The sequence below is a fragment of the Sphingopyxis sp. GW821-FHT12C06 genome (genome assembly GCF_058807415.1).
Genome location: NZ_JBXAQR010000004.1, coordinates 1 through 54,575, shown reverse-complemented (window position 1 = coordinate 54,575; position 54,575 = coordinate 1). Strand labels below are relative to the sequence as shown.

Genomic DNA, 54,575 nt, shown 5'->3' with positions numbered 1-54,575 from the left:
CCCGCTATGAATCCATCATCCCGTCTTGCCGTCCGCCTGATGCGCACCAGCGCATTGGGCGTATCGATCGCCATCGCCGCTGTATCGGCGCCGGCCTTTGCCCAGGACACCGCCACCACCAACGACAGCAGCAGCGCGGAAATCGTCGTCACCGCGCAGGGCCGTTCGCAGCTTTTGTCCGACGTTCCGGTCGCGATTTCGGCGGTGAGCGCCGAAACGCTGCAGAACAGCGGCGCCAATGACATTCGCCAGCTCAACCAGGTCGCCCCCTCGCTGCTCGTCTCCTCGACGGGGTCGGAGGCCAATGGTTCGGCGCGTATTCGCGGCATCGGCACCGTGGGCGACAACCCCGGCCTCGAAAGCTCGGTCCCGGTTTTCATCGACGGCGTCTATCGCTCGCGTTCGGGCATCGGCCTCAACGAACTCGGCGAAATCGAACGCGTCGAGGTGCAGCGCGGCCCGCAGGGCACGCTCGGCGGCCGCAACTCGTCGGCGGGCCTGATCAGCATCTATTCGAAAAAGCCCGATTTCCAGTTCGGCGCCAACGGCGAAGTCACCTACGGCAACTATGACTATTGGCGCATCGCCGGCGGGGTCACCGGCCCGATCACCGACACCATCGCCGCGCGCCTCGACGGCGTGTGGGTGAAGCGCAACGGTTTCTACAAGGACACCACCAACGACACCGACGTCAACAATCGCGACCGTTATTTCCTGCGCGGGCAGATTTTGTTCGAGCCCAGCGATGCGCTGTCGGTACGACTGATCGCGGACTACACCTTCCGCGACGAAAAATGCTGCGCCGCGACCTATATCGACAACAGCGTCAATCCAACCATCGGCGATCTCAACAATCCCAGCGCACCGAACGCACCACCCACGGGCACAACGAACAATATCATTCGCGTCCTCACCGATCTGGGACAACCGATCGGCGCGTTCAGGCAGGGCTATGCGCGCGACATCTCGGTCAGCGCGGGACGCAGCTTTGCCGGCCAGACCAAGGATTATGGCTTTTCGGGCCAGATCGACTGGGATCTGGGCGCCGCGAAGCTGACCTCGATCACCGGTTACCGCGAATATCGGTCGGGCCAGGCGGGCGACCTCGACTATGGCAAGGTCGATATTCTCTATCGCGCCGACAGCAAGGATGCCTATCGCCAGTTCCATACCTTTACGCAGGAACTGCGGCTGCAGGGCGAGGCCTTTGACGGCAAGCTCGACTGGCTGGTCGGCGGCTTCTATGCGAATGAAAAGCTGACCGTTCGCGACAATCTGCGCTTCGGCAACCAATATGGCCGTTTTGCCGCGTGCCGCTTTATCACGGGCGTCGGGCCGCTTTCGCCGCTCTACTCCCCGAACAATCCGTCGTGCATACTCCCCGGCGTCGGCCCGGCGGCGATCGTCGGAGCGCTCGGCCCGGCAGTCGGCGGCGACGTCGTGGCCAGCTTGACCGCACTCGACGGAATCAGCAATCGCGGCAGCATCAATGATGTCTATCGCCAGAATGATCGCAACTGGGCGCTGTTCACCCACAACATCTTCCACATCACCGACAAGCTCGATTTCACTTTCGGCGTCCGCTACACTAACGACCGGAAGAAATTCAGCGCGCGTTTCACCAACGACAACACCGCTTGCCAAACGATCCAGGGACGGCTTTCCGACGATCTGCTCAGCACCAACGCCACCGTCAGAGCGGTTGCCGCAGGCTTGATCGGCCTTGGTTGCCAAGGCAATTCGACGGCCGAACTCGATGGCGTGTCGATCAGGGACAAGCGGAGCGAGGATGAATGGACCGGCACGGCGATCCTGTCGTACAAACCGGTCGACGACCTGATGGTCTACGCAAGTTTCGCGCGTGGTTACAAGGCCGGCGGTTTCAACCTCGACCGTTCGGCACTGAAGAATCCGATTCAGGTGGCGCTGATCGGCGGCGTGCCCACGCCCACCACCACCTTCGCCGCATTGGGCGGCGCGCAGGCATTGGTCGGCAACCTCCAGTTCGATCCCGAACTGGTGAACAGCTATGAATTGGGTGCGAAATATTCGACCGGACCGTTCGGCCTCGGGCTGACCTTCTTCCGGTCGGACTTCAAGAACTTCCAGCTCAATACCTTCAACGGCAGCGTCTTCATCGTCCAGACGGTCAACGGCTGTTCGGCCGATCTGGCTGGCGGCGACCGCGACCAGAGCAAGTTCACCGGGGCACCGAACTACAATGCGGCGGCGGCAACAACCGGCGCCTGCGCGAAGGACGATGTCGGCTATGGCGTGCGGACCGAGGGCTTCGAACTCGAAGCCTCGCTGGTTCCGATGCGCGATTTCCGCATGACGGCGGGCCTGACCTACGCCCGGACCAAATATCGCAGCAATCTGGTCGGCAACAAGTCGGGCGCCCCGCTCGATCAGGCGCTGCGCCTGCTGCCGGGCAATAATCTGTCGAACGCGCCCGAACTGGTCGCGACCGGCAGCGTCACCTGGACCCCCGAAATCGGCAGCAGCGGCCTGACCGGCCTTGTCTATATCGATGGCCGCATGACCAGCGATTATAACACCGGGTCCGACCTGTTCCCGCAAAAGGCGCAGGACGGCTATGCGCTGTTCAACGCGCGCCTCGGCGTTCGCGGCCCCGACGAAAAATGGGGCATCGAACTGTGGGCGCAGAATATCTTCAACAAGCAATATGCCCAGGTCGCCTTCAACTCGCCTTTCCAGGAGGGCGCAACCTCGACGACCACGGCTTTCGCCGACCCGCAATATCCGGGCGGCCGCCAGATTTTCTCGCAGTTCCTCGCCGAACCGCGGACGTACGGCGTGACGCTGCGCGGCAAATTCTGATCGGTTAGACGGTAACAGGAGCCGCCCGCTTGCCCTTGGGCGAGCGGGCGGTTTCTTTTTGGGAAGCCGTCGCCCCCCGTGAAGGCGGGAGCCGCCGGAAGTTTACGCGGCAACGAAGGACAAGGCTGTGAGGGGCCCCGCCTTCGCGGGGGCGAAGATCTTTAGCGCGCGCGCGCCGCCTGGTGCGCGATGTCGGTCATCAACTTGCGGAACAAGACCGCGCCCGCCGTCCCCGATGCCTTGAGCGCGCGCTCGCAGTCGAGCAGGCGGCTCATCAACCGCGCGATGCGCAGCGAATCCCAGATATGAAGCTGCGCGGTCACCGCGTCGCGCTCTTTCCAGAAAATCCCGCTGCTCCGCGCCGACACTACGGTCGCGGGATGCGCGCCGGCATCGACCTCGGCCCGCAGCCGCGCAAGCGCCATCGCGCGGATCGCGAGCGCGCGGATGATGCGGATCTCCGCAACCCCGACCGCGGTCGCCTTGGCAAGCATCGCGGGCATGTCGCGCACCTTGCCGCCGAGCGCGACATTGATGCATTCGCTGACATCTTCCTCGTGGGTCGCGGCGCCCAATGCGGTGATGTCCGCAGCCGCCACCTGCCGCTGCCGGTCGGGCGCAGCGTCGAGATAGAGCGCCATTTTCTCGATCTCGCGGCGCATCAGCGCCTGATCGCCCGACACGAGGTCGACGAGCAATTGCGCTTCGGCATTGGCGAGGCGGAGCCCCTGTTCCTCGGCCGCCGCCATCGCGATGCCAACGAGCGCGCGGCGGTCGGGCTGGTAACAAATTGCGGCGATGGCATTGCCCGCGCCTTCGACCAGCTTGATCAGTTTCGACTTGGCGGTGACCGACGCGCCGGTCGCGACCACCGGGTTGATCGCTGTGTCGGCATGGATCAGCGCTTCGACCGCCGCGAGGCAATCGTCACCGCTGCCGCCGATTTCGAGCCGGATGATCCGCTGGGTGGCAAAGAGCGACATCGATGCCGCCTCGGCCGCGAGCAGCGAGGGGTCCTGCGAAAGCTGCGAGGCGCTCAGGTCGAGCCGTTCGGCGTCCTTGCCGGCAAGGCCGATCAGCCGCGCCGCAAGCGCGCCCATCGTCGCTTCGTCGGGACCGGTGAGCAAAGTGAAACGCACCGCGGGGTCGAGCCGCGACTGGCGTTCGAGGTCGGTGGGCTTGACCGTTTTCATGACCGGTCAAGGGACCGGCGCGGATGCCGGGGTTGCTTGGACCTGACCGCCGCCGCGGTTCGCGAACACCGCCAGCCGCGCGACGATCTGATCGGCGACGCCCGAGGCCAGCCGTTCGAGCGCCGACGATTCGGCGGCGATCGTCGCATATTCGCTGCCGACGACGTCGATCCCGGCGTCCTGCGCCGCGACCGCGTCCAGCAGCACTTCGCCCGATGCGGCATCGACCAGCTGATAGCGCGCGCGCAGCGTCCGCCGCTCGCGCGTCACCGCATCGTCGGCGCGCACGCCAAAACCGGTGATCGAATCTTCCAGCCGCACGTCGAGGCGCAGCCGCTTGCCCGCACCGTGCCCGGCCTGCGTCGCCTGGAACCGGTCGCGCAGCGCGTTGCGGACGAGCCAGCCGCTATGCCCCTCGATCGGCGCGACATCGACGTCGGCGAGCACCATCGCCACCGCGCCCTTGCTGCCGTTCGCATAGAGCGGACGCAGCCCGCAGCCGCCGACAAGCAGCGAAGCGGCGACAAGGCACGAGGTGAAAAGGGCGCGCATCAGGGTACGATATTCACCAAACGGTCGGGGACCACAATCACCTTCTTCGGCGCAGTGCCACCAAGCAGTTCGGCGATGCGCGGGCGCGCGAGCGCCGCGGCCTCGACCAAATCCTTGTCGAGCCCTTTGGCAAGCGTCATCGTGTCGCGCAGCTTGCCCGCGACCTGGATCGCGATCGTCGCTTCGTCGTCGACGAGCAGTGCCGGATTCGCGGCGGGCCATGCCGCATCGGCCACCATCGCGACCGGGCGCTGGCTTGCCGGAAGCGCCGCCCATGCTTCTTCGGCGAGGTGCGGCATCATCGGCGCGACGAGCAGGATCAGCGTCGCGCAGGCTTCGGCGCGGGTCGCCGAAGGCTTGGCCTTTTCGATCTCGTTCGCGAGCGCGTGGATTTTCGCCACCGCCTTGTTGAACCCCAAAGCCTCGATATCGGCGGCGACCCCGGCGATTGCCTGGTGCAGCTTGCGCGCGAGGCCCGGATCTTCGCCGCCGTCACCGGTATTTTCGGTGTCGCCGAAGATCCGCCACAGGCGCTGGACGAAGCGCCACGCGCCCTCGATCCCGGCTTCACTCCACGGCAGGTCGCGCTCGGGCGGGCTGTCGGACAGCATGAACCAGCGCGCGGCGTCGGCGCCATACTGGTCGAGGATGAAGTCGGGATCGACGACATTCTTCTTCGACTTCGACATTTTGATCACGCGGCCGACCGCGACCGGCGCGCCATCGGCGGTCAAGGTCGCGCCATCGGCGCTGCGTTCGATCTCGTCAGGGGTGAAATAGAGCGGCGGCAAGCCTTCGCCCTGTTCGCGGCTGTAGGTTTCGTGCGTCACCATGCCCTGCGTGAACAGGCTGGCGAAGGGCTCGACGATGTCGATCATCCCCATCTTGTGCAGCGCGCGCGTCCAGAAGCGTGCGTAGAGCAGGTGGAGGATCGCATGCTCGATGCCGCCGATATATTGATCGACGGGCAGCCAGCGGCGGATCACTTCGGGATCGAACGGCCGGTCGGCGGGCGAACTTGCGAAGCGCAGGAAATACCACGACGAATCGACGAAAGTGTCGAGCGTGTCGGTTTCGCGCACCGCATCACCGCCGCAGCCCGGGCAATGGACATGTTTCCACGTCGGATGGCGCGCCAGCGGATTGCCGGGGACCGAGAAATCGACATCCTCGGGCAGGATGACGGGAAGCTGGCTCTTGGGTACCGGCACCGTGCCGCACGCGGCGCAGTGGATGAAGGGAATCGGCGTCCCCCAGTAACGCTGGCGCGAGACGCCCCAGTCGCGCAGGCGCCACACGGTGGTGCCCTTGCCCCAGCCTTCATGCTCGGCGCGCGCGACGACGGCGGCCTTGGCCTCGTCGATCGTCATCCCGTCGAGGAAGTGGCTGTTCACCAGCTTGCCGGCGCCGGTGTAGGCTTCCTTGCCGGTGAAGTGCAGCGACACCTCATCACCATCGGCGATGACGCGGTGGACGGGCAGTTCATATTTATGCGCGAAATCAAGATCGCGCTGATCGTGCGCCGGGCAACCGAAGATCGCGCCGGTGCCATAGTCCATCAGCACATAATTGACGACCCAGACGGGCAGATGCAGCGCGGGGTCGAGCGGATGTTCGACCGAAAGCCCGGTGTCAAAGCCGAGCTTCTCACCGGTCTCGATCTGCTCGGCCGAGGTTCCCTGACGGCGGCATTCGGCGATGAAGGCGGCGAGTTCGGGGGCGTCCTTCGCCAGCCGTTCGGCGAGCGGATGGTCGGGCGAAATCGCCGCGAAACTCGCGCCATAAAGCGTGTCGGGGCGCGTCGTGAAGACGTCGAAACCCGCCGCGCCGCCGACCATTTTGAAGCTGAATTCCAGCCCCTGCGACTTGCCGATCCAGTTTTCCTGCATCAGCCGGACCTTGTCGGGCCAGCTGTCGAGGCTGCCGAGGCCTTCGAGCAGTTCTTCGGCAAAGTCGGTGATTTTCAGGAACCACTGCGACAATTTCTTTTTCTCGACGAGCGCGCCCGAGCGCCAGCCGCGGCCGTCGATCACCTGCTCGTTGGCGAGCACGGTCATGTCGACGGGATCCCAGTTGACGTAGCTTTCCTTGCGCGTGACGAGCCCCGCCGCGAACAGGTCGAGGAACAGCGCCTGTTCCTGGCCATAATAGTCGGGTTCGCACGTCGCGAGTTCGCGGCTCCAGTCGACCGACAGGCCGAGCCGTTTGAGCTGGCCGCGCATCGAGGCGATATTGTCGCGGGTCCAGCCGCCCGGATGGACACCCTTTTCCATCGCGGCATTTTCGGCCGGCATGCCGAACGCATCCCATCCCATCGGATGGAGCACGTCGTGGCCCGTCATCTTCTTGAACCGCGCGAGCACGTCGCCCATCGCATAGTTGCGGACATGGCCCATATGGATGCGCCCCGAGGGATAGGGGAACATTTCGAGGATATAGGCCTTGGGCTTTTCTCCGCTGTCGGTGGTGGCAAAGCTGTTCGCTGCCTCCCACGCCGCTTGCCAGCGGGCATCGGCGGCCAAGGCGCCAAAGCGCGTTTCGCGGGTCATGTCTTGAGCTTCCCGTTTTCTGTCTGGTTCGGCGCGAGGCGCGCCCGTGGATCAGCCCTGGAAGGCACCGCGGCGCAGATCGCGGGCGCGGGTGAGGATGATTTCCTCGAGCTTCTGCACCGTTGCCGCCTGCACCGGCGCATCGACCCAAGTCCCGCCCTGCGCAATCTGGCGCGAGGCGGCGACGCGCAGCGCGTCAGCGCGCAGATCGCGGTCGAGGATCGATACCGTCACCTTCATCCGTTCATTGGCGTTGCCCGGATTGGCATACCAGTCGGTGATGATGACGCCGCCCGACGAATCGGCCTGCAGCAAGGGCATGAACGACAACGAGTCCAGCGAAGCGCGCCACAAATAGCTGTTCACGCCGATCGTCGTCACCTGGCTGGCGGCCAGATCGGCGCGCGGCCGTTCCTTGCCGCCGCACGCCGAAAGGCCGAGCGCCGCGACGCCGAGCAGCGCGAGCGTGGCCGGACGGCGACCGAGCGTGGCAAGAAGGGTAAGCTTGGGCATGCCGAAACACCTTATTTTGGGCGCGCCGGGCATGGAACCGGGCCGCACTGCTGATAATTTGCAGCGTCTCTATCGCCCTTGCCGCCGTCGGGCAAGCGCCGCAAATTCCGCTTTGCCGCCGTTCATGCCCGGCTCAGGCAGCGGCCGACTGTTGTCATTGCGCAACAAGTTTCGATGAAAAGCGAATATAGTAAGATTACCGGGCCCCGAATCACTGGTAATCTTGCAACGGAAGGCCTATTTGACGAGTCTCTAGGGGTTGGAGTCGCAGAGCATATGGCGCGCAAATCGCGACATTTTTGGAAAGGCAGCATCGTCGCTTTGGCGGCGATTTCGCTTGCCTTGCCGCCTGCCCTCGCCGCGATGAGCCGCACCGATCGCATCCGCGACACCGCCTTGTCCGAAACCCTGCTTGGCCAATTCACTCCCGCTTCGGGCGATCCGCGGCTGATTGCACGCTATGCCAAAATGTCGGCCAATGCGCGCGGCGGGTTCAGCTTTACTCCCGCGATGACCGACGAAAACCGCAAGAACCGGGCGATCACCGTCGTGATTCGCGCGCGCGACGACGCGTCGAGCGCATCGCGCACGGCCGCAATGGCGATGGGCCGCAAGGCGCCGGTCGCCATCACCCCGGTTGCCTATAATCTGGGCGCCTCGGTCGGGTTCGAGAAATTCGTGACGCCGGCGCTGCCGCGCGGCGTCGACCTGCGCAACCTGCCGATCGCGAAAGCACCCGAGCAGGAAGAAAAGAAATCGCGCTTCGCAACGCGCATGATCGCGCGGCCCAGCGAGCCGAGCGGCGCGACCGATCGCGTCACCGCACCGGGTGAAGACCAGATCGTCGATGTCGTCAGCAGCTATCGCGTGACCAAGAATATCGATGTCACCGCCGGTGTCCGTTACCGGAGCGACGAACGCGTCGAGCCGCTGACCGATACGCGCCGCGACAGCCAGGCGGTCTATGTCGGAACCGCGTTCCGCTTCTGACGCGCCCGGCGCTTCGCCGCCTTTTCCACCCACGCATCAATCGCCGCCCAGCCGGGAGTGACGCCGCTTGCCGCTGCCGCTTTCTGTAACGCGCGCGCGCGCGCGCGCGTCATGCCGCCGAGCGCGACCGGCGGCGCGCCCGCGAGTCGGGCGAGCCGCAGCCATGCGGCGCGACCGAGCCCCGGCGCGCCGGGGTGCGAGCGCGTCGGATGAAGCGGCGAGATGAAAGCAGCTTGCGTACCGGCGCGGCGCGCCCGGCGCGCTTCGGCGCGATCGTGCACCGGCATCGTGAGCATCAGCCCCAGCCGATGCGCTTGCCCCGCCCTGCCCGCATGATGCTGGCGCAAATGAACGCCGTCGGCGCCCCAGCGGTGCGCGATCGCGGGGGTGTCGGCGAGCAGCAGCACCAGCCGCCGCGCCCGCGCGATACGGCTCAGCCGCCGCACGAGACGCCAGCGCTCCGCGGGCGCGAGACTGTCATGGCGCACGACGATCCCGCTGCCCGGCGGGAGGAACGCCGCGAGCGTCACGGCATCAATCGCCGATCGCTCGTCGCTGAACAGCCAGATGTGCGGGGACAGGGGGTGGCGTCGCGGCATCGCCCTTCCTATAGGCGCGCTGCAAACAGGCGCAACGACAGGAACCGATGATGAGCGACGCAGCGAACAGGCTGGCACAGGTGCAGGCGGCGATTGCCGATGCCGCGAAGCGCGCGCAGCGGCGCACGGACGACATCTGCCTGATCGCGGTGTCGAAGACCCACGAGGCCGAGGATATCCGCCCGCTGATCGCCGCCGGCCAGCGCCATTTCGGCGAGAATCGCGTGCAGGAAGCCCAAGGCAAATGGCCTGCGCTGCGCACCGAAGCTCCCGACGTCGTGCTCCACCTGATCGGCCAGTTGCAATCGAACAAGGCCGAAGAGGCAATCGAACTGTTCGACGCGATCCATTCGGTCGACCGCTCGTCGCTGGTGCAAGCCCTCGCGCGCGCCTGCGAAAAGACAGGGAAACAGCCCGCCCTGTTCGTGCAGGTCAACATCGGCGACGAGGAGCAGAAGGGCGGCTGCGCGGTCCGCGACCTGCCTGCATTGCTCGCGGAAGCGAAAGACGCCGGGCTCGCCATCACCGGCCTGATGGCGATCCCCCCCGCCGACATCGAACCCGCACCCTATTTCGCCCTGCTCGACGAGCTTGCGGAACGCCACGGGCTGCCGCTGCGCTCGATGGGGATGAGCGGCGATTATGAGACTGCGGTCACGATGGGCGCGACACATGTGCGTGTCGGCACGGCGCTGTTCGGGGTGCGGGGCTAAGGTTCCGAAACGACATGAAAGACGACTGGATCGATCAAGGCAGCGGTCAGCACCGTGCCGATCGACCAGTCGCCCCCCCCTCCCGTATCGGTCCAGACGCTTCTCGACAGTATCAGGTCTCGACTGAGGTCCTGTTGTATCGAATAGCATGTGACGACTCCGTCGAACCCGTTGCTCGAATTGACGCATCGCGCTGCCACTCCTGCGACCTTCTCCGTCCAGCAGGTGACAAAGCGGCCGCCACACTTCTTCATAGGAGGATCGATCCAGTCGTCCGTCCGCTCCCCGATGCCCTGTTTTACAATGACGGCGGGGCGCAGCGATATTGAGGCTACGCAGCCGTCCGGATCAGTTTTTGCGGTCGGACGTTCCTCGAAGATCACAATGCTCTGACGGATACGATAGATCCGGCGCTTGCCTTTCCAAAGCAAATCGCGCCCTTCGACCTCCGCATCAATCCCACGATCTTTGCACGCTGCCTCAAAGCTCTCAATTTCGCTGCTCGCGTAAAGGTCGCCGATCTCCGCTTCGGCATAGAGTCCGCGGACTCTCGCCTGTTCCGAGGGTGTGACGCCTGCCGGTAATGGCGCGACCCGTTCCGCCGCGAAAGCGGCTTCCACAGCAATCAGCAGGAAAAGGGTCAGAAGGGCGACAATCGTTCGTGTCATTTTCTGATTTTAACGCAGACGTGAAGGATTACCTATTGATACTCGACCGTCACCGGGATCCGCCCGCGATAGTCGCCGTCGTCGATTCCTGCGATCTGGAGCCGCCCGTCGGGATCCAGACGCGGGGCGGGTGAAAGGTTGGTGGCAAGGCCGGTGACGCGCGCGCTGCGACCATGGTCGCCTTCCAGATCGACAGTCGCGGGCAGGATCACGCGGACTTCGGCTCCCGGTTCGCCGCGTACCGTCACCACACCAGTCACCGGAAAACCGCCGAGGTCGACGATCGCACCGCTGAGCCGTCGCGCGCCCGATGCGGGGTCGAGTTCGACCGTACCGCCGCCCGCGCCGACCGCGACGCGACTGAAATCGAGCTGGGTTTCAATATCAACGCGCAGCGGGGTTTCGCTTTTGCGACTCGTCGCCGCGCCGTCCGCCGCGTCCTGCGCGCAAAGCTGGCACTGCGCGACCACCGTCGCAGGACAGGCGAGGAGCAGGCCAAGACCAAGAAAAAGGCGCAGTTTCACGCCCCCTCCGTAGCATCGTCACGGTTAATCCACCGTAAAGCACGCCGGGCGCTTATCGGCTGGTCCGCCCCCTGCTTTTGCGCCAAGGTGTAGCATGACCATCAAGCCGCCCGCCGCCTGGCTGAACGCCCTCGCCACCGCGGTGCCCGGGCACGACATCCACCAAAGCTTCATCGACTGGGCGGCGCCGCGGATCGCCGATGATCGCATGCGCGCGATCTTTGCCCGCATGGCGGCGCGGTCGGGGATCGATCATCGCTGGTCGGTGCTGCCGCCGGCCCCCGGCGGCGGATCGCTGATCGCACCGGGCGGTTTTTACGGCGATCCCGACCTGCCGCCGACCTCGGCGCGGATGGCCGCCTATGCCGAGCAAGCTCCCAACCTTGCGATGGCGGCGATCGCCGCGCTCGGCGATCGCTTCGATCCCGCGCGCATCACCCATATCGTCGCCGCGAGCTGCACCGGCTTCGTCGCCCCCGGGATCGACCAGATACTGGCCAGGCGGCTGGGCCTCTCGCCCACGGTCGAGCGCGTGCTGATCGGCTTCATGGGCTGCTACGCCGGGGTCACCGCGCTGCGCACCGCGCGGCATATCGTCCGGTCGGAGCCGGGCGCGGTCGTGCTGGTGGTCAGCGTCGAGCTGTCGACGCTGCACCTCGCACACGCCGACGAGGCCGAACCGCTGTTGATGATGCTGCAATTCAGCGACGGCGCAGCGGCGGCGATCGTCTCCGCCGACGCGCATGGCCTTGCACTCGGCGAAGGCGCCAGCCTCGCGCTCGAGGACAGCGCCGACCTCATCCGCTGGGACATTGGCGACAGCGGTTTTGCGATGCAGCTTTCGGGCGAGGTTCCAGGGCGGCTGCGCGAGGCCTTGAGCGTCCCGGCGGCGCGCGAGCAATTGTTCGGCGCGGGCGATCCGCCGCCCTTGCTCGCGGTCCACGCCGGCGGCCGTTCGGTGCTCGACGCGGTCGAACATGCGCTGGAGGTTCCCGCGCACGCGCTCGCCGACAGCCGCGCGGTGCTCGCGCGCTTCGGCAATATGTCGTCGGCGACGATCCTGTTCGTGCTCGCCGACATGATGGCGCGCGGGGCGAAGGGCGAGGGCGTCGCGATCGCGTTCGGCCCCGGCCTCGCCGCCGAAGCGATCCGCTTCACCGCGTCATGAACCCCTTCGCCAGCCTTCGCAGGCCGATACAGGCGGAGGAAGAGATGGACGCCGCCGGGCTGGCGCCCGCGCGCTACGCCCGCGTCCTTGCCGACCTGTCGCGGATCAACGCGCTGACGCTGGCGGCGCGGCCGACGCTGGGCTTTCTGGACCGCGTACGCGCAGGCGGTATCGGCGACCGGCCGTGGCGCATCCTCGACGTCGGCTTCGGCAGCGGCGACATGCTGGTGCGGATTGCGCGCTGGGGCGACCGGCGCGGGGTCGCGCTCGATCTGGCAGGGGTCGACCTCAATCCGAAGAGCGCGCCCGTCGCCGATGCCCGGCTGAACGGACGGGCGCGGCTGATCACCGGCGACTATCAGGATCTGGCGGGGCAGGGGTGGGATATCATCCTCTCCAGCCTCGTGACCCATCATATGAGCGCCGCCGAACGCGCCGCCTTTCTGCGCTTCATGGAGGATGAGGCCGCGCGCGGCTGGCTGGTCAACGACCTCCACCGCCAGCGCCTGCCCTTCGCCGGATATCCGCTACTCGCGACGCTGGCGCTGGTCGATCCGATCGTGCGCCGCGACGGGCAGCTTTCGGTCGGGCGCAGCTTTCGCCGCGCCGAATGGCAGGCGATGCTCGCCGACGCGCTGCCCAAAAGCGCTGCGGAAGCGCGCATCTTTCGCAGCTTTCCCTGGCGGCTGTGCGTCGAGCGCATCCGGTGAACCCCGAAGCGATCGTCGTTGGCGCCGGTCCCGCCGGGGCCGCCGCGGCGATCGGCCTCGCGCGGGCCGGGGCGAAAACCCTGCTGCTCGAACGCGCGCGCGAAACCGGCGATGCGCTGTGCGGCGGATTTCTGAGCTGGCAGTCGCTCGCGCGGCTCGAGGCGCTGGGGATCGCGCCCGATGCGCTCGGCGGGCAGGTGGTGCGGTCGGTGCGGCTGTTCGCCGGAAGGCGCCGCAGCGAGACGATGCTGCCCGAAGCCGCGATGGCGGTGTCGCGGTTTCGGCTCGACGCCGCGTTGCAGGCGGCCGCCGTCGCGGCGGGCGCGGCGCTCGAACGCGGGGTCCATGCGACGACGATCGAAGGCGGCGCGGTGCAGACGCGCGACGGCGCCACCCTGTCGGCGCCCTCGCTGTTCCTCGCGGCAGGCAAACACGGCTTTCGGGGATTTCCGCGCGAGCCGGCGGCATGGCAACAGCGCGACCCGGTGATGGGCCTGCGCCTGCGCGTGCCGCCGAGCGCCGCGCTCGACCGGCTGGTCGGCGATGCGGTCGAGCTTCATCTGTTCGACCATGGCTATGCGGGGCTCGTGCGGCAGGAAGGGGGCAGCGCGAACCTGTGCCTCGCGGTCCACAAATCGCGGCTCGATGCCGCCGGCGGCCAGCCGGCGGCGCTGCTGCGCGCGCTCGGCGACACGCACCCGATGCTCGGCGAGCGGCTTGCCCACGCCGACTGGGGGCAAAGCGTCGATGCGATCGGCCATGTCCCTTACGGCTGGCGTACGCACGATACCGCGTCCGGCCTGTTTCGCCTCGGCGACCAGGCGGGGGTGATCCCGAGCCTCGCGGGCGAGGGCATGGGGCTGGCACTCGCGAGCGCCGATGCCGCGGTGGCGGCGTGGCGTCATGCGGGGGCGGCCGCAGCGCCCGATTTTCAGCATCGGCTCGCGGGGCGGATGCGCCGCCCCTTCGCTATCGCCAATCTGGTCTGGCGCACGGGCGAAAATCCGCTGTTCGCTGGCGGCGTGACGTCGCTTTCGGCGCGCCTGCCCGCGCTCGTGCGCTGGGTTTCGGAAGCCACGCGCATCCGGAGCGGCTGAGCCGCGTGCCCCTTGCGGCAAGGCGGTTTCGGTCCGATATTGGGCGCAACACATCGCCCTCCCCCCAAGGAGCTATCCGCATGACCAATCCCAGGACCGATCTCGACCCGATGGCGCATCATGTGCTGCGCGAAGGCGGCACCGAGCGCGCCTTCACCGGCAAATATACCGACCACAAGGGCGACGGCATGTATCGCTGCGCCGGATGCGGCGCGCCTTTGTTCGACAGCCGCACCAAATATGACAGCGGATCGGGCTGGCCCAGCTATACCGCCCCCGCCGCCGATGCCGCGGTTGCCGAACTGACCGACAGCAGCCACGGCATGGTCCGCACCGAAGTGCGCTGTGCTTCATGCGAAGGCCATCTCGGCCATGTCTTCCCCGATGGCCCCGGGCCGACGGGGCTGCGCTATTGCATCAACAGCGCGGCGCTTGACTTCGAGGGGCGCGCGCCGGAAGAGGCGGAGACGGGCGAAGGCTGAACCACGGCTTTCGCGGGGTTGACGCATCAGGGGCGCAATCAGGGCCAGTCCCTTAAGGTAAGGAATACGGGCTTTGCGCCGCGAACGACAGCAAGCATCGTCGGGAAAATCGCCATCATCGGGTAAAGGACGGGGATCGCCGGGTTCGCCCGCGCCCTCGCGCTGGCGCGTCTGGTTCCGGCGGCTCTTCCGCTGGGGCATCGGCCTCGCGATTGTCGGGTTGATCGCACTGGGCATCGCGGTCGGCATCGCCGTACAGCGCATGCCGAGTTTCGAAGAGCTCAAGAAATCGCCGGCCGGGCAGACGATCCGCCTGCGCGCCGCCGACGGCACGGTGTTCCTGTCGCTCGGCCCCAATTACGGCCGCTGGCTCAGCCTTGGCGAAACCCCGCAGGTGATGCAGGACGCGATGGTCGCGGTCGAGGACCGGCGTTTCCGCTATCATCCGGGGGTCGATCCTGTCGGCATGGCGCGCGCCGCAGCGGTCGCCGCCAAAAATTACGGCAGCGGGCGGCGCATGCAGGGCGCATCGACGATCACCCAGCAGCTCGCGCGGAACATCTTCCTGTCGAACAGCTACACCTGGACGCGCAAGCTGCGCGAAATGGTGCTGGCGATGGCGCTCGAATGGAAATTCTCGAAGGACGAGCTGCTCGAGCTTTACCTGAACAAGGTCTATTTCGGCGGCGGCAGCTATGGCATCGACGCCGCGTCGAACAGCTTCTTCGGTCATAGCGCGACGCAAATGTCGCTGTCCGAAGCCGCCGTCATCGCGGGACTGGTCAAGGCACCCTCGCGTTACTCGCCGACCGCCGACGCGCAGGCCGCGCTCGGCCGTGCCGGCGTCGTGCTCGACGTCATGGTCGATGCCGGGGTGATCACCCGCGCGCAGGCCGACAGCGCCGAACCCGCCAATGTTCAGCTCGCCAAGGAAACCGGCCAGAATAGCGCGCGTTATTTCACCGACTGGGCTCTGCCGCAGCTCGACATGCTGATCGACGAGGGCGCCGAAGCATTGGACGTCTATACGACGATCGACCTTGGCATGCAGCGCGCCGCGACCGCGTCGATCCAGGCCAATACGCCCAAAGGCGTGCAGGGCGCGCTCGTCTCGCTCGACCGCGACGGCGCCGTGCGCGCGATGGTCGGCGGCACCGACTATGTCACCTCCAACTATAATCGCGCGACGCAGGCGCTGCGCCAGCCCGGATCGGCGTGGAAACTCTTCGTCTATATGGCGGCGCTCGAATCGGGCTATAAGGTCGACGATCAGGTCGTCGACGAGCCGGTGACAATCAACGGCTGGTCGCCACGCAACTCGTCGGGGCGTTTTTCGGGCGCGATCAGCCTGCGCACGGCATTCGCCTATTCGGTCAACACCGTCGCGGCGAAACTCGGCGACGAGGTCGGCTTTTCCTCGGTCGCCAATATGGCGCGCCGCTTCGGCATCACCACTCCGATCAACACCCAGCCGTCGATGGTGCTGGGCAGCGCCGAAACGCGCGTGATCGACATGACCGCCGCCTTTGCCGCGGTGTCGCGCAAGGGCGTGTCGGTGCAGCCCTATGGCATCACCAAGGTCACGACCGCCGACGGCGGCCTGCTCTATCAGCGCCCCGCGACAAACGGGCAGGTGCTCGTCGACAATTGGGTCGCGGCAGGGATTACCGACCTGCTCCAGACCGCCGTAGCCACCGGCACCGGCCGGGCAGCGCAGATCGGCCGCCCCGTCGCGGGCAAGACCGGTACGACGTCGAGCAACAAGGACGGCTGGTTCCTCGGCTTTTCGAGCGGGCTGACCACCGGTGTATGGATGGGCCGCGACGACGCGAAACCCGTTGGCGGACTGCAGGGCGGCCGCGCTCCCGCGAAAGCCTTTGCCGACTATATGCGCGTCGCGGTGGCCCGCCGCCCGGTCGAAGCCTTTGATACCGAGGTCAAATTGCCCGAATGGCAGCTTGAGGAAGAAGGCGACGCCTATTTCGGAGCGCCCGATGACGGCGCACTGGTTGATGAAAATGGCATGCCGATCGAGCTGCCCGCAACCGCACCGGTTCCGAACACCGACCCCGTCGCGCCGCCGCCGTCCGAAACGCCCGACGACGGCCCGGTACTCAACCAGCAATGGATCGAGGAACAGACCGGCCGCCGCGCTCCCGGCGAGAATGGCGGACAGACCAAAAACGGCGCGCAGCCGAGAGTCGCGCCGCCCGTGGTCAAAGCGCCGCCCCAAAGGACGCCGCCAGGCGATAACAACTAGGGTTCAGACCGCGAAGCGATAGCGGTGAAGGCCGCGTCCTTCGCGGCGCAGCCAGCCGCGCGCCGCGGCGACATCGCCGTCGTGCAATTCGTCGACCAGCGCGTGAAAATCGGGGCCATGGTCCATGTGGCGCAGATGCGCGACCTCGTGCGCCACCGTCGCGCGGCGGACATGATCGGGCGCCATCACGAGCCGCCAGCTATAGCGCAGGTCGCCGGTCGCGGTGCAACTGCCCCAGCGGCTGCGCGGATCGCCGATCCCGACGCGCCCAAGGGCCAGTCCCGCCGCCGCCGCGATCTCGCGGCTCTCGCGTTCCATCAGTTCGAGCGCCTGCGCCTTCAGCCAGCGCTCGATGCGCCGCCCGATCGTTTCGGCGGGACCGCCCAGCGACAGGCGATCATCGCCCAGCCGGACGGTGCGCGGCGCCGACGGCGTCCATATGATATGGCGGTCAATCCCGAACAGCGGCACCGCCGCGCCGGGTCCGACGATCACCGGGACCGCCGCCTTGCCGACCTGTTCGACCAGCCACTCCTGCTGTTCGGCCGCCCATTTGAGCGCGCGCGCGGCGCTGGCGCGGCGCGGCAGGGTGAGCCGGAGCTCGCCGCGCGCCGAATCGAAGACCAGCCGATAGCGCCGCGACTGGGCGTGATGGACCAGCCGCACCGGCCACGGATCATCGCCGACCCATATTTGCGGGCCGTCGGGCGCGAAGTCAGACGACGCGTTCGACAAGATGATTCTCGAGCGGACCGGCGACATCCTCGCTGACCGTCCAGCCGACGATCGATTCGCCGGCGCGGTGCACCGCCTCACGGTCGCCGCACACCAGATAATGCCAGTCGGGAAGCGGGCGATCCTCGGCGCGCAGGCGATAGGCGCAGCTTTGCGGCAGCCATTCGATGTCATAGACCTTGGACTTGGTCAGCGTCAGGCAGTCGGGGACGTGGCGGCGGCGATGTTTGTAATCGCCGCAACGCGCCGTGGTGAGGTCGAGCAGGCGGCACGCGACATTGGTCGGATAGATGCGGCCGGTGTCCTCATCCTCGATCTTGTGCAGACAGCATTTTCCGCACCCGTCGCACAAGGCTTCCCACTCGCCGGCGTCGAGGCTGGCGAGCGGCGCTTCCCAAAAGGGGCGCCCGCTCGCCCGGCCGGGCGTCATTTCACCCACTTCGCCAACTCGGCGGCGACCGCGGCGGGCGCGCCCTCGTCCGTTTCGGTCGACGGATCGTCGAGCGGCAACAGCGCGAGCGGCTTGCCGTCGGGGCCCATCAAAAAGGCGAGCTGACTGTGCGCCATCAAATAGCGATCGGGCGCCGACCCGTCGACCTTGTGATAGGTTACGACATAGGCCTTCGCCGCTGCGGCGATCTGTTCGGGGGTGCCGGTCAGGCCAAGGAGGCGCGGGTGATAGCGCGCGACGAAGGGCGCCAGCGCTGCGGGCGTGTCGCGTTCGGGATCGACGGTGATGAACAGCGGCGCAATTTTCGCGCCGCGCGCCGCATCATCCTTTTCGAATTGCGCGAGACCGCGCATCAGCTTCTGCAAATCGACCGGGCAGATGTCGGGGCAAAAGCTGTAACCGAAATAAACGAGGCGATACTGGCCCGCGAAATCCGTATCGCTGACGGTCTTGCCATTCTGGTCGGTCAGGGTGAAGGGACCGCCGATCCGCGCGCCTTCCAGCGGCGGGCGGGCGTCTGTCGAGGTAGCCGCGGGGCCGTTGCAACCGGCCAGCGCCGCACCAAGAATCAGCAGCAGGCTTGAACGGGCGAGCTTTTGCCCCATAATTGCGATATTCATCATGCGGCCAGCCTTGGTCGGCTGGCCGCCGAAAATCAACCTTTGTCGTCGCGGATCGCGGCGCACATGCTCCAGGATCGCTCGACTATGTTCCGACGCGCTGAAATCCGCCTCGCCTCCCTTCTTCTTGCCGTCGCGATGGCGGCGGGTGCGGGAAGCGCCGTCCCCGCGCAGGCGCAGTTCCGCGGCGGCTATGCCTTTTTGCAGGCGGTCGAGAGCCGCGACGGGACCAAGGCGACCGACGCGCTGAAGGATGATGCAACGCTCGTCAACACGCGCCATCCCGAAAATGGCGAGACCGCGCTGATCATCGTCACCAAACGCCGCGACCTCAACTGGGTGCGCTTCCTGATCAGCAAGGGCGCCGACGCGGCGATCGGCGACCGTCAGGGCGTGACTCCGCTGATGCACGCCGCGCTGCTCAATTTCGCCGATGGCGCCCAGGAATTGCTCGAGCGCAAACCCCCGGTCGACCAGACCAACCGGCGCGGCGAAACCGCGCTGATCCTGGCAGTGCAGGCGAAAAATGTCGCAATGGTCCGCCTGCTGGTCCGCGCCGGCGCCAATCCCGACAAGGCCGACCATATCGCCGGCATGTCGGCGCGCGACTATGCCAAGCGCGACGACCGCACCGGACAGCTGATCGCGCTGCTCGACGCCAAGGCTGACGCAGCCCCGACCCGCGAGTTTGGACCGACATTCGGACCCAAATGATCGGCGCACCAATCGCGCAATGTGATATCCTGATTGACAGTCACATTATAATGTGAGACATGAGTCGCATGTCCACACAGCTCATCGACCGTATCCGTGCCATCGTCGACGACGGGACCATGTCCCGTTCCGGCCTGGCGCGCGCTGCGGGCCTTCACGCCAACAGCCTGCGCGATCTGGAATCGCCCGGCTGGAACCCCACCGCCGAGACGCTGCGCAAGCTCGAGAACTGGCTCGCGAACGGCAGCGACCTGTCGCCGATGGCCACCCCCGAAGAAATTATCGCCGAGGCGCGCAACGGCCGGATGTTCATCCTGGTCGATGACGAGGATCGCGAGAATGAGGGCGATCTGGTCATCCCGGCGCAGATGGCCACCCCCGATGCGATCAATTTCATGGTCACCCACGGCCGCGGCCTCGTCTGCCTGACGCTGACCCGGCACCGCGTCGAGGAACTGGGGCTCGAACTGATGAGCCGCAACAATGGCACGCGGCACGAAACCGCCTTCACCACCTCGATCGAGGCACGCGAAGGCGTCACCACCGGCATTTCGGCGGGCGACCGCGCACGCACCGTGTCCGTCGCGATCGACGGCGGGAAGACCCGCGACGACATCGTCACCCCCGGCCATATTTTCCCGCTGATCGCGCGCGACGGCGGCGTCCTCGTCCGCGCCGGCCATACCGAGGCCGCGGTCGACATCAGCCGGCTCGCCGGCCTCAACCCGTCGGGGGTGATCTGCGAGATCATGAACGACGACGGGACGATGGCGCGGCTCGACGACCTCGTCCCCTTTGCGCGGCGCCACGGGCTCAAGATCGGTACCATCGCCGACCTGATCGCCTATCGCCACCGCAACGACCGGCTGGTCGAATGCGTGTCCGACGAGCCGTTCGAATCGGATTATGGCGGCGAATGGCGGCTGAAATCCTATCGCAACAAGATCGACGGCACCGTCAATCTGGTGCTGCAAAAGGGCGCGGTCGATCCCGCGGGCGTAACGCTGGTGCGGATGCATCCGGTCTCGATCTTTGACGACATCATGGGCCAGCCCGGACCGAAGAAGCGCCGCCTGCAGCGCTCGATGGAAGCCGTCGGCGAAGCCGGTGCGGGCGTCATCGTGATGCTGATGCGGCCGCTTCCGGGCTCCGCTGCGGCCGAAGCCGTGCCCCCGCCGTCGGGCGGCATGGACCTGCGCACCTATGGCATCGGCGCACAGATCCTCGCCGACCTCGGCGTTCACGCGATGGAGCTTCTGACCCCGTCGCACACCAATATCGTCGGGCTGGAAGGCTATGGCCTGTCGGTCGTCGGCGAACGCTCGATCCCCGGGGAGGCCGAATAATGGCGCATGTTCTGATCGCCGAAGCGCGCTTCTATTCGCACCTCAACGACATGCTGCTCGACGGCGTGCGCAGCGCGCTCGAGGCCGAGGGGCATAGCCATGAAACCGTGACCGTCCCCGGCGCGCTCGAACTTCCCGCCGCCATTGCGCTCGCCGCCGAGAGCGAGCGTTATAGCGCCTATGTCGCGCTGGGCGTCGTCATCCGCGGCGAAACCTATCATTTCGAGGTCGTGTCGAACGAGAGCGCGCGCGGCATCATGGCGCTGACTCTCGACGGCCTGGCCATCGGCAACGGCATATTGACCGTCGAGGATGAAGAACAGGCGCTTGCGCGCGCCGACAAGACGCGCAAGGATAAGGGCGGCGAAGCGGCGAAGGCCGCGCTCGCCATGCTGGCCCTGAAGGAACAATTCGGCATTGGTTGATCGCCCACCCCCCAGCCGGTTTTCCGTCGTCGAGCGCGGCGGCCGGCTGGTGGTGATCGACAAGCAGACCGGCCAGACCCCGCCGACGGCGGCCGAACGCATGGCCGTTCATGATCGCAAAACGGGCGTCGAGCCCATTCGCCCCGCCAAACCGGGCGCTGCGGCCGATATGTCCGCCGCAGCACGCACCGAATCGGGGCTGAGCGCGCGGCCTGCACCGGCGCAGCAGAAAACAGCGCCAACGGCTAGGCCCGTCAGGCAGCCATGGAGCCAGCCGCCGACCGACCGACCCGCCCTGAAATCCGGGCCGGCAACCGCGCGGGCCACCAGCCGTCCGGCGCCGCAAGCCGGCGGCGCGCGGAAAACGATCGTCACCGGCAAATGGTGGGACGCCAAGGGCCCGCGCACGATCGAGCTCGGCCCTCAGGGTCAGGCGAAGCTCAGCAGCGGTTTCGTGACCCTGTTCATCGTCACATTGTTCGCCGCAACCGTGGCGCTGCTCGTCGAGCCGCTTTTGCTCTTCGTTGCCGCCATCCTGCTGTTCCGGTTCGGCGGCAAAATACTCGGGCCGATCGGCGCAAGCCTCGTCGACAAGGCGCTCGCCGAGAAGGGTTAGCTTAAAACGATCCTCCCCATCGCTTCGCGACAGGGAGGATCAGAGACCGCCTTACGCCGTTACCAATGCCGGATAATCGGTGTAACCGACTGGCCCCGGTGCATACCAGGTCTGCGGATTGTCGGCCGACCATTCGGCCCCATGCTTGATCCGCTCGACCAGATCGGGGTTGCCGATGAACGGGCGGCCAAAGGCGATCGCGTCGGCGAGTCCGCTGGCAAGCGCCGCCTCGGCCTGTGCGACATCATAGTCGCTGTTGAGGATCAGCGGCCCCTTGAACGCCTGCCGGATCGCCGGCGACTGTTTCGGAACATCGGTCTTGCCGAAGGTGCCGTCGGGGCCGGGTTCGCGCAGCTCGAGGAAGCCGATGCCGAGCGCGTCGAGCGCCGCGGCCGCGGCCGGGAACAGCTTTTCGGGCGCGCTGTCGTCGACGCCCTGCGTCTCGCCATTGGGCGACAGGCGAACCGACACGCGGTCCTTGCCCCACACGCCGATCAACGCTTCGGTGACTTCGCGCAGCAGGCGGATACGGTTTTCGACCGGACCGCCATAATCATCGTCGCGCAAATTGCTGCCGTCGCGCAGGAACTGGTCGATCAGATAGCCATTGGCGCCGTGAAGCTGGACCCCGTCGAACCCGGCGCGCTTCGCATTTTCGGCGGCCTTGACATAGTCGTCGATCACCCGCGGGATTTCGTCGAGGCGCAGCGGCCGCGCCACTTCATATTCGAACCGGCCGACCGGGGTGTGCGCCTTGCCGGGTGCCTGCGTGGCCGACGCCGAAACCGGCGGCTGGCCGTCGTTGAACACCGAATGGACGACGCGGCCCATATGCCAGAGCTGCGCGACGATGCGCCCGCCGGCTTCGTGCACCGCCCCGGTCACCGGCTTCCAGCCCTCAACCTGCGCGTCGGTCCACAGGCCGGGTGCCGAAGGCCAGCCGAGCCCTTCCTGCGAAATGCCGGTGGCTTCCGAAATGATCAGCCCCGCCGAAGCGCGCTGGCGATAATAGTCGCGCGCGAGCTCGTTGGGGACGAAACCCGGCCCGGCGCGGCCGCGCGTCAGCGGCGCCATGATGATGCGGTTCGGCGCCTCGATGGCGCCCAGCGAAATCGGATCGAACAGTGATATCGTCATACAAACTCCACTGGAGACTTTCCCCGCGACGTCCCGACCGGGCGCCGCTATGTGCTCCAAAGCTATGAACGCCTTCTCCCCCAGGCAAGCATGGGTTGTAAAAGAAAATCTATATGACGATCAAGGATCAGGGCTTTGACGTTGCGGGCGTCGCGCCGCCACCCGGCGCGAGTCGCTGGGCCTTTGCCGCTTTGCTCGGCGGCAATATCGCGCTCGCGGTGGGCGCGGTTTTCGTACGGCTTGCCGACACCGGCCCGATCGCGTCGGCATTCTGGCGCATGGCGCTCGCGCTGCCGGTGCTCGCCTTTTTCGCCTGGCGCGAAAGCGGCGGACGCGCGCCGCCGCGCGGCGGCATCCTCATCGCCGTCGGCGCGGGCATCTTTTTCGCGCTCGACCTGATGGCGTGGCATCTCGGCATCCTCCAGACCAAGGTCGCCAATGCGACCCTGTTCGGCAATTGCACCAGCCTGCTGCTCGTCATCTGGGGCATCGTCCAGATGCGCCAGTGGCCGCGCGGCTGGCAGGCGATCGCCATTGTGCTGGCGTTCGCAGGATCCGCGATTCTGATGGGGCAAAGCTATGAATTGTCGCCCGCCTATCTGGCCGGCGACCTGCTCAGCCTGCTCGCGGGACTGCTCTACACCGGCTATGTCCTGTTGATGCAGCGCGTGCGCGGCACGCTGGGGCCGTGGACCGCGCTCAGCCTGTCATCCGCCGCCTGCGTCCCGCTGCTCCTCGGCACCGCGCTCGTCCTCGGCGAAGTGGTGATGCCGCAGAACTGGACCCCGGTCATCATGCTCGCCATCACCAGCCAGATCATCGGCCAGGGGCTGCTGATCTGGGCGCTGCCGCGCTTTTCGCCGCTGATCATCGGGCTGACCCTGCTCGTCCAGCCTGCGGTCGCCGCGCTCGCCGGCTGGTGGGCGTTCGGCGAGTTGCTCGGCCCGATCGACATTTTCGGCGGGATGATGGTCGCCGCGGCACTGGTGTTGATAAGGTTGCCGAGCCGCCGCGCACAGCCTATCTGACTCCCATGGCCTCGATCCTTCCCGCCGACCCGACCCTCGACGAAATCCGTGCCGCGCTCGCGCCGCTGATCGCAGCGGGCGCTGCGTTCGATGGCTTCGGCCCGGCCGCGCTCGAAGATGCGGCGCAGCGGCTGCGAATCGACGCCGATGTCGCGCGGCTCGCCTTTCCCGGCGGCGGCCGCGACATGGTCGACGCGTGGTTCGCCGACATCGATACCGCGATGGCCGAACGCTGGCCCGCCGAAAAACTCGCCGGGCTCAAGATCCGCCAGCGCATCCTGACCCTCGTCGAAACGCGGATCGACCTGATCGCGGACAAGCGCGAATCGCTGCGCCGCGCGCTCGCGCTGCTCGCGCTGCCGACCAATGCGCCGCATGCCGCCAAGCTCGGCTGGCGCGCCGCCGACCTGATGTGGCGGCTCGCGGGCGACACCGCAACCGACTATAATCATTACACCAAACGCGCGATTCTCGGCACGGTCTACGCCTCGACGATGGCGGTGTTCCTGAACGACGAAAGCGAGAATTTTGCCGATACCCGCGCTTTCCTCGCGCGCCGGATCGACGCGGTGATGCGTTTTGAAAGCTGGAAGCATCGCCGTTCGGCGCGCAGCATCGAACGGCCCAGCCTCGCGCGCTTCGTCGGGCGGTTGCGCTATCCCGGCCGGTAATCATAAATTACAAACGAGGGCTGGCGCTCCCCTGCTGTTATTGATAATCGCTCGCAAATGATTACTGCTTTGCTCGACAAGGCGCCGCTGGGCGTCGCGGTCCGGATCGCCCGCATCGACTGGGATGCGATGTCGCACGACGAAGGACGGCGCCTGCGCGAATTCGGCCTGATGGAAGGGTGCGAAGTCACTCCGCTGCACCGCGGCAGCATTTTCTCGCGCGATCCGCTCGCGCTGACCATCGGACGCATGAAAGTGATCATTCGGGCGCGGCAAGCCGCCGCCATCAGCGTCGAGCCCGCGGCATGACCGGCGCCATTCCCTCGATCGCGCTCGTCGGCAATCCCAATGCCGGAAAATCGAGCCTGTTCAACGCGCTGACCGGCGCGCGGCAAAAGATCGCCAATTATCCCGGCGTCACCGTCGAACGGAAGGCGGGGCATGCGAGCTTCGCCGACGGCCGCCCGATCTCGCTGATCGACCTTCCCGGCACCTACAGCCTGACCCCGTCGAGCCTCGACGAGGCGGTCACGCGCGACGTCATCCTCGGCCAGCGCGAGGGCGAGAAGCGCCCCGATGCGCTGGTCGTCGTGCTCGACGCCGCAAATCTCGACAACCATCTGTGTTTCGCGCTCGAACTGCTCGCACTCGATCTGCCGACCGTCATCGCGCTCAACATGGTCGACCTCGCCGAGCGCGACGGGCTGACGCTCGACGCCGCGCGCCTGTCAAAGGAGCTCGGCGTCCCTGTCGTTCCGACCGTCGCGGTGCGCAAGCGCGGCCTGACCGAATTGCTCGCCGCGGTCGATGGCGCGATCCTGGCGCATCCCGCGCGCGGAGCCATCGCGCCCGCCGAAGCCAATGACGCGTCGCTGCACCAGCGCGCCCGCACGCTGGCGCGCGCGGCGATCCTCAGGGAAACGCCGGTACGCCGCTGGACCCAGCGGGTCGACAATATCGTCCTGCATCCGGTCGCCGGCCTCGTCATCCTGCTCGCGCTGATGTTCGTGATGTTCCAGGCGGTCTATGCCGCCGCCGAGGCCCCCGCCGACTTCCTCGAAGGCGGAATCGGTGTGATCCAGCAATGGGTCGTCGCAACCTTCCCCGACAATTTCCTGCGCGGACTCGTCGTCGAAGGTCTGCTCGCGGGGGTCGGCGCAGTCGTCGTCTTCCTCCCGCAGATCCTGATCCTCTTCCTCTTCATCCTGCTGCTCGAGGCATCGGGCTATATGACCCGCGCCGCCTTCCTGATGGACGGGCTGATGGGCAAGGTCGGCCTGTCGGGGCGCGGCTTCATCCCGCTGCTGTCGAGCTTCGCCTGCGCGGTACCGGGCATCATGGCGACGCGCGCGATCCCCGACGAAAAGGACCGGCTGACGACGATATTGATCGCGCCGCTGATGACCTGTTCGGCGCGGCTTCCCGTCTATGCGCTGATCATCGCCGCCTTCATCCCCAACCAGACCGTCGGCGGATCGCCGGTCGGACTGCAAGGGCTGGTGCTCTTTGGCCTCTATCTGTCGGGGATCGTCGGCGCGCTTCTCGTCGCCTATGTCCTGCGCCGCACGGTGGCCAAGGGCGCCGCGGCGGGCTTTATGATGGAGATGCCGCGATACCAGATGCCGCGGCTGCGCGACATCGCGATCGGCCTGTGGCAGCGCGCATGGATCTTCCTGCGCCGCGCCGGCACGATCATCGCGATGACCACCGTTGTCCTGTGGCTGCTGCTCACCTTCCCGCAGGCGCCCGAGGGCGAAAGCCAGGTCGAATACAGCATCGCCGGACGCATCGCGAGCGGGCTCGAGGTCGTCGTCAAGCCGATCGGTTTCAACCATGACATCGCGCTCGCGCTGATCCCCGCGATGGCAGCGCGCGAGGTTGCGGTGTCGGCGATGGCGACCGCAAACGCGATCGACGCGGGCGACGACGAAGAGGCGATGGCGCAGTCGCTCGGTGACCGCCTGCAGGGCAAATGGAGCATCGCCACCGCGCTCGCTTTCCTCGCCTGGTTCGTCTTTGCGCCGCAGTGTATTTCGACGATTGCCATCACCCGGCGCGAGACCAACGGGTGGAAATGGCCAATGTTCATGGTTGGCTATTTGTTCCTGCTCGCCTATGCCGCTGCAGGTATCACTTATTGGACAGCCGTCGCCTTTGGCCTAGGCTGATCCCCCATCTTAATAGCGGAGCGGAGCGGCGATGGCTGGCAGCGTCAACAAGGTAATTTTGATCGGCAATCTGGGCGCCGATCCCGAAATCAAGTCGTTCCAGAACGGCGGCAAGATCGCGAATATCCGCATCGCGACGTCCGAACAGTGGAAGGACCGGATGACCGGCGAGCGCAAGGAGCGCACCGAATGGCATCAGGTCGTGATCAATGGCGAAGGGCTGGTCGGGGTCGTCGAACGCTTCCTGAAAAAGGGCAGCAAAGTCTATATCGAAGGCTCGCTTCGCACCCGCAAATGGCAGGACCGCGACGGCAATGACAAATATACGACCGAGATCGTGATCGCGGGCATGGGCGGTACGCTGACCATGCTCGACGGCGCGCCCGGCGGCGGCGGATCGCGCGGCGGCAGCGGCGGCGGCGGTGACGACTGGAGCGGCGGCGCATCGGGCGGTGGCTCGGGCGGCGGCTGGAACCAGGGCGGCGGCGGTTCGTCGGGTGGCGGTTCGAGCGGCGGTGGCTTTGGCGGCGGCGCCAGCAGTGGCGGCGGTGGCCGTCCGCCCTTCGACGACGATCTCGACGACGACGTTCCGTTCTGAGCTTAGCCTGAGGCGATGACGACCGACATCATGACCGCCGCCGATGTCGCGCGCGGCGTGTGTCGGTTGTTCGCCCAGCAGGGGCTCGTCGCAATCCCCGAAGTGCCGCTGCCCAACGGGCGGCGCACCGACCTCACCGCCATCGACGCCAAGGGCCGGATCACTATCGTCGAGATCAAGGTCAGCCGCGCCGACTTGCACGGCGACGGCAAATGGCCCGACTATTGCGACTGGTGCGACCATTTTTACTGGGCGCTGGCATCGGGGCTCGACCCCGCGATCCTCGAAACCCCCGACTATCGCCCCGAAACATCGGGGCTGATCATCGCCGACCGCTATGGCGCGGCGGTGGTGCGCGAAGCGGCGAGTTGCGACCTCGCCCCGGCGCGGCGCAAGGCCGAATTGCTGCGGATCGGACGGCTGGCGATGCGGCGGTCGATGCTGGCTGCCGACCCCGAGATCGGCCTGTTTCCCTAGTCGCTATCGATCCGCGCCGAATCAAAACCCGCTTCATATTGCGGCGCCCCATCGGCGATACACACCCATGGCGCCTTCGATCCGACGAAGATATGCGCCGCATATCCGCGAAAGCCGGGATCATCATCGAGCAAGCCCGCCGGAACAAAGAAGAATTTGCCATTCTTGTCGCTGTGCGGCGCCGGGCTTCCGCATTGCCGGCAAAATTGAGACGTCCATTCCGTGTCCCCCGGCACCGGGAAGCGCTGGATCAGCGACTCCCCCGCCAGCCAGCGAAAACCGGCGGCCGACGCATAGAACACCGCATTGCCGTCGGTGCCCGAAACCTTTCGGCATTTTGAACAATGACATTGCCCGGCGGGTCCAAATTTCCCGTCGATTTCGAAACGGATTCCGCCGCACAGACAGGAACCCCGGATCGGCTGTGCCATTGGCAATCCTCCGCGCTGTTTGCGATCGCGTCAGCCCCGCACTTGCTGCATCCGCGCGAGGTAGCGCGCGAGAATATCGATCTCCAGATTGACCGGCCGCCCCGCCGCGGCTTCGTCGAGGGTCGTCATCGCCTGCGTATGCGGGATGATGTTGAGCGTGAAATGCGCCTCGCCGCCCGGCTGGTCGGTCACGTCGTTAACCGTCAGCGACACGCCGTCGACGGTGATCGAACCCTTGGGCGCGATATGCGCCGCGAGCGTCGCGGGCGCGGCGATGGTGACGGTGACGCTGTCGCCGACCGGGACGACCGACACGACCTGACCCACCGCATCGACATGGCCGGTGACGATATGTCCTCCCAGCTCGTCGCCGACCTTCAGCGCGCGTTCGAGGTTGAGGCGGCGGCCCGCATCCCACATGCCGGGCGCGGTGCAGGCGAGCGTTTCGGCGCTCGCGTCGATCGCGAACCAGTAGCCGTTATCGTCGGCTCCCTTGTCGACGACGGTCAGGCACGCGCCCGAACACGCGATCGACGCGCCAAGGTCGATCGTGCCGGTGTCATAGACGGTGCCAATGATCAGCCGCGTGTCGCCGCGATCCTCGCGGCTACGGATGGTGCCAATGTCGGTGATGATGCCGGTGAACATAGGGGGTGATTATCCTTCTCTGACCCGCTCGTAGACGTCGAGCTGGTCGCTGCCAAGCTGGCGGCTGTCGGTGCTTCTCCAGCGCCCGTGGGCACTGGCGAGGTCGGTCAAACCGAGATCGCCAAGCGCGGGCCGGCCGCCGCCGATCAGGATCGGCGCGCGATAGAGGAGCAGGCGGTCGACGCGGTCGGCGGCGAGAAAGGCCGAGGCGGCGCCCGCCCCGCCCTCGACCAGCACCGAATCGACCCCGGCCAGCGAATCGAGCGATTCGGGGGATGCGATGGCGGCCCAGCCTTCAGGCGCCGCGCCGCGGGTGAGGAGCAACCGCTGCGGGCTGCGCTGTTCCAGCCCCGCCAGCCGCACGTCGAGCTTTGGCGCGTCGGCGTCGCGCGTTCCGCGCCCGACGAGAATCGCCTGGTACCGCGCGCGCTCCAGATGCCCATGCGCCCGCGCACGATCCCCGGTGATCCAGCGGCTCGTGCCGTCGGCGAGCGCGATGCAGCCGTCGAGCGAGGTTGCGAGCTTCAACGTCACAAACGGCCGCCCACGCGTCGCGCGCGACCACCAGGGCGCCATCGCCGCGCGCGCGCCGTCGGTCAGCACGCCTTCGGTCACTGCAATTCCGGCAGCGCGCAGCCGTGCGATGCCCGCGCCATTGGTGCGCGGGTCGGGGTCCTGCACCGCGACGACGACGCGCGCGATGCCCGCGGCGATCAGCGCGTCGGTACAGCAGGGTCCGCGCGCACTGGCGTGGGCGCAAGGCTCGAGGCTGACATAGGCGGTGGCCCCCCGCGCCGCGCCGCCAGCCGCGGCGAGCGCCACCGCTTCGGCATGCGGGCGGCCGCCGGGCCGGGTCCAGCCGCGGCCAACGATTTTACCGCCAGTGACAATCACACAGCCGACATTGGGATTGGGCGCCGACGCCGGACGCCCGCGCTCCGACAGCGCGATGGCGACGGCCATCCAGTCGGTGTCGGCGGGTGGGCGCTGCATCCGGGTTTAGCGGTCGGTCGCCGGGGCAGCGGGGGGGGCCGCCTGCGAACCGCGCGCGGCGCGTTCGGCGATCGTCGAGCGCTTCGGCGGTTCGGGCTTTTTCTTTGCCGCCTCCGCAGCCTCGTCACCCAATGTTTCGCGGGTCACCTTGTCGGCTTCGGCCGAATCATATTCGACCCCCATCATGTCGGCGAGCCGCTGATATTCGGCGCGCTTCTCGGCGTTGTGGAGCGTCGTCGCCTTCGCCCGTGCGACCCAATCGGCGCGAATTTCCTCAACGCTGCGGTTCTGGGTCCAGTTTTCGAAATAGATGATCTGTCGCTTCGGCTCTTCATGCGGGATCAGATATTTGGAAAAGCCATAGAAAATGAAGATCGGCAACGCCACCGCGACGCCCCATACCGCCCAGCGGTGCGGGCGCGGTTGACGGATATAGTCCCAGAAATCGGACAGGCCGCCCGTGACATCGACAGTGCTCATCATCTTCATCGCCCCAATTTAGGCGATCTCGCATCATTTTGCGAGGGGCAGAAGATGGCAGCGGATGAGCCTCGTTCGCGAGACGATTGCAAATTTTGCAACTGCGGATGTTCATTTCGCAGTTGCACAATTTATGGTGCGCTGCAATAAGACACTTGCCTTTTAGGCATCCTCTCCCAAAACTTTTACGGGCCGCCCTTCGGGGCGGCCCTTTTTTTCGCCCTCGGCAGACGCCATGCGCGCGCCGCTTCCGCCATGGAGAAACGGGCAGCTTATGCCTGAATCGGAAGTGTTTTTTCGAATCGCCGCACTTCGGCGATGAAACTGCCCGGCAGCGCGGTCGCGCCGCCGCTGTCGAGATCGAGGTGGGCATAGCTGATCTCGATATCGGTCAGCCGCTCCTCGCCGCGGAAGATTCCGCAATGCAGCGTGAAGCTGTCGCGCTCGAAACGGCTGATTCGTGCCGCGATGGTGATCAGCTCATCGAGCCGCGCCGGGCCATGATAATCGATTTCGCAATGAGTCTCGCGAATATCTGTACCATATTGGTGAAAGAAGGCGCCCGGCTGCCCCTCGCCCAGCGCACGAAAATATTCGGTCACCCCGATATCGGCATAAGCCAGATAATGGGCGTTGAAGACGATATTCTGCCCGTCGATCTCGTTGAAGCGGACCCGCACCGTCTCGTGAACACGGAAATCTTCGAGCGGCACATCCCAGTTGGCGCGGTCCATGTCGGCGCTCTCAGGCCGCAAGCGCGGTAAGCGCGCGGTCGACCGGCGCGCAGGCGGCGGCGAGCCAGTCGCGGTCAGCACCGGTCATCCCCGCACCGAGCTTTTCGAGCACCGCGGCATGATAGGCGTCGAGCCAGTCGGCCTCCGCGGACGACAGCAGCGCGCCTTCGATCAGATTCTGCGCGATCGGCGCGAAGGTGATCGTCTCGAACCCCAGCATATCCTCTTCGGCGCCGTCGATCTTCATCGGCACCACGATCACCAGATTCTCGATCCGGATGCCGAATGCCCCTGCCTTGTAATAGCCGGGCTCGTTCGACAGGATCATCCCCGCGTGGAGCGCCTCCTCGGTCCCAGCCTGTCCGCCCGCCGGCTTGGCGATGCGCTGTGGCCCTTCGTGGACCGCCAGATAGGCGCCGACGCCATGCCCGGTGCCATGGGCGTAATCGACCCCGTCGGCCCAAAGATACTGGCGCGCGAGAATGTCGAGCTGGCTGCCGCGCGTCCCCTTGGGGAAGCGCGCCATCGCCAACGCGATATGGCCCTTGAGGACCTGGGTGAAGCGGCGGCGCATTTCGGCGGTAGGCTGGCCGATCGCGATCGTGCGCGTGATGTCGGTGGTGCCGTCGGCATATTGCCCGCCCGAATCGACCAGATAGAGCGTGCCGGTCTCGATCGCGCGGTTCGTCGTCTCATCGACCTTGTAGTGCGGCAGCGCGCCATTCGGCCCCGCGGCCGAAATCGTATCGAAGCTCAGATCGACGAGCCCGCCGCCTTCCTCGCGGAATTCGCGCAGCTTCGCCGCCGCGCCCAGCTCGTCGAGCCCGCCCTGCGGCGCGACTTTTTCCATCCATTGCAGGAAACGCGACACCGCGACGCCGTCGCGGACATGCGCCGCGCGGGTGCCACCCAGTTCGACGTCATTCTTGATCGCCTTGGGCAGCACCGCGGGATCGCGGTGACGTTCGATCTGTGCGCCCGCGGCTTCCAATGCGGTAAAGATCGCCGCGACCGCGCGGTCGGGATCGACCGCGACCTTCTTGCCCTTGAGGTCTGCCAGCGCGCCCTCGAACGCGTCGCGATCATGGATGCGGACGCTGTTGCCCAGATGCGCGCGCACCGCGTCGGTGATCTTTTCGGGCGCGATGAACAGGTCGGCGGTCGCATCGGCGTGGAGCAGCGCAAAGGCCAGCCCGACCGGCGTATGGCTGACATCCGACCCGCGAATGTTGAAGGTCCACGCAATCGAATCGAGCGCGGTCATCACCGTCGTGTCGAGCCCCTTCGCCTTCAGCCAGTCGGCAATTCCCGCGCGCTTGTCGGTCGCCGCCTGACCGGCGAGCCTGGCGTCATGCACTGCGACCGGCGCATCGCTCGGCGCCGGCTGGTCGTCCCACGCCGCATCGAGCGGGTTGACGTCGACCGCGACCAGCTGCGCGCCCTTCGCCTTCAGCGCATGGCCCAGCCCGCGCGCCCAGTCGATGCCGTGCAGCCAGGGGTCGAAGCCGATCTTTTGCCCGGCGCTGGCGTTGGCGCCCAACCATTCGGCGACGCTCGACTGCGGCACGCCGACATAGTCGAACAGTGTCCCGTCGACCTGATCGCGCACCTGTACCGTATAGCGCCCGTCGACGAACACCGCCGCCTTTTCGGGCAGCACCGCCGCGGTCCCCGCCGACCCGCCAAAGCCGGTCAGCCACGCCATGCGCTGCGCATATTCGCCGACATATTCGCTCATATGCTCGTCGCTGATCGGCACGACGAAACCGTCGAGGCCCAGCGCTTTCAGCTCGGCGCGCAGGCGGGCGAGGCGTTCGGCGTGGACGGCGCTGGACCGGGGGGTAGACATGGGAGCTTCCTTGTTCCTACATCGCGGCGATCCCGCCCATATGGGCGACGCTGCGGGAATATTTTGTGATGCGCACTATCTGGATGTTTCTGGCAGCAATTGCCACCCCGCTTGTCGCATCGCCCGCGCTATCTGCCAAAGAGAAAGACCCCATATTGACCAGCTCGACCCCCGCCCTGCCCGCCGCACCGGTTGCCGAACAGCGCCCGCATCAGACGACCCTGCACGGCAAGACGCTGTCCGACCCCTGGCACTGGCTGCGCGACGAAAGCTATCCGGTGATCGATGACAAGGATGTCCTCGACTATGTGAAGGCCGAGAACAGCTATTTCGACGCGGCGATGAAGCCCCACGCCGCGCTGGTCGAAACCCTGTTTCAGGAGATGAAGGGCCGGATCAAGGAAGCCGATTCGAGCGTGCCGCAGAAGGACGGCGACTGGGTTTACTGGGTCGAATATGAAGAGGGCGCCGAATATAAGAAATGGTATCGGAGGCCCGCCGCCGGCGGCGATGCCGTCCTGATCCTCGACGAGGTCGCGATGGCGAAGGACAAGGACTATTTCCGCCTGTCCGAACTGTCGATCAGCCCCAACGGCAAGCTGATGGCCTATTCCTTCGACGACAATGGCTCCGAACGTTTCGAGGTGCGCGTGCGCAATCTCGAAACCGGCGCAATGCTCCCCGACGTGATCCCCGGCACCTTGTCGTCGCTGGTGTGGACCGCGGGCAATGACGCGATCCTCTATGGCCTCGCGAACGAGAATTGGCGCACCGACAATGCGCGGCTGCACGTCCTCGGCACCCCGCTCGGCGACGATAAATTGCTCTATCAGGAACCCGACATCGGTTTCGGGGTCGGGATCGGCAAGACCGCCGACGACAAGTGGATCGTCATCGCGACCGGCGACAATGAAACGAGCGAGGTGCGCCTGCTCCCCGCCGACAATCCGCTCGCCGAGCCGGTGATGGTGTCGCCGCGCCAGAAGGGCCGCGAATATAGCGTCGATGTCCGCGAAAAGACGCTCTACATCCACACCAACGACGATCACGCCAATTTCCGCGTCGCGACCGCCAGCCTCGCCAGGCCGGGCGCGTGGACGACGCTGATCCCCGGATCGGATTCGACCTACATCACCGGCCTCGCGATCTTCCGCGACTATTTCGTCCTCGAAACGCGCGAAAACGGCCTCGATCAGGTCGATCTGCGCCACTATGACGCGCCGTTGACCGCTGGCCGGATCAAATTCCCCGAGGCGACTTATGTCGCAGGACTCGGCGACAATCCCGAATATCATCAGGACAAATTGCGGCTCGACTATGAATCGATGGTCACTCCCGACACCGTCTATGATTATGATATCGCGACCGGAAAGCTCGAAACGCTGAAGGTGCAGGAAATTCCGTCGGGTTATGACGCTTCGCAATATGTAACCGAACTGGTGAACGTCAAAGCACGCGACGGCGTGATGGTCCCAACCTCGCTCGTCTATAAAAAGGGCACGCCGCGCGACGGCAGCGCGCCGATGCACCTCTATGTCTATGGCAGCTACGGCTACCGCGTCCCGCCGGGTTTCTCGACAACGCGGCTCAGCCTCGTCGATCGCGGGATGATTTATGCGATCGCGCATGTCCGGGGCGGCGATGATCTCGGCCGCGCCTGGTATCTCGCGGGCAAAACCAACCATCGCAAGAACAGCTTCAACGATTTCGTCGATGTCGCCAAAGGCCTGATCGCGCAGAAATATACGAGCGCGGGCAAGATTTCGATCGAGGGCCGTTCGGCGGGCGGACAGGTGATGGGTGCGGTCTATAACGAAGCCCCCGAACTGTGGGGAGCGGTGCTTGCCGGCGTGCCCTTCGTCGACGTCATCAACACGATGGTCGACGAAACGTTGCCGCTGACCCCCGGCGAATGGCCCGAATGGGGCAATCCGGTCACCGACAAGGCGGCGTTCGACTATATGCTGTCGTACAGCCCCTACGACAATGTGACCGCGAAAGCCTATCCGCCGATGCTGGTGTCGGCCGGCCTCAACGACCCGCGCGTGACCTATTGGGAGCCCGCCAAATGGGTCGCCAAGCTGCGCGCCACCCGCGCCAACGACGCGACACTGCTGCTGCGCACCAACATGGGCGCGGGCCACGCCGGGAAATCCGGCCGTTGGAGCGCCCTACGCGAGGATGCAGAAGAGTTTGCCTTCGTGCTGACGCAGCTGGGGGTGGAGAAGTAAGCCCCCGGTTCCATTCACGAAAATCTAACCACTGACAGCTAGCCTCCGTTCCACGAACGGGGGTTAGCATGTCATTTCGAACCTGGCTTTTTGCCGCCCTTCTGGCGGTCCCGCTCATCGGCATCTCGATGGCGACGCTCGATCGGATGATAAATTATACGCCGGTGATGGCGGCGACGACCGGCGTCGAGGCCATATGCTACCTCTATGCAGAGGAGGACGGCCTGCTTTCCAAAACGACCATAACGAGTGAGAGCCTCCCTTGCGACAAGGCTGAAAAGTTGCAGGCAAGCCATCCCGCCTATCGCGACCGGACGGTAAAGGGCGATATGAAAATATCATTCGAATATGTCTCGCCGGCCGACAACCGGCAGCACAGCGGAACGCTCATATATAGTTATGAGCGATACAAACCCCTGATGACATTGGAATATGGCGCCAATCTTCCGATTTTCGCGCATGAAACCGATCCGGCAAAGGTCATGCAGGATTTCGGTTCGCTGGCCTAGACAGTATCCTGCGCGCGCACGAGCGAAGCCGCTTGCAGCAACGGGGCCCGGCTAAATTTCCTCGCCGAGTTGCTCCAGCCATGCCTTGGCCTGCTTGGGTTCTCCCGGGGCGTTTGACCGAACCGGCCCGCGCGACGCCTCGAATTCTTCGTGCAACGCAAAGGGCTCGAGGCCGAGTTGGTCGCGCAACTGGTCGATTTCCGCGCCACGGTCGCACAAATCGGTCACGACAGGCGCCCATTTGGCCTGCATCGCGCGGTCTTTCGTATGCCCGAACAACCCCCACGAACCCGCCGCCGTCTTGCGCAAGGCGTCGAGCAAGGCGAGCCGATATTCGGCCTCCAGCTCTTCGCGGCGGCCGTCGAGGCGCTCGAGGCGATCGGCCCGGCTCATCGGGCCGCCAGATATCCGCGCGCGATCAGGTCGCGCTCCAGCGTCGCCGCATCGCGGAACTGGTGCCCCGCAATGCCCACCGATTCGGCGCCCGCGACATTGGCCGCGACATCGTCGATGAACAGCGCGCCGGCGGGATCGATGCCGAATCGGTCGATCGCGAGGGCATAGATGGCGGGGTCGGGTTTCATCATCTTCTCGGTGCCCGAGACAATGATGTCCTGAAAGCGGTCGAAGACCGGCTGGGTCGGGCGAAAGCCTTCCCAGAATTCATGGCCGAAATTGGTGATCGCGAACAAGGACACCCCGGCCGCGTCGAGTCGCTCGACCAGATCGAGGCTGCCGGGGACCGGGCCGGGAATGGTTTCGTTGAACCGCGTCGCATAGGCATCGATCAGCGCGCCATGCTCGGGGAATTCGGCTTTGCGCTCGGGCAACATCTCGGCAAGCGGGCGCCCGGCATCATGCTGAAAATGCCACTGGGGCGTGACGACATGCGTCACGAACGCTTCGAGTTCGTCGCGGTCGGCGATCAGCTTGGAAAAGAGAAAGCGCAGGTCCCAGTCGAAGAGGACACGGCCGACGTCGAAGATCACGCTGCGGCTGATCATAGGGACTCCACGCACGCGAAAGCGCCGCCGGAAGCATCCGACGGCGTAACGCTGGTCATCAAAAGCAAACGGGGTGAAGCCACCCCGCGCCGGAGCATCAGCCCTGGCGCGCCTTGAAGCGGCGGTTGGTCTTGTTGATCACATAGGTCCGGCCGCGACGACGGATCACGCGGTTGTCACGATGGCGGTCCTTCAGCGACTTCAGGCTGTTGCGAATCTTCATGGCTCTAATCCGATAAACTTGGCGTTGTACGCGAAGCGGCGCAACTATGGCGATGGGCCTAAAAAGTCAACCGCCCCTGCCCAATATTCGTCATCCCGGACCTGATCCCGGATCCGTCACCGCGTCCGATCCCATGGCCCCCGGACCAGATCCGGGGTGACGAGGGGAAAAACCTACCCCGCGAGCGCCTTTTGCCGCCGTCGCTGCACCGACGAGCCATAGCCCATCGCCTCGCGATATTTGACCACGGTACGCCGCGCGATGTCATGGCCCTCGCCCGACAGCTTTTGCGCGATCACTTCGTCGGAGAGGATCGCCTTGGCATCTTCGGCCTCGATCATCGCCTTGATCCGGCTCTTGATCGATTCGGACGACACCGCGCCATCGCCCGCGGTCGCCGAAATTCCGCTCGAAAAGAAATATTTAAGCTCGAACAGCCCGCGCGCGCACGACAGATATTTGTTGCTCGTGACGCGGCTGACGGTCGATTCGTGCATGCCGATTTCCTCGGCGACCTGTCGCAATGTCAGCGGGCGCATATGCGCGACGCCGTGGAGGAAAAAGCCTTCCTGCTGCTTGACGATCTCGCTCGCGACCTTGACGATCGTGCGCTGGCGCTGGTCGAGCGCGCGCACCAGCCAGTTGGCGCCCGCGAGCTGTTCGGACAGCCACGCCTTGCTCTTCGCCGCCGTTCCCTTGGCCAGTTCGGTATAATAGCGGCGGTTGACGAGCAGGCGCGGCAGCGTGCCGCTGTTGATCTCGACCGCCCAGCCCTTCGCTGTCTGGCGGATATAGAGGTCGGGAACCACCGCCTGCGTCGCATCGCCGCCGAATCGCAGGCCGGGCTTGGGATCATATCCGCGCAGTTCGCGAATCATGTCGGCGAGATCCTCGTCATCGACCCCGCAGATGCGCTTGAGCTGCGGGAAGGCGCCCTTGGCCACCAGATCGAGATGCGCGATCATCGTCGCCATCGCAGGGTCGTAGCGGTCGGCCTCGCGCGCCTGAATCGCGATACATTCGGCAAGGTCGCGCCCGCCGACCCCCGACGGGTCGAAACATTGCACCCCCGCCAGCACCTGCTCGATCAGCGCGAGCGGGACGCCGAGCCGCTGGGCGAGTTCGGTGAGGTCGGCGCGCAGATAGCCCGTCTCGTCGATCAGCGCGACGAGCTGCTCGGCGATCATCGCCTCGATCCCGCCAAAGCGTTCGCCGACCTGCGCGAGCAAATGGCCGTGGAGCGTCTCGTCGGCGCCCGCAAAGCTGTCGAAATCAATGCCTTCGCTGTCGGCACCCGACAGCCCGACGCTGTCGCTCGCGCTGTCGTGGTGAAAACTCTCGGCGGTCAGGTCGACGTCGAGATCGTTCGCGGTGCCGGTATCCGACGACAGCGCCTGGTCGGCGTCGAGCGCCGCCGCCTCGGCCGCGGGCGCTTCGTCGCCGGGCCCGTCACCCGGGTCGCCCGCGCTGCCGTCATTGTCGCCGGACGCCGCATCGAGCAGCGGATTGCCCTCCAGCGCCTCGGCCAGATAGGCTTCGAGTTCGAGGTTCGACAGCGCAAGCAGCTTGATCGCCTGCTGCAACTGCGGCGTCATCACCAGCGATTGCGACTGGCGTAAATCGAGACGCGGACCCAACGCCATCGGCGATTACCGCATCACAGGGAGAAACCCTCGCCGAGGTAGAGGCGGCGCACCTCGGGGTCGGCGACGAGTTCTTCCGGCGAACCGGCGAGCAGCACCTTGCCGTCATAGATAATGCACGCGCGGTCGACGAGGTCGAGCGTTTCGCGGACATTATGATCGGTGATCAGCACGCCGATCCCGCGCTTTTTCAAATCGACGACAAGGTCGCGAATATCGCTGATCGACAAGGGATCGATCCCGGCAAAGGGTTCGTCGAGCAGCATGATCGACGGGTTGGCCGCCAGCGCGCGCGCGATTTCGGCGCGGCGCCGCTCGCCGCCCGACAGCGCCATCGCCGCCGAGGAGCGCAGCCGGGTGAGGCCGAATTCGTCGAGCAATTCCTCGAGCCGCCGTTCGCGCGATACCCGGTCGGGTTCGCTGAGCTCGAGCACCGCGGCGATATTCTGTTCGACCGTCATGCCGCGAAAGATCGAAGTTTCCTGCGGCAGATAGCCCAGCCCGAGGATCGCGCGGCGATACATCGGCAGCGACGTGATGTCGGCGCCGTCAAGCATGATGCGCCCGGCGTCGGGCCTCACCAGCCCCATGATCGAATAGAAACAGGTCGTCTTGCCCGCGCCATTGGGGCCGAGCAGGCCGACGACCTCGCCCTTGCCGACCGACAGCGACACGTCGGACAGGACGACGCGCTTGTCATAGCTTTTGGCGATCGACACCACTGCAAGACCGTTGCCCGCCGCCGCGTCCTGCTGGACATGCGCGCGATGCTCGGTGACGCCATGATCGCCATCGGGAGCCAGCGGTGCCAGAGTCGGTTCGTCGGTCATAAGCTCGTCGCTTCCTGTGAAGGCATGTGCGGGCGTTACCCGAGGAGCGCGCCGAACGTCAATCTGGCAAGCTATTTGCAGGGCGGCTTTTTACGCCCCTCCCGCTGGCGGGAGGGGCGTAAAACTCAATGCCCCGCCTGCGGCCCGCGCGCGATTCCCGACAGCGCGAGTTGTTCGTCGATCGCCGCGAGCAGCCGCGCGAGCGCCGCCTCGTCCGCCGCCTCGGCGCGTGCAACGAGCACATCCTGCGTGTTCGACGCACGAAGCAGCCACCAGCCGTCGTCGGTGAGCACCCGCGCGCCATCGGTACGGTCGACTTGCGCGCCCGCCGCGGCGAGCCGGTCCAGAACTTCCTCCACAATGGCGAATTTGCGGACCTCGTCGACCTGAAAGCGCATTTCGGGGGTGTTGACCATCGGCGCCATTTCGCCGCGCAAGCGGGTCACGCTCTTGCCGAGCTTCGCCGCCGCCTCGATCAGCCGCACGGCGGCATAGGGCGCATCGTCGAAACCATAATAGCGGTCGGCGAAGAAGATATGGCCGCTCATCTCGCCCGCGAGCGGGCTGCCGGTTTCCTTCATCTTCGCCTTGATCAGGCTGTGGCCGGTTTTCCACATCATCGGCTGGCCGCCCAGTTCGGCGACGCGATCGAACAAGGCCTGACTGGCCTTCACATCGGCGATGATCGTCGCGCCGGGCATGTCTGCAAGCAAGGCGGCGGCATAGATTTGCAACAGCTGGTCGCCCCAGATCACCCGGCCCTCGCCGTCGATCGCGCCGATCCGGTCGCCGTCTCCATCGAAAGCGACGCCGAAATCGAGATTCTTCTCCGCGACCAGCGCCTTCAGGTCGGCCAGATTCTTTTCCTCGGTGGGATCGGGATGGTGGTTCGGGAAATGACCGTCGATATCGGTATAAAGAAGGAAATGCTCGCCGGGCAACTTCGCGGTCAGCTTCTCGATGACGGTGCCCGCGGCGCCGTTACCGGCGTCCCAGCCGATGCGGAGGGCGTCGCCGGCGAACCCCTCGACCAGCCGGTCGACATAGGCGTCGACGATGTCGATGCGCTCCGACGATCCCTCGCCCCCCGGGCCGACGGCATCCCAGTCGCCCGCGGCGGCCATGGTGCCGATCGCCTGAATGTCGGCGCCGAAGAAAGGACGCCCCTGAAGCACCATCTTGAAGCCATTATAGTCGGGGGGGTTGTGGCTGCCGGTTATCTGTATGCCGCCATCGACCTCTTCGGTTGACGCCGCATAATAGAGCATCGGGGTCGGTCCGAGGCCGACATTCAGCGCATCGACGCCCGCGGCATTAATGCCTTCGACCAGCGCATCGCACAGCATCGGCGACGACAGTCGCCCGTCATACCCCACCGCGACGCGCTTTCCGCCGGCACGGCGTATGATCGTCGCAAAGCTGCGCCCGATCGCATAGGCATCCTTCGCCGAAAGCGTATCGCCGACGACGCCGCGAATGTCATATTCGCGCAGCATGGTCGGGTGGAAAATATGCGTCATCAAGGGCCTCGCTGATGGGGAGAGAAAAGGTCAGGCGGCGGCGAACAGGTCGCCGTCGGGGTGCATCCGTTCGCGCGCCGGCAGGTTGAGCCCGCCCATCGCTTCGCGCAATTCCTGCCGCGCGACGACATGGCCGATCCCCATGCCGCCCAGATGCGCCTTGTCGAGCAGGGTGAGCCCGGCCGGGAAAAGCTCGCGATAGATGACGCGTTCGCCCAGACCCGGGATGACGCGAAAGCCGACGCGGCGCGAAAGCTGGGTCAATGCTTCACCGACGCGGCGCATATTATGCGCGTCGACATGCTGGAGGCGGTTGCGCAGGATGATCCAGTCGATCGTCCGTCCGTCGGTCTTGGCGCGCGCCTTGCGCGTGTCCCAGATCAGCTCGGAGTAAAAGCTCGGCCGCACGACCTGAAAGGTTTCGGGATCGACCTGCCCGATCAGGTCGAAATCGATGAAGCTGTCGTTGATCGGCGTGACCAGCGTGTCGGCGCTCGTCGCCATGTGGCGCGCGAACACATCGTCGCGGCCCGGGGTGTCGGCGATCAGATAGTCGGCATTTTCGCTCAGCCGCGCGACCTGTTCGTCGAGTTCCTCGATCGTGCTTCCTTCGAACACCTCGAAATTGGGGGTCGGCAGCTTGATCTCGCGGCGCTGTTCGGTGCTTTTGCGATTTTCGAGATAGCGGTGAAAGGTGCGCTGGCGCGGGTCGAGATCGATCCCCGCGACGCGCCATCCCTGACTGGCGAGCGCGACCGCGAAATGGACGGCGCAGGTCGACTTTCCGGTCCCGCCCTTTTCATTGGCGAAGATGATCCGGTGCGGTGGGGGCTTCGTCGCGGAATTCGTCATGGGGCGTTGCGATTTTCCTGTCAGCGGCGCATGGCGTGCGCGTGGGTGGTGCATGGGCGCCGCCAATATCGGAGGCCGGGCAAGGGTGCAAATCATCCGTGATATTGCCACGCTTCATCGCGCCGTCGCGGCGCTGAAGCAGGGCGGCAAAAGCGTGGCACTGGTGCCCACCATGGGCGCGCTTCACGAAGGCCATATTTCGCTCGTCCGCATGGGACGCCGCGTCGCCGACCATGTCGTCGCATCGATCTTCGTCAACCCGACCCAGTTCGGCCCGAACGAGGATTTCGCCGCCTACCCGCGCGACGAAGCCCGCGACGCCGGGATGCTTGTCGAGGAGGGCGTCGCCCTGCTGTGGGCGCCCGACGTCGGCGTCATGTATCCGGCGGGCCATGCCACGCATATCGAGGTCGCCGAACTCGGCGCCGATTATTGCGGCGCCGCACGCCCCGGCCATTTCGACGGCGTCGCGACCGTCGTCGCCAAATTGTTCAATCAGGTCCGCCCCGATATCGCGATTTTCGGCGAAAAAGACTGGCAGCAGCTCGCGATCATCCGCCGCATGGCGCGCGACCTCGATTTCGATATCGACATATTGGGCGCCCCGATCGCGCGCGCCGGCGACGGCCTCGCGCTGTCGTCGCGCAACGCCTATCTGTCAGCCGAACAGCGCAAGGCCGCGGTCAGCTTTCCCAAAGCGCTCACGACCGCAGCCGCTGCGCTGGCGAGCGGCGCCGATCTGTATGAGACGCTGGCGAAGGCCGAAGCGGCGATCGTCGCAGGCGGGTTCGACAGCGTCGATTATATCGCGCTCGCCGATGCCGACAGCCTCGAACAGCTCGCCACCTTTCGCGCCTCGGCGCGCCTGCTGGCGGCGGCAAGAATGGGAAAAACGCGGCTGATCGACAATTATCCGGTGGGTTGACCGGTACAAAACCCGCAGATTTTCGGGAGTTTTGCCATTTATCCCCAACAAAATCGCGTTGCCGTTAACCTTTTATTGACCATGAACGGCAAGGATTGACCCCGAAAGCTTCCATGTGGGGTGGAGGTGACAGGGGGTTATCATGGCGAACAGTCTGAAGTCTGCCCAATATCTGATCGAAAGCCGGTTGCTCGATGCGGCCCGCGGCGATGCAGGCGCCTATTTCGATCTGGGAATTGCTTATTCGACCGGCAGCGGCGGGGTCGATGTCGACCTGATCCAGGCGCATAAATGGTTCAACCTTGCCGCGCTCGGCGGCAATGTCGAAGGCCAGCAGTGCCGCGCCGACCTGTCCGGCGAAATGTCACGCGACGAAATTTCCGAGGCACAGCGCCAGGCGCGCGCGTGGCTCGACGAAACCGCCCGCCGCCCGGCAGCCCGGCGGTTTGCGGCCTGATCATATTCGGGGGCTCGCAACCGGCGTCATGCCGGACCTGATCCGGCATCCATTCCACGGCCGAAGCATGGACCCCGAATCCAGTCCGGGGTGACGAAGGCGGGACAGGCAGCTAGTCCTTCCGCCGAAACGGCATATGCCCTTCGAGCCATTCCATTTCCTGCGCTTCGGCCGCCCGCTCGCGCTCCAGAAATTCCGCGACGGCACGCCGGAAACCCGGGTCGGCGATGAAATGCGCCGACCAGGTCGCAACGGGGCCATAGCCGCGCGCGAGCTTGTGCCCGCCCTGCGCGCCCGCCTCGACCCGCGCCAGACCGCGTTCGATCGCGATGTCGATCGCCCGGTAATAGCATAGCTCGAAATGCAGATAGGGGATGTCGGTCAGGCAGCCCCAATAGCGGCCATAGAGCGTGTCGGCGCCGACGAAGTGCATCGCTCCCGCAACCGCGCGCTCTGCATCGTCATAAGCGATCAACAAGATGACCCGGTCGGCCATTTGCGCGCCGATCAGGTCGAACGCCTCACGGGTCAGATAGGGCTGGCCCCATTTGCGCGCGCCGGTGTCCTGATAGAAAAGCCACATCGCGTCCCAGTGATCGGGGCCGATCGCCGCGCCGGTCAATTCCTCGATCCGCAGCCCCGCGACGGCGCGGGCGCGTTCCTTGCGCAGTTGCTTGCGCCGCGCCGAGGTCAGCGTCGCCAGAAACGCTTCGAAACCGGCATAGCCGCTGTTCGCAAAGTGAAACTGGACGTCACGGCGGACGAGCCAGCCCGCGTCTTCGAACAAGGCCATCTGCCCGGGCGCGACGAAGGTCGCATGCGCCGACGACAGCCCGTTCTGGCGCACCACCGCCTCGGCGGCGCGGATCAGCAGCCGTGCACCATCCTCATCCCGCGCCAGCAGACGCGGCCCCGGCACCGGGGTGAAGGGCGCCGCAATCTGCAGCTTGGGATAATAATCGCCGCCCGCGCGCGCCCACGCATCGGCCCAGCCCTGATCGAAGACATATTCGCCCTGACTGTGCGATTTGAGATAGGCAGGCGCTGCCGCGACGAGCGCGCCATTCTCATCCTCGACCAGCAAAGGCGCCGCCTGCCAGCCAGTCCCCGGCCCGACGCTGCCCGATGTTTCGAGCAGCGACAGAAAGTCATGACTGACGAACGGATTGGCCCCGTCGTGGAGCGCGTCCCACGCCGCGGCATCGATCGCACTCACCCCGGTGCCGAGCGAGATCGTCCGCGCGGGCGGGTCGGCTTCGGCCATCTAGGGTCTGTACCCGGTTACCACGCCATCGAGGCGCCCAAATGGCGAGGCGTCCCGAAGGGACTTGATCAAAATGGCCCATTGCTTCGTCAAGAAGCCTTGAAATATCGACATATTCCTACGCCTTCTTTCCTCGCACTGAGCCATTTTGCTTCAAACCTCGATGCCGTGGTAACCGGGTACAGACCCTAGGCCGGGCGCACCGCGACGATCGCGTCGACCTCGACCGCCGCGCCGAGCGGCAGCACCGCGACCCCGACCGCGCTGCGCGCATGGCGACCAACATCGCCGAACAGCGATTCCATCAGTTCGGATGCGCCGTTCGCGACCTTGGGCTGCGCGGTGAAATCGGGGCTGCTGCTGATAAAGACGCCCAGCTTGACGATCTTCTCGACTCGCGACCAGTCGCCGCCCACCGCCTTGCCGATCTGCGCAACGAGCATCAGCGCGCAGCGGCGCGCGGCGTCATATCCCGATGCCTCGTCCATGTCGGCGCCCAGCCGGCCGGTAACGACCGCACCGTCGCGAAACGGCAATTGCCCGCTGATGTGGAGCAGCCCGCCCACTTCGACGACGGGAACATAGGCGGCGACCGGCGCCGCAGGCTGGGGAAGTTCGAGGCCGAGTTCGGCGAGTTTGGCGGCGATATCCATAGGGTCAGTCCTTTTCTGCGAGCGCGGGGGAGGGCGCGGGGATGTTTTCGGCGAGGCGCGCAAGAATCCAGTCGCGCGCTTCGGTCCAGTCGTCGATTCGCGCATGGGCGTATCGTGCGGGTGCAATCTTGTCGGCAATCGCGGGTTCGCCGACCAGATGGAGCCGCCACACTTCGGGCGCTTCCTGCGCGACCGACGTATGATGGCCCGGAAGATCGTCGATGAACACCGCGACCGAAGGCTTGTATTCCTCGATCAGCCGGCGCACCGGTTCGCCCTTGCCACCGCGGCTGCCGATCACCGGCGCGTGAAAATCGTGAAGCGCGAGTTGTTCGGTCCGCGCCGCCTGATGTTCGGGCCCGACATTGGTCAGCACGACGATATCGGCCGCGGCGCCGATCGCCGCCATCGCCGCCAAAGCACCCGCGATCGGATATTGCCGCGCCATTTCCTTGCGGAAAAAGCCGTCGAGCAGCGGCCAGACCTCGGCCGCCTCCAGCGGCGTGCCGCATTCCTTGCGCTTGAGCGCTCCGGCAAAGCTCGCATCCTCGATGCGGAACAAAACGCCATGTTCGGCGTCGACCCATTCGGCGAAGGGCACGACCATGTGCATCAGCACCTCGTCGCAGTCGGTGATCACCAGCGGGCGGTTCATGCGTCCATTCCTTCCAGCCCCTCAAGGCGATGCGCCGCAGCGGCGAGTTGTTCGGGTTTGACCTGCAACGCAGCGGCGCAAGCGACGAGGTCGCTTTCATGCGCCGTCAGGAAAGACAGAATCGCCGCCAGCGTCGCGCGCTCGCCCAGCGAACTGCGCAATTCATCGGGCGCGAGGCCGGTCAACGCCAGCAGGCGTTCGGCGCGCGGCTCATCCGCGAGGATCCATCCCAGCGCACCCAGCGCCAGTGCCGCGTCGTCATCGAGCAAAGCATTTGTCCCTTCATCGGGAGGCAATTGTGTCATGGCGCCGATTCGCCTAAACGGACCGCGGACGCAAGCGGGGAAAGCGTAAAACATGGGCAAGACCATATTGGTCGTCGAAGATAACGAGCTTAACCTGCGCCTGTTTTGCGACTTGCTCAATGCCCATGGCTATAGCGCCCATCCGGTGCGCGACGGCCGCGATGCGCTGACAAAAGCGCGCGAGGTGTCACCCGACCTCATCATCATGGACATCCAGCTCCCATATGTCAGCGGGCTTGAACTGATCGGCCAGATGAAGGCCGACCCGACCTTGCGCACCGTCCCGATCATGGCGGTGACCGCCTATGCCGGCAAAGGCGACGAGGAACAGATTCGCGCCGCAGGGGCCGAGGCCTATGTCTCGAAACCGATTTCGGTAATCAAATTCATCGAGAGCGTCGGGGCTTTCGCCTGAGCGCGCGGGAGGCCGCCCTGTGTTTCTTGTCTTTCTCGCCGCGCTGACGACACCATCCGTCCCCCCGCCCGCCATTCGGGTCGGGACATACAGCTACCCCCGTTACGATCGCAAAGTTGCGCTCGACCCGCTGGCCCGGATGATCGCGCGCATCTCCGGACGGCCGACGCAAATCCGGCTTCTCGACACCCCGGATGCCCTCGCCGATGCGTTGTGCAAAGGCGAGGTCGATGTTGCGATGACCAATCTTGGCGCGTTCGTGAAGATTCGCGAATGCCCGAAGGTCAGCGCGATCGCCGTGCTCGATACCCCCGCGCCGGTGCTGGAGCGATACCGCGGCGTCCTGCTGTCGCGCCGCGATGCCGGCGTTTCGGACCTCATGGAGCTCAAGGCCCGCGCCGGCGGACTGCGCTACAGCGAAGTGCTTCCAGGCTCGACATCCGGCGCGCTGGTTCAGGCCGATGCGCTGCGCGCGACCGGAGCCGGGCCCTCGCCCTTCATGGCGCTGCGCCATGCCGGAACGCACGAGGCCGTGCTGGATGATTTGCTGACGGGGCGCGCCGATGTCGGGGCGCTCGCCGAGGAACCCTGGCGAAAATTGCAAGCCGACGATCCCGCCGGCGCGGCCCGTCTCGCCTTGCTGTGGCGATCCAGCCCGCTTCCGCCGGGACCCGTGGTTTGCCGGGCGAGCGCGATCGTCGATTGCGACGCCATCCGGTCGGAACTGCTGGGTCCGGCCGGCGGCGAAACCGCAGCGGCGCTGTCAGAGGGCTGGACCGAAACCGCCGGGGCGACCCGCTTTCAGGCTTTTGCCCCGGCGCGCTACGACATGTTCAAAGCGCGCTAGTCGCTTCGCGACTATACGCGCGGCCGCTTCCACGGCGCGGCATAGTGAATGGCCACAGCGGCGGCTGACGCCTCGGTCATGACTGCCCAGGCGCGGCTGAGCCAGCTCGATTCGGGATTCTGGTTCATCGTCAATCTCCTTGCGTCCGGGCCGCTTTTCGGGGGGGGAGGGAGGGCGGCCCGGACGACGCTCATCTACATCGGAGGGCATGGCGATTGGCGCCAAAATTGCGCATGATTGCGACCAATTTTCGCGCTATGGGCATAATCATGCGAAAAATGATCGATCTCGACAGTTTCGACCGCCGCCTGCTCGACGAGGTGCGCCACGACAATCTCCAGCCCGCGCGCGTGCTGGCGGAAAAGGTCGGGCTGTCGCTGTCGGCCGTGCTGCGCCGTCTGCGCCGCCTGCGCGAAGAAAAGGTGATCGTCGCCGATATCGCGGTGGTCAATCCGGCGCTGACCGGATCGGCGCTCACCATGCATGTGCTGATCCAGATGCAGCAGGCGGGCCCGCAAACCATGGACAGCTTCGCACGCGAGATCGTTCGCCATCCCGAAATCACGGCCGCGTGGGACGTGACCGGCGACGATGATTTCCTGCTGAAGGTTCAGGTTGGATCGATGGAGGAATATGACGTCTTCACGCGCCGCGCGCTCGGCGAGGACAAGGGCGTCCATTCGTTCAAGACGCTCATCACGATCCGCCACATCATCGAGAATGAGCTGGCGCGGCGTCCGCTACGCGATCGCTGATCCGTGCTCCGAACGGCGCGCACGAAAAAGGGCGGCGCAAAGGGCCGCCCCGGATCCCGGCTTTCGCCGGGATGATACATGTCCGTCCCGCGCGCTTTTCAGCGCACGGGGCGATGCATCACTTGATCTTCGATTCCTTGAACTCGACATGCTTGCGCACGACGGGATCATATTTGCGCACGGCCATCTTCTCGGTCATCGTGCGGGGATTCTTTTTCGTCACATAGAAAAAGCCCGTGTCAGCGGTGCTCACCAGCTTGATCTTGACGGTCGTCGGCTTGGCCATGGCCCTGTTCCTCGAAATATTGGCACATCTGCCGCCGGGCGGCCTATGCGGCGGGACCAGGGCCCCGACTGCTTGTGGTGAAAACATATAAGGGCCGCGCACGTGGCGCCGCCCCCGATATCCCGGCGCCTTTGGCGGGATTCGCCCTTTCTGTCAAGCGAAAGGCGCGGGTCCCGACTGTTGGCGGACGGCACCGGCCGCCCGCCATAATCGCGCTCAGCCGTTCCGAATCTGGAAACGGACGGTCATCGTCTTCCAGCTTTCTTCGGCAACGCCCCCGCGTGTCGCGGGCTTGAAGCGCCATTTGGCGAGCGCGCGTCGCTTCGTCTCCTCGAAAAACCCCTGGCTGTCGCTGCTCACCAGCTCGACCGCCTTCACCCGGCCGTCGGTGCCGATCAGCACACGGACCTTTGCCATGCCTTCGATCTCGCGCCGCTGTTCGCTCGCCGGATAATCGGGCTGGAACAACCCGGCAAAGCGCGGGTCGAGTTCGGCAAGGACCAGCGGCGGCTTGGGCGGCGGCGCGGGCTCGGCGGTCGGCCCTCCCGTGCCGGTTCCCGTCGGCGGGACATAGGGCGGCAGCGGCGGCGCGTCGGGCGGATTCTCGGCCAGCGGAGGCAGGATCGTCTCGGGCGCCGTAAAATGCGTCTCCACCTGCTTCGTCTGCGGCTTCGCGTCGGGCCGGGGCTCGGCCGGTGTGGGCTTGGAAAGCGGGAATGACTTCCACGGCGTCGGCTCGGATTGCGGCGCCCGCTCGATAATCATCGGCGACAGCGCCACGGCGACGACCAGCGCGACGGGCAAGCCGATCGCCAGCGTCGCGGCGAGTGGACGATGCCCCGCGCCCGAATCATAGGAACCGCGCCGGGAAAGCTCCGCCGCGCCGACCGGCACGGTCACCGTCCCGGGCCTCGCGACGATCGCCGAAATCAGGGGTATCAGGGTCATGGCCTCTCTCCTTGCCTAACGACCCGGCCGCGCCACCTTCCGACTGCGGCTATCGACCAAGTCAGATGAAAAGAGATATTATAACATTACCAATATTGTCAAGCGACAGAGTCGGCAAAGGGGGCGCACCCGAAAAAGCGCCTTTTAGCTGGCGGAAAGCCGCGCCACCGCCTGATCCTTGGCGATCAGCGGCAGCAATTCGGCCATGTCCGGGCCATGGTCGCGCGCGGTCAGCGCGCGGCGCAGCGGCAGGAACAGCGCGCGGCCCTTCGCCCCCGTCGCGTCCTTCACCGCGCCGGTCAGCGCGTGCCAGGGGTCGGCATCCCAGTCGATCCCGGGCGCCGACGCCGCCGCCGCCGCGAGCACCGGCCGGTCGGCTTCGTCGGCGGGCGGCGCGACAAACGGACCGTCGAATATCGCGACCCAATCGGCAGCCTCGGCGACGGTCATCAGGTTCGGGCGAATCGCGTGCCAGCGCGCGGGCGTGATCGCGGCGGGCAGCCGGCCCGCGACCGCCGCATGGTCGGTGTGGTGGAGAATCTTCTGGTTGAGCAGCGCCAGCTCCCTCTCATCGAAGCGCGCCGGAGCGCGGCCGAAGCGCGCAAAATCGATGCTTTCGATCAGCGGCGCCAGCGACGTCACCGGCTCGACCGGATCGCTCGTCCCCAATCGCGCGAGCAAGGCCGCGAGCGCGACCGGCTCGATCCCGGCTTCGCGCAGCCCGTCCATGCCGAGCGACCCCAGCCGCTTCGACAATTTGCCCTCGGTCCCGACGAGCAGCGCCTCATGCGCGAACGCCGGCGGCTTCGCCCCCAGCGCTTCGAACATCTGGATCTGTGTCGCGGTGTTCGACACATGATCCTCGCCGCGCACGACATGGGTGATCCCCATATCGATATCGTCGATCACGCTCGGCAGCAGATAGAGCCAGCTGCCGTCGGCGCGGCGCACCACCGGGTCGGACATGGTTTTGGGTTCGAAATGCTGATCGCCGCGCACCATGTCGGACCATATGATTGGCGCATCATGATCGAGGCGAAAGCGCCAGTGCGGCGCGACGCCCTCGGGCACCGGTGCGTCCCCGGGCTTGCGCTCGTAAACCGGGGGAAGCCCGCGCGAGAGCAAAATCTTGCGGCGAATATCGAGCTCTTCGGGGGTCTCGTAACAGGCATAGACGCGCCCCGCCGCCTTCAGCTTCGCAAACTCGCCCTCGTACAGGGCAAAGCGCGCCGACTGGCGCTCCTCGCCGTCGATATCGAACCCCAGCCACGCCAGATCGGCGCGGATCGCGTCGACATATTCCTCTTTCGACCGCTCGAGATCGGTGTCGTCGATGCGCAGCAGGAAGCGCCCGCCATGCTTGCGCGCCCACATCCAGTTGTGGAGCGCAGTGCGGACATTGCCGACGTGCAGGGTGCCGGTCGGCGACGGAGCGAAACGGGTAACAACGGTCATGGCGCGCCTATAACCGCTTTGATCGCGGCGTGGCGACAGATTTGATGATCCGCGCCGCGATGCCGGGAAACCGGAACGCGTGCCGCCCCCTATCCCGTCCGAAACCCGTGCGTAATCGGATAGCGCCGGTCGCGACCGAAATTGCGCGTCGACAATTTGACCCCCGGCGGCGCCTGACGGCGCTTGTACTCGGCGAGCATCAGCAGGCGCTCGATCCGCACCACCGCATCGCGGTCGAAACCGTAACGCGCGACAACATCGTCGACGCTCGCTTCCTCCTCGACCAGCATATGGAGCATGCGGTCGAGGTCCACATAGGGCGGCAGGCTGTCCTCATCCTTCTGGTCGGGGCGCAGTTCGGCGCTTGGCGGCTTGGTGATGATCCTGTCGGGCATCACCGGGGTCACCGGATTGCGCGACAGGCGCGGGACATTCTCGTTGCGCCACTTCGAAACCGCGAACACCGTCAGCTTGTACGCGTCCTTCAGCGGATTATAGCCGCCCGCCATGTCGCCATAGATGGTCGCATAACCAACGCTCATCTCGCTCTTGTTGCCCGTGGTCAGCAGCATCGGCCCGAACTTGTTCGACAGCGCCATCAAGGTCACGCCGCGGATGCGTGACTGGACATTTTCCTCGGTGATATCGACTTGCCTGTCGGCGAAGCTGCCCGCGAGCATCTGATCGAACGCCTCGACCGCAGGCGAGATCGCGATCGTATCGAGCCTGCAGCCGATCATGCCTGCACAACCCGCGGCATCGTCGAGGCTCGCCTGACTCGTGAAGCGGCTCGGCATCATCACGCACCAGACCTTGTCGGGACCAAGCGCGTCGGCCGCGATCGCGGCGCAGATCGCCGAATCGATCCCGCCCGACAGCCCGAGCACGACCCCCGGAAAGCGGTTGCGCTCGACATAGTCGCGCAGGCTGACGATCATCGCGCTATAGATATCGGCGGGATGCGCCTCCCACTCGGCGATCGCGCCGCTGTCGCAGATCCAGCCCGCCGCGCCTTTTGCCCAGCGCGTGACGCGCTCCTCGGGCTCCCAATCGGTCAGCCGGTGCGCCGTGCTGCCATCGGCATTCAGCACGAACGAACAGCCGTCGAACACCAGCTCGTCCTGCCCGCCGATGCGGTTCAAAAAGATCAGCGGCAGGCGGGTTTCGGCGACACGGCCTGCGAACACCTGCGTCAGCCGCCGCTCGTCCTTGTCGATCTCATAGGGGCTGCCGTTGACCGAAATCAGCAGCTCGGCGCCCTGATCAGCGAGATGCCGGCACACCGTCGGCAACCAGCCATCCTCGCAGATCGGCAGGCCCAGCTTCACCCCGCGCCACTCGACGATATCGGGAAGCGGCCCCGGCGCGAACACGCGCTTTTCGTCAAAGGTGCCGTAATTGGGCAGTTCATGCTTGCGCCGCGTCGCGACGATTTTGCCGCCGTCGAGCAACGCGACGATATTGTAGAGGTATGCGCCCTCGCGCTCGACCGACCCGACGAGCATCGCCGGCCCGCCATCGGCGGTCTCCGCCGCCAGTTCGGCGAGCATCGCCGCGGCACGCTCCGCCAAAGCGGGCTTCAGCACCAGATCCTCGGGCGGATAGCCGATCAGTTGCAGCTCGGGATAGAGGATCAGGTCGGCGCCGGGATGCCGCGCGCGGATCGCCCGCATCGCTTCGGCATTGGCGGCAAGGTCGCCGACGACCTGCGTCATCTGGGCAAGGACGATGGTAAGCTCTTGGGTCATGCCATGCGGTTTAGGACGAACCACCCGGAATTCAACCGCGGACCCGCTCGATCGTCCGTTATAGGATAGAAAGCCGTTACAGTCCGTCACCCCTCGTCACCCCGGACTTGATCCGGGATCCATGACCGCCCTCGCCCTCTGGACCCCGGATCAAGTCCGGGATGACGAAGGGGAGAATGTCAGCTTTGGGGTGGGTAGCGGACGGGGGACGTTGACACTTTTTCATCGGACAGACTGCGCGGTAGTTTGGAACGCGCTTGCTTGTTGATTCTGATCCTCCTTTCCATTTTACTATGGAAATTCTCGCTGGGCTTCATCATGACGAAGGGACGTGAATGCCTTCTCTTTTTGTTTCAGCCATACCGCTGAAGATAAGCGCACTGAATATTTTGGCCTTGTTGGGAGTAGCGATGGCCAACGCTGAGAACATACAGCCCGAGTTCGTGACAGTTCAGCTATTTGTGTGCCCCTCAAAGAATGAATGGGCGATATCTGAATGCGGTATGCAGGCTGCGATACTGGGCGACGCCGCTAAACTGATCAGCTTCCATGACTATCCGGCCCGCGCAAATCGGGAGCAACGCGGGGGAGTCGTCTATTTTCGGCTGTTTGCGGATACTTCCAAACAGGTGCCTGGCAATCCAGCGAACGGATACCGCTCGGGAGATTGTAGGATTATTCGCTCTAGCGGTCATGATGATCTCGACAACGAGACCTGCAAACTATTGAAACGCAGGGTGATTTTTATATCGAGTTCGGTCAATGCAACGCAGTCCGGTGTCGATGGCCGAGTAATTTGGGTACCGAGTTGGGTCGTACAGCCGGACTTTCCCGCGTACCATAGCCGCCAATGATCGTTTGTGAGGCACCGGAACGTCCGCAACTGGTCGTGTCCAGTGATTGTGATCAGGACGACCGATCAAAGTACGGAATGCCGACGGCGGGTGCGTAAGTCCGCACGATGCTCCACTTTCCGTCATCACTCAGTCGGAGTACGTCCATGTTTTGTGAGGCATATGGGGCGTTGACCCCCGCCGAGTCCGCCATCGCAAGATTGTAGCTGCAGATGCGTTCGCTGGCGGTTTCGGTTTCTGAGCAGGTCAAATCACGCACATAGGCTTGGTAGTTGCCGCATATGCAGACACCGTTCGTGAACATAACGCAGGAGCCAATTTCGCCAGAATGCAGCGCCTCAACTATCTCTATGGTCGGATTCGACACTGGGACCGTTGCTGGCGCGGCAAGAAGAATTACGAATGCTGTGATCATCGAAATCCTCCCTCTTCATCATCTGATCTTAGTGCTTCATGCTCCAAAGTCGAGACGAACAACATAGCCAAACCAGGTGAAAGCGATCCTTGCCTCGTCAACCGGCAAAATGGGTGCAGAATGTCGGCAATTGGTCGTTTTCTGCCATTTCGCCCAGACGGGTACGAAGGCCGAAATGGGGTAGGAAGCGGACCCTGCAGAGTTTACCATCTTGTTACTTGTATCTGCGATCACCGAACCATGATCGGTACGCAGGCACCCAAGGGCTTCGGCCTCCTCTTCGTAATTGTGGGCATCCCACTGATCCTCTGGGACGCGTCAGGCACTAACAGTGAGCTTGAGGCCCTAGACGCTTCGGGTAGCACTGAAAGCGCACGCATCGAGGCATGCGAGGCGAAAGCGGTTAAGCTTGAACCCAACTCGTTGGCGCGACGCCAACTGTGCGGCTGCATTGTCAAGAAAGCTTCTGAGCGCGGCGCCTTTAAGGATTACGGTGCTTACGACGAGAGTTTACTTGAGCCTATAGTTGGCGAGTGCATGCGCGGAGGCTGATGTCCACAACTGGTCGATTGCAGCCATTCTTGTTCCCCGGCGAAAGCCGAAGCCCAGTGAGTTACAGCGCAAGCGTCGATCTCGTACCACCCCGTCTCCCGTCCTTCACCGGGCAACAAGAATGGCTTGGCGTCACCAGGGCCCCCAAAAACCGCTTTCCTACAAATAACCCATATGGTTCACTCATTCGGTTTTGACGTACCGAAAGGACGAATCCATGGAAAGCACCGCCCCCAATCCCACCGACAT

Annotated in this window: 60 protein-coding genes; 27 read left to right on the top strand and 33 right to left on the bottom strand. The window is 65.4% G+C overall.

Annotation, left to right across the window (positions count from 1 at the left end):
• The first annotated feature begins 6 nt into the window (after window positions 1-6).
• Window positions 7-2,841 carry a TonB-dependent receptor gene (locus tag AC1RRJ_RS12600; protein WP_493123178.1) on the top strand — a complete coding sequence of 945 codons (2,835 nt, stop codon included), beginning with the start codon at window positions 7-9 and terminating at the stop codon, window positions 2,839-2,841.
• Between the two features lie 161 nt (window positions 2,842-3,002).
• Here the strand turns inward: AC1RRJ_RS12600 and holA are convergent, their stop codons facing one another.
• From holA to AC1RRJ_RS12580, 4 genes are read right to left on the bottom strand one after another with little or no spacing between them, the layout of a single operon-like run.
• Window positions 3,003-4,034, bottom strand: a complete 1,032-nt coding sequence (gene holA, locus AC1RRJ_RS12595) for a DNA polymerase III subunit delta (protein ID WP_493123176.1) — start codon at window positions 4,032-4,034, stop codon at window positions 3,003-3,005.
• Between the two features lie 6 nt (window positions 4,035-4,040).
• Entirely contained in the window at window positions 4,041-4,586 is a 546-nt protein-coding gene (gene lptE / locus AC1RRJ_RS12590) for an LPS assembly lipoprotein LptE (RefSeq protein ID WP_493123174.1), read from the bottom strand.
• Window positions 4,586-7,135, bottom strand: a complete 2,550-nt coding sequence (gene leuS / locus AC1RRJ_RS12585) for a leucine--tRNA ligase (RefSeq protein ID WP_493123172.1) — start codon at window positions 7,133-7,135, stop codon at window positions 4,586-4,588. Before leuS ends, lptE begins: the two co-directional genes overlap by 1 nt.
• Window positions 7,136-7,186: 51 nt before the next feature.
• Window positions 7,187-7,648: a DUF3576 domain-containing protein gene (locus AC1RRJ_RS12580; RefSeq protein WP_493123170.1), complete on the bottom strand. Its 462-nt coding sequence runs from the start codon at window positions 7,646-7,648 to the stop codon at window positions 7,187-7,189.
• A gap of 276 nt (window positions 7,649-7,924) precedes the next feature.
• On the opposite strand from AC1RRJ_RS12580, the gene AC1RRJ_RS12575 reads away from it, so the two are divergent.
• Entirely contained in the window at window positions 7,925-8,638 is a 714-nt protein-coding gene (locus tag AC1RRJ_RS12575; protein WP_493123168.1) for a hypothetical protein, read from the top strand.
• On the opposite strand, the gene AC1RRJ_RS12570 is transcribed toward AC1RRJ_RS12575, so the two are convergent.
• Window positions 8,611-9,237, bottom strand: coding sequence for a thiamine phosphate synthase (locus AC1RRJ_RS12570; RefSeq protein ID WP_493123166.1), 627 nt, complete (start codon window positions 9,235-9,237; stop codon window positions 8,611-8,613). The two genes, AC1RRJ_RS12575 and AC1RRJ_RS12570, sit on opposite strands and share 28 nt — an antisense overlap.
• 50 nt (window positions 9,238-9,287) lie before the next feature.
• Here AC1RRJ_RS12570 and AC1RRJ_RS12565 point away from each other — a divergent pair, with 50 nt between their 5' ends.
• The gene (locus AC1RRJ_RS12565) at window positions 9,288-9,950 is read left to right on the top strand and encodes a YggS family pyridoxal phosphate-dependent enzyme (RefSeq protein WP_493124126.1); all 663 of its coding nucleotides are present in this window, start codon (window positions 9,288-9,290) and stop codon (window positions 9,948-9,950) included.
• On the opposite strand, the gene AC1RRJ_RS12560 is transcribed toward AC1RRJ_RS12565, so the two are convergent.
• On the bottom strand, window positions 9,947-10,618 hold the full coding sequence (locus AC1RRJ_RS12560) for a hypothetical protein (protein ID WP_493123164.1): 672 nt from the start codon (window positions 10,616-10,618) through the stop codon (window positions 9,947-9,949). The genes AC1RRJ_RS12565 and AC1RRJ_RS12560 overlap by 4 nt on opposite strands.
• A gap of 32 nt (window positions 10,619-10,650) precedes the next feature.
• Window positions 10,651-11,142 (bottom strand): DUF4402 domain-containing protein, encoded by a 492-nt coding sequence (locus AC1RRJ_RS12555; protein WP_493123162.1) that lies wholly within the window; start codon window positions 11,140-11,142, stop codon window positions 10,651-10,653.
• A 94-nt stretch (window positions 11,143-11,236) separates the two neighbouring features.
• On the opposite strand from AC1RRJ_RS12555, the gene AC1RRJ_RS12550 reads away from it, so the two are divergent.
• The 5 genes from AC1RRJ_RS12550 (at window position 11,237) to AC1RRJ_RS12530 (ending at window position 16,859) form a co-directional block, all read left to right on the top strand.
• Window positions 11,237-12,310 (top strand): type III polyketide synthase, encoded by a 1,074-nt coding sequence (locus tag AC1RRJ_RS12550; RefSeq protein ID WP_493123160.1) that lies wholly within the window; start codon window positions 11,237-11,239, stop codon window positions 12,308-12,310.
• A complete protein-coding gene (locus AC1RRJ_RS12545) occupies window positions 12,307-13,020 on the top strand; it encodes a methyltransferase domain-containing protein (RefSeq protein WP_493123158.1) in 714 nt (237 codons plus the stop codon). The genes AC1RRJ_RS12550 and AC1RRJ_RS12545 overlap by 4 nt, the downstream gene beginning before the upstream one ends.
• Complete coding sequence (locus AC1RRJ_RS12540) at window positions 12,999-14,117, top strand: NAD(P)/FAD-dependent oxidoreductase (protein ID WP_493123156.1); 1,119 nt, start codon at window positions 12,999-13,001, stop codon at window positions 14,115-14,117. Before AC1RRJ_RS12545 ends, AC1RRJ_RS12540 begins: the two co-directional genes overlap by 22 nt.
• 80 nt (window positions 14,118-14,197) lie before the next feature.
• Entirely contained in the window at window positions 14,198-14,599 is a 402-nt protein-coding gene (msrB, locus tag AC1RRJ_RS12535) for a peptide-methionine (R)-S-oxide reductase MsrB (protein ID WP_493123154.1), read from the top strand.
• Between the two features lie 73 nt (window positions 14,600-14,672).
• Entirely contained in the window at window positions 14,673-16,859 is a 2,187-nt protein-coding gene (locus AC1RRJ_RS12530; protein ID WP_493123152.1) for a transglycosylase domain-containing protein, read from the top strand.
• A 3-nt stretch (window positions 16,860-16,862) separates the two neighbouring features.
• On the opposite strand, the gene AC1RRJ_RS12525 is transcribed toward AC1RRJ_RS12530, so the two are convergent.
• From AC1RRJ_RS12525 to AC1RRJ_RS12515, 3 genes are read right to left on the bottom strand one after another with little or no spacing between them, the layout of a single operon-like run.
• Window positions 16,863-17,594, bottom strand: a complete 732-nt coding sequence (locus tag AC1RRJ_RS12525) for a M48 family metallopeptidase (protein WP_493123150.1) — start codon at window positions 17,592-17,594, stop codon at window positions 16,863-16,865.
• Window positions 17,575-18,024 (bottom strand): YcgN family cysteine cluster protein, encoded by a 450-nt coding sequence (locus tag AC1RRJ_RS12520; RefSeq protein ID WP_493123148.1) that lies wholly within the window; start codon window positions 18,022-18,024, stop codon window positions 17,575-17,577. Before AC1RRJ_RS12520 ends, AC1RRJ_RS12525 begins: the two co-directional genes overlap by 20 nt.
• Window positions 18,021-18,668: an SCO family protein gene (locus AC1RRJ_RS12515; protein WP_493123146.1), complete on the bottom strand. Its 648-nt coding sequence runs from the start codon at window positions 18,666-18,668 to the stop codon at window positions 18,021-18,023. Before AC1RRJ_RS12515 ends, AC1RRJ_RS12520 begins: the two co-directional genes overlap by 4 nt.
• A gap of 84 nt (window positions 18,669-18,752) precedes the next feature.
• Between AC1RRJ_RS12515 and AC1RRJ_RS12510 the strand changes: the two genes are divergently transcribed.
• The 4 genes from AC1RRJ_RS12510 to AC1RRJ_RS12495 all read left to right on the top strand — a co-directional run bounded on the left by AC1RRJ_RS12510 (window position 18,753) and on the right by AC1RRJ_RS12495 (window position 21,766).
• Window positions 18,753-19,379, top strand: coding sequence for an ankyrin repeat domain-containing protein (locus tag AC1RRJ_RS12510; protein WP_493123144.1), 627 nt, complete (start codon window positions 18,753-18,755; stop codon window positions 19,377-19,379).
• Between the two features lie 68 nt (window positions 19,380-19,447).
• Complete coding sequence (gene ribB, locus AC1RRJ_RS12505; RefSeq protein WP_493123142.1) at window positions 19,448-20,725, top strand: 3,4-dihydroxy-2-butanone-4-phosphate synthase; 1,278 nt, start codon at window positions 19,448-19,450, stop codon at window positions 20,723-20,725.
• Window positions 20,725-21,150 carry a 6,7-dimethyl-8-ribityllumazine synthase gene (gene ribH, locus AC1RRJ_RS12500; RefSeq protein ID WP_088473706.1) on the top strand — a complete coding sequence of 142 codons (426 nt, stop codon included), beginning with the start codon at window positions 20,725-20,727 and terminating at the stop codon, window positions 21,148-21,150. Before ribB ends, ribH begins: the two co-directional genes overlap by 1 nt.
• Window positions 21,143-21,766 carry a hypothetical protein gene (locus AC1RRJ_RS12495; protein ID WP_493123139.1) on the top strand — a complete coding sequence of 208 codons (624 nt, stop codon included), beginning with the start codon at window positions 21,143-21,145 and terminating at the stop codon, window positions 21,764-21,766. Before ribH ends, AC1RRJ_RS12495 begins: the two co-directional genes overlap by 8 nt.
• 51 nt (window positions 21,767-21,817) lie before the next feature.
• Here the strand turns inward: AC1RRJ_RS12495 and AC1RRJ_RS12490 are convergent, their stop codons facing one another.
• Window positions 21,818-22,903: an alkene reductase gene (locus AC1RRJ_RS12490; protein WP_493123137.1), complete on the bottom strand. Its 1,086-nt coding sequence runs from the start codon at window positions 22,901-22,903 to the stop codon at window positions 21,818-21,820.
• Between the two features lie 113 nt (window positions 22,904-23,016).
• On the opposite strand from AC1RRJ_RS12490, the gene AC1RRJ_RS12485 reads away from it, so the two are divergent.
• From AC1RRJ_RS12485 to AC1RRJ_RS12460, 6 genes are read left to right on the top strand one after another with little or no spacing between them, the layout of a single operon-like run.
• Window positions 23,017-23,931: a DMT family transporter gene (locus AC1RRJ_RS12485; protein ID WP_493123135.1), complete on the top strand. Its 915-nt coding sequence runs from the start codon at window positions 23,017-23,019 to the stop codon at window positions 23,929-23,931.
• A gap of 5 nt (window positions 23,932-23,936) precedes the next feature.
• A complete protein-coding gene (locus tag AC1RRJ_RS12480) occupies window positions 23,937-24,602 on the top strand; it encodes a COQ9 family protein (RefSeq protein ID WP_493123133.1) in 666 nt (221 codons plus the stop codon).
• Window positions 24,603-24,659: 57 nt separating this feature from the next.
• Complete coding sequence (locus AC1RRJ_RS12475; RefSeq protein WP_493123131.1) at window positions 24,660-24,911, top strand: FeoA family protein; 252 nt, start codon at window positions 24,660-24,662, stop codon at window positions 24,909-24,911.
• Window positions 24,908-26,770 (top strand): ferrous iron transporter B, encoded by a 1,863-nt coding sequence (feoB, locus tag AC1RRJ_RS12470; protein WP_493123129.1) that lies wholly within the window; start codon window positions 24,908-24,910, stop codon window positions 26,768-26,770. Before AC1RRJ_RS12475 ends, feoB begins: the two co-directional genes overlap by 4 nt.
• A 31-nt stretch (window positions 26,771-26,801) precedes the next feature.
• The gene (ssb, locus tag AC1RRJ_RS12465) at window positions 26,802-27,368 is read left to right on the top strand and encodes a single-stranded DNA-binding protein (protein ID WP_493123127.1); all 567 of its coding nucleotides are present in this window, start codon (window positions 26,802-26,804) and stop codon (window positions 27,366-27,368) included.
• A 15-nt stretch (window positions 27,369-27,383) separates the two neighbouring features.
• Window positions 27,384-27,845, top strand: a complete 462-nt coding sequence (locus tag AC1RRJ_RS12460; RefSeq protein ID WP_493123125.1) for an MmcB family DNA repair protein — start codon at window positions 27,384-27,386, stop codon at window positions 27,843-27,845.
• On the opposite strand, the gene AC1RRJ_RS12455 is transcribed toward AC1RRJ_RS12460, so the two are convergent.
• From AC1RRJ_RS12455 to AC1RRJ_RS12430, 6 genes are all read right to left on the bottom strand, one after another.
• Window positions 27,842-28,276: a GFA family protein gene (locus tag AC1RRJ_RS12455; protein WP_493123123.1), complete on the bottom strand. Its 435-nt coding sequence runs from the start codon at window positions 28,274-28,276 to the stop codon at window positions 27,842-27,844. The two genes, AC1RRJ_RS12460 and AC1RRJ_RS12455, sit on opposite strands and share 4 nt — an antisense overlap.
• 30 nt (window positions 28,277-28,306) lie before the next feature.
• A complete protein-coding gene (locus AC1RRJ_RS12450) occupies window positions 28,307-28,924 on the bottom strand; it encodes a riboflavin synthase (RefSeq protein ID WP_493123121.1) in 618 nt (205 codons plus the stop codon).
• Between the two features lie 9 nt (window positions 28,925-28,933).
• Window positions 28,934-29,917, bottom strand: a complete 984-nt coding sequence (gene ribD, locus AC1RRJ_RS12445) for a bifunctional diaminohydroxyphosphoribosylaminopyrimidine deaminase/5-amino-6-(5-phosphoribosylamino)uracil reductase RibD (RefSeq protein WP_493123119.1) — start codon at window positions 29,915-29,917, stop codon at window positions 28,934-28,936.
• A 6-nt stretch (window positions 29,918-29,923) separates the two neighbouring features.
• A complete protein-coding gene (locus AC1RRJ_RS12440) occupies window positions 29,924-30,406 on the bottom strand; it encodes a hypothetical protein (protein ID WP_493123117.1) in 483 nt (160 codons plus the stop codon).
• Window positions 30,407-30,669: 263 nt separating this feature from the next.
• The gene (locus AC1RRJ_RS12435; RefSeq protein ID WP_493123115.1) at window positions 30,670-31,131 is read right to left on the bottom strand and encodes an acyl-CoA thioesterase; all 462 of its coding nucleotides are present in this window, start codon (window positions 31,129-31,131) and stop codon (window positions 30,670-30,672) included.
• 10 nt (window positions 31,132-31,141) lie between these two features.
• On the bottom strand, window positions 31,142-32,980 hold the full coding sequence (locus AC1RRJ_RS12430) for an aminopeptidase P family protein (protein WP_493123113.1): 1,839 nt from the start codon (window positions 32,978-32,980) through the stop codon (window positions 31,142-31,144).
• A gap of 68 nt (window positions 32,981-33,048) precedes the next feature.
• Between AC1RRJ_RS12430 and AC1RRJ_RS12425 the strand changes: the two genes are divergently transcribed.
• Window positions 33,049-35,211, top strand: a complete 2,163-nt coding sequence (locus AC1RRJ_RS12425; protein ID WP_493124124.1) for a S9 family peptidase — start codon at window positions 33,049-33,051, stop codon at window positions 35,209-35,211.
• 68 nt (window positions 35,212-35,279) lie between these two features.
• Window positions 35,280-35,720 (top strand): hypothetical protein, encoded by a 441-nt coding sequence (locus AC1RRJ_RS12420; protein ID WP_493123111.1) that lies wholly within the window; start codon window positions 35,280-35,282, stop codon window positions 35,718-35,720.
• Window positions 35,721-35,771: 51 nt separating this feature from the next.
• Here AC1RRJ_RS12420 and AC1RRJ_RS12415 read toward each other — a convergent pair whose 3' ends face one another.
• From AC1RRJ_RS12415 to AC1RRJ_RS12385, 7 genes are all read right to left on the bottom strand, one after another.
• Window positions 35,772-36,113, bottom strand: coding sequence for a hypothetical protein (locus AC1RRJ_RS12415; RefSeq protein WP_493123109.1), 342 nt, complete (start codon window positions 36,111-36,113; stop codon window positions 35,772-35,774).
• Window positions 36,110-36,724, bottom strand: a complete 615-nt coding sequence (locus AC1RRJ_RS12410; RefSeq protein WP_493123107.1) for an HAD family hydrolase — start codon at window positions 36,722-36,724, stop codon at window positions 36,110-36,112. The genes AC1RRJ_RS12415 and AC1RRJ_RS12410 overlap by 4 nt, the downstream gene beginning before the upstream one ends.
• Window positions 36,725-36,821: 97 nt before the next feature.
• Window positions 36,822-36,947, bottom strand: a complete 126-nt coding sequence (gene ykgO, locus AC1RRJ_RS12405) for a type B 50S ribosomal protein L36 (protein WP_003046794.1) — start codon at window positions 36,945-36,947, stop codon at window positions 36,822-36,824.
• A gap of 173 nt (window positions 36,948-37,120) precedes the next feature.
• The gene (gene rpoN, locus AC1RRJ_RS12400; protein WP_493123099.1) at window positions 37,121-38,590 is read right to left on the bottom strand and encodes an RNA polymerase factor sigma-54; all 1,470 of its coding nucleotides are present in this window, start codon (window positions 38,588-38,590) and stop codon (window positions 37,121-37,123) included.
• A 14-nt stretch (window positions 38,591-38,604) separates the two neighbouring features.
• Entirely contained in the window at window positions 38,605-39,420 is an 816-nt protein-coding gene (lptB, locus tag AC1RRJ_RS12395; protein ID WP_493123096.1) for an LPS export ABC transporter ATP-binding protein, read from the bottom strand.
• A 125-nt stretch (window positions 39,421-39,545) separates the two neighbouring features.
• Window positions 39,546-40,940: a phosphoglucomutase/phosphomannomutase PgmG gene (gene pgmG / locus AC1RRJ_RS12390; protein WP_493123094.1), complete on the bottom strand. Its 1,395-nt coding sequence runs from the start codon at window positions 40,938-40,940 to the stop codon at window positions 39,546-39,548.
• A 30-nt stretch (window positions 40,941-40,970) separates the two neighbouring features.
• Window positions 40,971-41,792, bottom strand: coding sequence for a division plane positioning ATPase MipZ (locus AC1RRJ_RS12385; RefSeq protein WP_493123092.1), 822 nt, complete (start codon window positions 41,790-41,792; stop codon window positions 40,971-40,973).
• A gap of 85 nt (window positions 41,793-41,877) precedes the next feature.
• Here AC1RRJ_RS12385 and panC point away from each other — a divergent pair, with 85 nt between their 5' ends.
• Window positions 41,878-42,717, top strand: coding sequence for a pantoate--beta-alanine ligase (gene panC, locus AC1RRJ_RS12380; protein ID WP_493123090.1), 840 nt, complete (start codon window positions 41,878-41,880; stop codon window positions 42,715-42,717).
• A gap of 142 nt (window positions 42,718-42,859) precedes the next feature.
• The gene (locus tag AC1RRJ_RS12375; RefSeq protein ID WP_493123088.1) at window positions 42,860-43,174 is read left to right on the top strand and encodes a hypothetical protein; all 315 of its coding nucleotides are present in this window, start codon (window positions 42,860-42,862) and stop codon (window positions 43,172-43,174) included.
• Window positions 43,175-43,286: 112 nt separating this feature from the next.
• Here AC1RRJ_RS12375 and AC1RRJ_RS12370 read toward each other — a convergent pair whose 3' ends face one another.
• From AC1RRJ_RS12370 to AC1RRJ_RS12355, 4 genes are all read right to left on the bottom strand, one after another.
• Window positions 43,287-44,438, bottom strand: coding sequence for a GNAT family N-acetyltransferase (locus AC1RRJ_RS12370; protein ID WP_493123086.1), 1,152 nt, complete (start codon window positions 44,436-44,438; stop codon window positions 43,287-43,289).
• 188 nt (window positions 44,439-44,626) lie between these two features.
• Window positions 44,627-45,091: a RidA family protein gene (locus AC1RRJ_RS12365; RefSeq protein WP_493123084.1), complete on the bottom strand. Its 465-nt coding sequence runs from the start codon at window positions 45,089-45,091 to the stop codon at window positions 44,627-44,629.
• Window positions 45,092-45,095: 4 nt separating this feature from the next.
• Entirely contained in the window at window positions 45,096-45,746 is a 651-nt protein-coding gene (locus tag AC1RRJ_RS12360) for an HAD family hydrolase (RefSeq protein ID WP_493123082.1), read from the bottom strand.
• Window positions 45,743-46,051: a DUF3572 family protein gene (locus tag AC1RRJ_RS12355; RefSeq protein ID WP_493123080.1), complete on the bottom strand. Its 309-nt coding sequence runs from the start codon at window positions 46,049-46,051 to the stop codon at window positions 45,743-45,745. Before AC1RRJ_RS12355 ends, AC1RRJ_RS12360 begins: the two co-directional genes overlap by 4 nt.
• A gap of 52 nt (window positions 46,052-46,103) precedes the next feature.
• Between AC1RRJ_RS12355 and AC1RRJ_RS12350 the strand changes: the two genes are divergently transcribed.
• The 3 genes from AC1RRJ_RS12350 to AC1RRJ_RS12340 all read left to right on the top strand — a co-directional run bounded on the left by AC1RRJ_RS12350 (window position 46,104) and on the right by AC1RRJ_RS12340 (window position 48,068).
• Window positions 46,104-46,466, top strand: coding sequence for a response regulator (locus AC1RRJ_RS12350; protein WP_493123078.1), 363 nt, complete (start codon window positions 46,104-46,106; stop codon window positions 46,464-46,466).
• A gap of 19 nt (window positions 46,467-46,485) precedes the next feature.
• Entirely contained in the window at window positions 46,486-47,313 is an 828-nt protein-coding gene (locus AC1RRJ_RS12345) for a phosphate/phosphite/phosphonate ABC transporter substrate-binding protein (protein ID WP_493123076.1), read from the top strand.
• 269 nt (window positions 47,314-47,582) lie between these two features.
• A complete protein-coding gene (locus AC1RRJ_RS12340) occupies window positions 47,583-48,068 on the top strand; it encodes an Lrp/AsnC family transcriptional regulator (protein WP_493123074.1) in 486 nt (161 codons plus the stop codon).
• A gap of 118 nt (window positions 48,069-48,186) precedes the next feature.
• Here the strand turns inward: AC1RRJ_RS12340 and rpmG are convergent, their stop codons facing one another.
• The 4 genes from rpmG to AC1RRJ_RS12320 form a co-directional block, all read right to left on the bottom strand.
• The gene (gene rpmG, locus AC1RRJ_RS12335) at window positions 48,187-48,354 is read right to left on the bottom strand and encodes a 50S ribosomal protein L33 (RefSeq protein WP_088473680.1); all 168 of its coding nucleotides are present in this window, start codon (window positions 48,352-48,354) and stop codon (window positions 48,187-48,189) included.
• A 216-nt stretch (window positions 48,355-48,570) separates the two neighbouring features.
• Entirely contained in the window at window positions 48,571-49,302 is a 732-nt protein-coding gene (locus tag AC1RRJ_RS12330; RefSeq protein ID WP_493123071.1) for an energy transducer TonB, read from the bottom strand.
• Between the two features lie 144 nt (window positions 49,303-49,446).
• Window positions 49,447-50,757: a glutamate--tRNA ligase gene (gene gltX, locus AC1RRJ_RS12325; RefSeq protein ID WP_493123069.1), complete on the bottom strand. Its 1,311-nt coding sequence runs from the start codon at window positions 50,755-50,757 to the stop codon at window positions 49,447-49,449.
• A gap of 89 nt (window positions 50,758-50,846) precedes the next feature.
• Window positions 50,847-52,505 (bottom strand): NAD+ synthase, encoded by a 1,659-nt coding sequence (locus AC1RRJ_RS12320; protein WP_493123068.1) that lies wholly within the window; start codon window positions 52,503-52,505, stop codon window positions 50,847-50,849.
• A gap of 335 nt (window positions 52,506-52,840) precedes the next feature.
• On the opposite strand from AC1RRJ_RS12320, the gene AC1RRJ_RS12315 reads away from it, so the two are divergent.
• A complete protein-coding gene (locus AC1RRJ_RS12315; RefSeq protein WP_493123066.1) occupies window positions 52,841-53,359 on the top strand; it encodes an energy transducer TonB in 519 nt (172 codons plus the stop codon).
• Between the two features lie 52 nt (window positions 53,360-53,411).
• Here AC1RRJ_RS12315 and AC1RRJ_RS12310 read toward each other — a convergent pair whose 3' ends face one another.
• Window positions 53,412-53,774 carry a hypothetical protein gene (locus tag AC1RRJ_RS12310; protein WP_493123064.1) on the bottom strand — a complete coding sequence of 121 codons (363 nt, stop codon included), beginning with the start codon at window positions 53,772-53,774 and terminating at the stop codon, window positions 53,412-53,414.
• A 240-nt stretch (window positions 53,775-54,014) separates the two neighbouring features.
• On the opposite strand from AC1RRJ_RS12310, the gene AC1RRJ_RS12305 reads away from it, so the two are divergent.
• The gene (locus AC1RRJ_RS12305) at window positions 54,015-54,326 is read left to right on the top strand and encodes a hypothetical protein (RefSeq protein WP_493123062.1); all 312 of its coding nucleotides are present in this window, start codon (window positions 54,015-54,017) and stop codon (window positions 54,324-54,326) included.
• The last annotated feature ends 249 nt before the right edge of the window (window positions 54,327-54,575 follow it).

Coding starts and splice junctions, on each gene's coding strand:
- AC1RRJ_RS12600 (WP_493123178.1), top strand. CDS start 7: ATGAATCCATCATCCCGTCTTGCCGTCCGCCTGATGCGCACCAGCGCA.
- holA (WP_493123176.1), bottom strand. CDS start 4,034: ATGAAAACGGTCAAGCCCACCGACCTCGAACGCCAGTCGCGGCTCGAC.
- lptE (WP_493123174.1), bottom strand. CDS start 4,586: ATGCGCGCCCTTTTCACCTCGTGCCTTGTCGCCGCTTCGCTGCTTGTC.
- leuS (WP_493123172.1), bottom strand. CDS start 7,135: ATGACCCGCGAAACGCGCTTTGGCGCCTTGGCCGCCGATGCCCGCTGG.
- AC1RRJ_RS12580 (WP_493123170.1), bottom strand. CDS start 7,648: ATGCCCAAGCTTACCCTTCTTGCCACGCTCGGTCGCCGTCCGGCCACG.
- AC1RRJ_RS12575 (WP_493123168.1), top strand. CDS start 7,925: ATGGCGCGCAAATCGCGACATTTTTGGAAAGGCAGCATCGTCGCTTTG.
- AC1RRJ_RS12570 (WP_493123166.1), bottom strand. CDS start 9,237: ATGCCGCGACGCCACCCCCTGTCCCCGCACATCTGGCTGTTCAGCGAC.
- AC1RRJ_RS12565 (WP_493124126.1), top strand. CDS start 9,288: ATGAGCGACGCAGCGAACAGGCTGGCACAGGTGCAGGCGGCGATTGCC.
- AC1RRJ_RS12560 (WP_493123164.1), bottom strand. CDS start 10,618: ATGACACGAACGATTGTCGCCCTTCTGACCCTTTTCCTGCTGATTGCT.
- AC1RRJ_RS12550 (WP_493123160.1), top strand. CDS start 11,237: ATGACCATCAAGCCGCCCGCCGCCTGGCTGAACGCCCTCGCCACCGCG.
- AC1RRJ_RS12545 (WP_493123158.1), top strand. CDS start 12,307: ATGAACCCCTTCGCCAGCCTTCGCAGGCCGATACAGGCGGAGGAAGAG.
- msrB (WP_493123154.1), top strand. CDS start 14,198: ATGACCAATCCCAGGACCGATCTCGACCCGATGGCGCATCATGTGCTG.
- AC1RRJ_RS12520 (WP_493123148.1), bottom strand. CDS start 18,024: ATGACGCCCGGCCGGGCGAGCGGGCGCCCCTTTTGGGAAGCGCCGCTC.
- AC1RRJ_RS12515 (WP_493123146.1), bottom strand. CDS start 18,668: ATGATGAATATCGCAATTATGGGGCAAAAGCTCGCCCGTTCAAGCCTG.
- AC1RRJ_RS12510 (WP_493123144.1), top strand. CDS start 18,753: ATGTTCCGACGCGCTGAAATCCGCCTCGCCTCCCTTCTTCTTGCCGTC.
- ribB (WP_493123142.1), top strand. CDS start 19,448: ATGTCCACACAGCTCATCGACCGTATCCGTGCCATCGTCGACGACGGG.
- ribH (WP_088473706.1), top strand. CDS start 20,725: ATGGCGCATGTTCTGATCGCCGAAGCGCGCTTCTATTCGCACCTCAAC.
- AC1RRJ_RS12490 (WP_493123137.1), bottom strand. CDS start 22,903: ATGACGATATCACTGTTCGATCCGATTTCGCTGGGCGCCATCGAGGCG.
- AC1RRJ_RS12485 (WP_493123135.1), top strand. CDS start 23,017: ATGACGATCAAGGATCAGGGCTTTGACGTTGCGGGCGTCGCGCCGCCA.
- AC1RRJ_RS12480 (WP_493123133.1), top strand. CDS start 23,937: ATGGCCTCGATCCTTCCCGCCGACCCGACCCTCGACGAAATCCGTGCC.
- AC1RRJ_RS12475 (WP_493123131.1), top strand. CDS start 24,660: ATGATTACTGCTTTGCTCGACAAGGCGCCGCTGGGCGTCGCGGTCCGG.
- feoB (WP_493123129.1), top strand. CDS start 24,908: ATGACCGGCGCCATTCCCTCGATCGCGCTCGTCGGCAATCCCAATGCC.
- ssb (WP_493123127.1), top strand. CDS start 26,802: ATGGCTGGCAGCGTCAACAAGGTAATTTTGATCGGCAATCTGGGCGCC.
- AC1RRJ_RS12460 (WP_493123125.1), top strand. CDS start 27,384: ATGACGACCGACATCATGACCGCCGCCGATGTCGCGCGCGGCGTGTGT.
- AC1RRJ_RS12455 (WP_493123123.1), bottom strand. CDS start 28,276: ATGGCACAGCCGATCCGGGGTTCCTGTCTGTGCGGCGGAATCCGTTTC.
- AC1RRJ_RS12450 (WP_493123121.1), bottom strand. CDS start 28,924: ATGTTCACCGGCATCATCACCGACATTGGCACCATCCGTAGCCGCGAG.
- ribD (WP_493123119.1), bottom strand. CDS start 29,917: ATGCAGCGCCCACCCGCCGACACCGACTGGATGGCCGTCGCCATCGCG.
- AC1RRJ_RS12440 (WP_493123117.1), bottom strand. CDS start 30,406: ATGAAGATGATGAGCACTGTCGATGTCACGGGCGGCCTGTCCGATTTC.
- AC1RRJ_RS12435 (WP_493123115.1), bottom strand. CDS start 31,131: ATGGACCGCGCCAACTGGGATGTGCCGCTCGAAGATTTCCGTGTTCAC.
- AC1RRJ_RS12430 (WP_493123113.1), bottom strand. CDS start 32,980: ATGTCTACCCCCCGGTCCAGCGCCGTCCACGCCGAACGCCTCGCCCGC.
- AC1RRJ_RS12425 (WP_493124124.1), top strand. CDS start 33,049: ATGCGCACTATCTGGATGTTTCTGGCAGCAATTGCCACCCCGCTTGTC.
- AC1RRJ_RS12420 (WP_493123111.1), top strand. CDS start 35,280: ATGTCATTTCGAACCTGGCTTTTTGCCGCCCTTCTGGCGGTCCCGCTC.
- AC1RRJ_RS12415 (WP_493123109.1), bottom strand. CDS start 36,113: ATGAGCCGGGCCGATCGCCTCGAGCGCCTCGACGGCCGCCGCGAAGAG.
- AC1RRJ_RS12410 (WP_493123107.1), bottom strand. CDS start 36,724: ATGATCAGCCGCAGCGTGATCTTCGACGTCGGCCGTGTCCTCTTCGAC.
- ykgO (WP_003046794.1), bottom strand. CDS start 36,947: ATGAAGATTCGCAACAGCCTGAAGTCGCTGAAGGACCGCCATCGTGAC.
- rpoN (WP_493123099.1), bottom strand. CDS start 38,590: ATGGCGTTGGGTCCGCGTCTCGATTTACGCCAGTCGCAATCGCTGGTG.
- lptB (WP_493123096.1), bottom strand. CDS start 39,420: ATGACCGACGAACCGACTCTGGCACCGCTGGCTCCCGATGGCGATCAT.
- pgmG (WP_493123094.1), bottom strand. CDS start 40,940: ATGACGCATATTTTCCACCCGACCATGCTGCGCGAATATGACATTCGC.
- AC1RRJ_RS12385 (WP_493123092.1), bottom strand. CDS start 41,792: ATGACGAATTCCGCGACGAAGCCCCCACCGCACCGGATCATCTTCGCC.
- AC1RRJ_RS12375 (WP_493123088.1), top strand. CDS start 42,860: ATGGCGAACAGTCTGAAGTCTGCCCAATATCTGATCGAAAGCCGGTTG.
- AC1RRJ_RS12370 (WP_493123086.1), bottom strand. CDS start 44,438: ATGGCCGAAGCCGACCCGCCCGCGCGGACGATCTCGCTCGGCACCGGG.
- AC1RRJ_RS12365 (WP_493123084.1), bottom strand. CDS start 45,091: ATGGATATCGCCGCCAAACTCGCCGAACTCGGCCTCGAACTTCCCCAG.
- AC1RRJ_RS12360 (WP_493123082.1), bottom strand. CDS start 45,746: ATGAACCGCCCGCTGGTGATCACCGACTGCGACGAGGTGCTGATGCAC.
- AC1RRJ_RS12355 (WP_493123080.1), bottom strand. CDS start 46,051: ATGACACAATTGCCTCCCGATGAAGGGACAAATGCTTTGCTCGATGAC.
- AC1RRJ_RS12350 (WP_493123078.1), top strand. CDS start 46,104: ATGGGCAAGACCATATTGGTCGTCGAAGATAACGAGCTTAACCTGCGC.
- AC1RRJ_RS12340 (WP_493123074.1), top strand. CDS start 47,583: ATGCGAAAAATGATCGATCTCGACAGTTTCGACCGCCGCCTGCTCGAC.
- rpmG (WP_088473680.1), bottom strand. CDS start 48,354: ATGGCCAAGCCGACGACCGTCAAGATCAAGCTGGTGAGCACCGCTGAC.
- AC1RRJ_RS12330 (WP_493123071.1), bottom strand. CDS start 49,302: ATGACCCTGATACCCCTGATTTCGGCGATCGTCGCGAGGCCCGGGACG.
- gltX (WP_493123069.1), bottom strand. CDS start 50,757: ATGACCGTTGTTACCCGTTTCGCTCCGTCGCCGACCGGCACCCTGCAC.
- AC1RRJ_RS12320 (WP_493123068.1), bottom strand. CDS start 52,505: ATGACCCAAGAGCTTACCATCGTCCTTGCCCAGATGACGCAGGTCGTC.
- AC1RRJ_RS12315 (WP_493123066.1), top strand. CDS start 52,841: ATGCCTTCTCTTTTTGTTTCAGCCATACCGCTGAAGATAAGCGCACTG.
- AC1RRJ_RS12310 (WP_493123064.1), bottom strand. CDS start 53,774: ATGATCACAGCATTCGTAATTCTTCTTGCCGCGCCAGCAACGGTCCCA.
- AC1RRJ_RS12305 (WP_493123062.1), top strand. CDS start 54,015: ATGATCGGTACGCAGGCACCCAAGGGCTTCGGCCTCCTCTTCGTAATT.